The organism is Nocardia sp. NPDC005978, from assembly GCF_040614455.1.
Lineage (GTDB): Bacteria > Actinomycetota > Actinomycetes > Mycobacteriales > Mycobacteriaceae > Nocardia.
Window position 1 is genome coordinate 1 of sequence record NZ_JBEXUS010000037.1, and the last position, 57,671, is coordinate 57,671.

48 protein-coding genes and 1 pseudogene (1 of these 49 running past the window's edge) are annotated in these 57,671 nt (G+C 68.8%); 25 read left to right on the forward strand and 24 right to left on the reverse strand.

The genetic code is table 11. From position 1 onward, the window contains the following. Positions 1 to 1,335: DUF222 domain-containing protein (locus ABZ319_RS18540; RefSeq protein ID WP_354987643.1), on the forward strand; the 1,335-nt coding region annotated here is incomplete at its 5' end. Between the two features lie 831 nt (positions 1,336 to 2,166). On the opposite strand, the gene ABZ319_RS18545 is transcribed toward ABZ319_RS18540, so the two are convergent. After that, entirely contained in the window at positions 2,167 to 2,715 is a 549-nt protein-coding gene (locus ABZ319_RS18545; RefSeq protein WP_354987644.1) for a TetR/AcrR family transcriptional regulator, read from the reverse strand. 126 nt (positions 2,716 to 2,841) lie between these two features. Here ABZ319_RS18545 and ABZ319_RS18550 point away from each other — a divergent pair, with 126 nt between their 5' ends. Continuing rightward, a complete protein-coding gene (locus ABZ319_RS18550) occupies positions 2,842 to 3,369 on the forward strand; it encodes a hypothetical protein (RefSeq protein WP_354987645.1) in 528 nt (175 codons plus the stop codon). Between the two features lie 85 nt (positions 3,370 to 3,454). After that, positions 3,455 to 4,639, forward strand: a complete 1,185-nt coding sequence (locus ABZ319_RS18555) for an FAD-dependent oxidoreductase (RefSeq protein ID WP_354987646.1) — start codon at positions 3,455 to 3,457, stop codon at positions 4,637 to 4,639. A gap of 355 nt (positions 4,640 to 4,994) precedes the next feature. Here ABZ319_RS18555 and ABZ319_RS18560 read toward each other — a convergent pair whose 3' ends face one another. The 6 genes from ABZ319_RS18560 to ABZ319_RS18585 form a co-directional block, all read right to left on the reverse strand. After that, positions 4,995 to 6,797 (reverse strand): choline/carnitine O-acyltransferase, encoded by a 1,803-nt coding sequence (locus ABZ319_RS18560; protein WP_354987647.1) that lies wholly within the window; start codon positions 6,795 to 6,797, stop codon positions 4,995 to 4,997. A gap of 23 nt (positions 6,798 to 6,820) precedes the next feature. Beyond that, positions 6,821 to 7,666, reverse strand: coding sequence for a class I SAM-dependent methyltransferase (locus tag ABZ319_RS18565; RefSeq protein ID WP_354987648.1), 846 nt, complete (start codon positions 7,664 to 7,666; stop codon positions 6,821 to 6,823). 67 nt (positions 7,667 to 7,733) lie between these two features. Then, the gene (locus ABZ319_RS18570; protein WP_354987649.1) at positions 7,734 to 8,636 is read right to left on the reverse strand and encodes an arpA protein; all 903 of its coding nucleotides are present in this window, start codon (positions 8,634 to 8,636) and stop codon (positions 7,734 to 7,736) included. Positions 8,637 to 8,821: 185 nt separating this feature from the next. Continuing rightward, entirely contained in the window at positions 8,822 to 10,408 is a 1,587-nt protein-coding gene (gene pgi / locus ABZ319_RS18575) for a glucose-6-phosphate isomerase (protein WP_354987650.1), read from the reverse strand. 8 nt (positions 10,409 to 10,416) lie between these two features. Beyond that, on the reverse strand, positions 10,417 to 11,289 hold the full coding sequence (locus ABZ319_RS18580; RefSeq protein ID WP_354987651.1) for a TIGR03619 family F420-dependent LLM class oxidoreductase: 873 nt from the start codon (positions 11,287 to 11,289) through the stop codon (positions 10,417 to 10,419). A 149-nt stretch (positions 11,290 to 11,438) separates the two neighbouring features. After that, a complete protein-coding gene (locus tag ABZ319_RS18585) occupies positions 11,439 to 12,317 on the reverse strand; it encodes a helix-turn-helix domain-containing protein (protein WP_354987652.1) in 879 nt (292 codons plus the stop codon). 144 nt (positions 12,318 to 12,461) lie between these two features. On the opposite strand from ABZ319_RS18585, the gene ABZ319_RS18590 reads away from it, so the two are divergent. Together ABZ319_RS18590 and ABZ319_RS18595 are read left to right on the forward strand one after the other, a co-directional pair. Continuing rightward, positions 12,462 to 13,322, forward strand: coding sequence for an LLM class F420-dependent oxidoreductase (locus ABZ319_RS18590; protein ID WP_354987653.1), 861 nt, complete (start codon positions 12,462 to 12,464; stop codon positions 13,320 to 13,322). Between the two features lie 182 nt (positions 13,323 to 13,504). Beyond that, positions 13,505 to 14,425, forward strand: a complete 921-nt coding sequence (locus tag ABZ319_RS18595; protein WP_354987654.1) for a toprim domain-containing protein — start codon at positions 13,505 to 13,507, stop codon at positions 14,423 to 14,425. A 16-nt stretch (positions 14,426 to 14,441) separates the two neighbouring features. Here ABZ319_RS18595 and ABZ319_RS18600 read toward each other — a convergent pair whose 3' ends face one another. Then, a complete protein-coding gene (locus tag ABZ319_RS18600) occupies positions 14,442 to 14,795 on the reverse strand; it encodes an MmcQ/YjbR family DNA-binding protein (protein WP_354987655.1) in 354 nt (117 codons plus the stop codon). Between the two features lie 195 nt (positions 14,796 to 14,990). Between ABZ319_RS18600 and ABZ319_RS18605 the strand changes: the two genes are divergently transcribed. Then, positions 14,991 to 15,791, forward strand: coding sequence for an acyl-ACP thioesterase domain-containing protein (locus tag ABZ319_RS18605; protein WP_354987656.1), 801 nt, complete (start codon positions 14,991 to 14,993; stop codon positions 15,789 to 15,791). A 112-nt stretch (positions 15,792 to 15,903) separates the two neighbouring features. Next, positions 15,904 to 17,622: a protein kinase gene (locus ABZ319_RS18610; RefSeq protein WP_354987657.1), complete on the forward strand. Its 1,719-nt coding sequence runs from the start codon at positions 15,904 to 15,906 to the stop codon at positions 17,620 to 17,622. 52 nt (positions 17,623 to 17,674) lie between these two features. On the opposite strand, the gene ABZ319_RS18615 is transcribed toward ABZ319_RS18610, so the two are convergent. From ABZ319_RS18615 to ABZ319_RS18635, 5 genes are all read right to left on the reverse strand, one after another. Next, positions 17,675 to 18,313, reverse strand: a complete 639-nt coding sequence (locus ABZ319_RS18615) for a maleylpyruvate isomerase family mycothiol-dependent enzyme (RefSeq protein WP_354987658.1) — start codon at positions 18,311 to 18,313, stop codon at positions 17,675 to 17,677. 64 nt (positions 18,314 to 18,377) lie between these two features. Further along, positions 18,378 to 18,740, reverse strand: coding sequence for a DUF1801 domain-containing protein (locus tag ABZ319_RS18620; RefSeq protein WP_354987659.1), 363 nt, complete (start codon positions 18,738 to 18,740; stop codon positions 18,378 to 18,380). A gap of 33 nt (positions 18,741 to 18,773) precedes the next feature. Beyond that, a complete protein-coding gene (locus tag ABZ319_RS18625; RefSeq protein ID WP_354987660.1) occupies positions 18,774 to 19,226 on the reverse strand; it encodes a putative glycolipid-binding domain-containing protein in 453 nt (150 codons plus the stop codon). Beyond that, a complete protein-coding gene (locus tag ABZ319_RS18630) occupies positions 19,226 to 19,774 on the reverse strand; it encodes a dihydrofolate reductase family protein (protein ID WP_354987661.1) in 549 nt (182 codons plus the stop codon). Before ABZ319_RS18630 ends, ABZ319_RS18625 begins: the two co-directional genes overlap by 1 nt. A gap of 248 nt (positions 19,775 to 20,022) precedes the next feature. Continuing rightward, entirely contained in the window at positions 20,023 to 20,463 is a 441-nt protein-coding gene (locus ABZ319_RS18635) for a hypothetical protein (protein ID WP_354987662.1), read from the reverse strand. Between the two features lie 200 nt (positions 20,464 to 20,663). Between ABZ319_RS18635 and ABZ319_RS18640 the strand changes: the two genes are divergently transcribed. Next, on the forward strand, positions 20,664 to 21,479 hold the full coding sequence (locus ABZ319_RS18640; RefSeq protein WP_354987663.1) for an SDR family oxidoreductase: 816 nt from the start codon (positions 20,664 to 20,666) through the stop codon (positions 21,477 to 21,479). Positions 21,480 to 21,542: 63 nt separating this feature from the next. Here ABZ319_RS18640 and ABZ319_RS18645 read toward each other — a convergent pair whose 3' ends face one another. Both ABZ319_RS18645 and ABZ319_RS18650 read right to left on the reverse strand, forming a co-directional pair. After that, positions 21,543 to 22,061 carry a DUF2199 domain-containing protein gene (locus ABZ319_RS18645; protein WP_354987664.1) on the reverse strand — a complete coding sequence of 173 codons (519 nt, stop codon included), beginning with the start codon at positions 22,059 to 22,061 and terminating at the stop codon, positions 21,543 to 21,545. A gap of 50 nt (positions 22,062 to 22,111) precedes the next feature. Further along, positions 22,112 to 22,678 (reverse strand): TetR/AcrR family transcriptional regulator, encoded by a 567-nt coding sequence (locus tag ABZ319_RS18650; protein ID WP_354987665.1) that lies wholly within the window; start codon positions 22,676 to 22,678, stop codon positions 22,112 to 22,114. A 168-nt stretch (positions 22,679 to 22,846) separates the two neighbouring features. Here ABZ319_RS18650 and ABZ319_RS18655 point away from each other — a divergent pair, with 168 nt between their 5' ends. Further along, on the forward strand, positions 22,847 to 23,644 hold the full coding sequence (locus ABZ319_RS18655; RefSeq protein WP_354987666.1) for an SDR family oxidoreductase: 798 nt from the start codon (positions 22,847 to 22,849) through the stop codon (positions 23,642 to 23,644). A 118-nt stretch (positions 23,645 to 23,762) separates the two neighbouring features. Here the strand turns inward: ABZ319_RS18655 and ABZ319_RS18660 are convergent, their stop codons facing one another. Both ABZ319_RS18660 and ABZ319_RS18665 read right to left on the reverse strand, forming a co-directional pair. Then, positions 23,763 to 25,430: a cutinase family protein gene (locus ABZ319_RS18660; protein WP_354987667.1), complete on the reverse strand. Its 1,668-nt coding sequence runs from the start codon at positions 25,428 to 25,430 to the stop codon at positions 23,763 to 23,765. 225 nt (positions 25,431 to 25,655) lie between these two features. Further along, positions 25,656 to 26,330: an HAD family phosphatase gene (locus ABZ319_RS18665; protein ID WP_354987668.1), complete on the reverse strand. Its 675-nt coding sequence runs from the start codon at positions 26,328 to 26,330 to the stop codon at positions 25,656 to 25,658. A gap of 251 nt (positions 26,331 to 26,581) precedes the next feature. On the opposite strand from ABZ319_RS18665, the gene ABZ319_RS18670 reads away from it, so the two are divergent. After that, the gene (locus tag ABZ319_RS18670) at positions 26,582 to 28,387 is read left to right on the forward strand and encodes a hypothetical protein (RefSeq protein WP_354987669.1); all 1,806 of its coding nucleotides are present in this window, start codon (positions 26,582 to 26,584) and stop codon (positions 28,385 to 28,387) included. A gap of 52 nt (positions 28,388 to 28,439) precedes the next feature. On the opposite strand, the gene ABZ319_RS18675 is transcribed toward ABZ319_RS18670, so the two are convergent. Further along, entirely contained in the window at positions 28,440 to 30,170 is a 1,731-nt protein-coding gene (locus tag ABZ319_RS18675; RefSeq protein ID WP_354987670.1) for a serine/threonine-protein kinase, read from the reverse strand. Positions 30,171 to 30,251: 81 nt separating this feature from the next. Beyond that, a complete protein-coding gene (gene metH, locus ABZ319_RS18680) occupies positions 30,252 to 33,830 on the reverse strand; it encodes a methionine synthase (protein ID WP_354987671.1) in 3,579 nt (1,192 codons plus the stop codon). A 210-nt stretch (positions 33,831 to 34,040) separates the two neighbouring features. Between metH and ABZ319_RS18685 the strand changes: the two genes are divergently transcribed. Then, positions 34,041 to 34,934 (forward strand): PAC2 family protein, encoded by an 894-nt coding sequence (locus ABZ319_RS18685; protein WP_354987672.1) that lies wholly within the window; start codon positions 34,041 to 34,043, stop codon positions 34,932 to 34,934. A 384-nt stretch (positions 34,935 to 35,318) separates the two neighbouring features. Here the strand turns inward: ABZ319_RS18685 and ABZ319_RS18690 are convergent, their stop codons facing one another. Then, complete coding sequence (locus ABZ319_RS18690) at positions 35,319 to 35,624, reverse strand: hypothetical protein (RefSeq protein ID WP_354987673.1); 306 nt, start codon at positions 35,622 to 35,624, stop codon at positions 35,319 to 35,321. Between the two features lie 189 nt (positions 35,625 to 35,813). On the opposite strand from ABZ319_RS18690, the gene ABZ319_RS18695 reads away from it, so the two are divergent. The 6 genes and pseudogenes from ABZ319_RS18695 to ABZ319_RS18720 all read left to right on the forward strand — a co-directional run bounded on the left by ABZ319_RS18695 (position 35,814) and on the right by ABZ319_RS18720 (position 48,488). Beyond that, on the forward strand, positions 35,814 to 37,007 hold the full coding sequence (locus ABZ319_RS18695; protein WP_354987674.1) for an XRE family transcriptional regulator: 1,194 nt from the start codon (positions 35,814 to 35,816) through the stop codon (positions 37,005 to 37,007). Between the two features lie 36 nt (positions 37,008 to 37,043). Further along, a complete protein-coding gene (locus tag ABZ319_RS18700; protein ID WP_354987675.1) occupies positions 37,044 to 37,802 on the forward strand; it encodes a DUF2127 domain-containing protein in 759 nt (252 codons plus the stop codon). Positions 37,803 to 37,914: 112 nt separating this feature from the next. Then, complete coding sequence (locus ABZ319_RS18705; RefSeq protein WP_354987704.1) at positions 37,915 to 39,792, forward strand: TIGR02677 family protein; 1,878 nt, start codon at positions 37,915 to 37,917, stop codon at positions 39,790 to 39,792. Beyond that, a pseudogene (locus ABZ319_RS18710) lies at positions 39,792 to 41,159 on the forward strand (TIGR02678 family protein); the annotation flags it as partial. The gene ABZ319_RS18705 and the pseudogene ABZ319_RS18710, both read left to right, overlap by 1 nt. 725 nt (positions 41,160 to 41,884) lie before the next feature. Continuing rightward, positions 41,885 to 46,690, forward strand: coding sequence for an SbcC/MukB-like Walker B domain-containing protein (locus ABZ319_RS18715; RefSeq protein ID WP_354987676.1), 4,806 nt, complete (start codon positions 41,885 to 41,887; stop codon positions 46,688 to 46,690). Between the two features lie 580 nt (positions 46,691 to 47,270). Further along, the gene (locus tag ABZ319_RS18720; protein WP_354987677.1) at positions 47,271 to 48,488 is read left to right on the forward strand and encodes a hypothetical protein; all 1,218 of its coding nucleotides are present in this window, start codon (positions 47,271 to 47,273) and stop codon (positions 48,486 to 48,488) included. 258 nt (positions 48,489 to 48,746) lie between these two features. Here ABZ319_RS18720 and ABZ319_RS18725 read toward each other — a convergent pair whose 3' ends face one another. The 4 genes from ABZ319_RS18725 to ABZ319_RS18740 form a co-directional block, all read right to left on the reverse strand. After that, positions 48,747 to 50,135: a metallophosphoesterase gene (locus tag ABZ319_RS18725; protein ID WP_354987678.1), complete on the reverse strand. Its 1,389-nt coding sequence runs from the start codon at positions 50,133 to 50,135 to the stop codon at positions 48,747 to 48,749. Positions 50,136 to 50,354: 219 nt separating this feature from the next. After that, positions 50,355 to 50,591, reverse strand: coding sequence for a hypothetical protein (locus ABZ319_RS18730; protein WP_354987679.1), 237 nt, complete (start codon positions 50,589 to 50,591; stop codon positions 50,355 to 50,357). Positions 50,592 to 50,735: 144 nt separating this feature from the next. Next, a complete protein-coding gene (locus ABZ319_RS18735) occupies positions 50,736 to 51,338 on the reverse strand; it encodes a M15 family metallopeptidase (RefSeq protein ID WP_354987680.1) in 603 nt (200 codons plus the stop codon). A gap of 17 nt (positions 51,339 to 51,355) precedes the next feature. After that, entirely contained in the window at positions 51,356 to 53,032 is a 1,677-nt protein-coding gene (locus tag ABZ319_RS18740; RefSeq protein WP_354987681.1) for a fumarate hydratase, read from the reverse strand. Between the two features lie 299 nt (positions 53,033 to 53,331). On the opposite strand from ABZ319_RS18740, the gene ABZ319_RS18745 reads away from it, so the two are divergent. From ABZ319_RS18745 to ABZ319_RS18780, 8 genes are all read left to right on the forward strand, one after another. After that, a complete protein-coding gene (locus tag ABZ319_RS18745) occupies positions 53,332 to 54,132 on the forward strand; it encodes a helix-turn-helix transcriptional regulator (protein WP_354987682.1) in 801 nt (266 codons plus the stop codon). Positions 54,133 to 54,232: 100 nt separating this feature from the next. Then, a complete protein-coding gene (locus ABZ319_RS18750; RefSeq protein ID WP_354987683.1) occupies positions 54,233 to 54,382 on the forward strand; it encodes a hypothetical protein in 150 nt (49 codons plus the stop codon). Between the two features lie 154 nt (positions 54,383 to 54,536). Then, positions 54,537 to 55,013, forward strand: a complete 477-nt coding sequence (locus ABZ319_RS18755; RefSeq protein WP_354987684.1) for a MarR family winged helix-turn-helix transcriptional regulator — start codon at positions 54,537 to 54,539, stop codon at positions 55,011 to 55,013. Positions 55,014 to 55,208: 195 nt separating this feature from the next. Next, on the forward strand, positions 55,209 to 56,105 hold the full coding sequence (locus ABZ319_RS18760) for an STAS domain-containing protein (RefSeq protein WP_354987685.1): 897 nt from the start codon (positions 55,209 to 55,211) through the stop codon (positions 56,103 to 56,105). Positions 56,106 to 56,119: 14 nt separating this feature from the next. Next, entirely contained in the window at positions 56,120 to 56,509 is a 390-nt protein-coding gene (locus tag ABZ319_RS18765) for an STAS domain-containing protein (RefSeq protein WP_354987686.1), read from the forward strand. Further along, a complete protein-coding gene (locus ABZ319_RS18770) occupies positions 56,487 to 56,912 on the forward strand; it encodes an ATP-binding protein (protein ID WP_354987705.1) in 426 nt (141 codons plus the stop codon). The genes ABZ319_RS18765 and ABZ319_RS18770 overlap by 23 nt, the downstream gene beginning before the upstream one ends. Then, positions 56,905 to 57,627: a SpoIIE family protein phosphatase gene (locus ABZ319_RS18775; protein WP_354987687.1), complete on the forward strand. Its 723-nt coding sequence runs from the start codon at positions 56,905 to 56,907 to the stop codon at positions 57,625 to 57,627. The genes ABZ319_RS18770 and ABZ319_RS18775 overlap by 8 nt, the downstream gene beginning before the upstream one ends. Continuing rightward, positions 57,624 to 57,671, forward strand: the 5' end (the start) of a protein-coding gene (locus tag ABZ319_RS18780; RefSeq protein ID WP_354987688.1) for a SpoIIE family protein phosphatase. 2,310 nt of this gene lie beyond the right edge of the window; only the first 48 of its 2,358 coding nucleotides appear in the window; the start codon lies at positions 57,624 to 57,626; its stop codon lies off the right edge, out of view. Before ABZ319_RS18775 ends, ABZ319_RS18780 begins: the two co-directional genes overlap by 4 nt.

Consider the following 57,671-nt stretch of genomic DNA (forward strand, 5'->3'; position numbering starts at 1 on the left):
CTCGAAGCGGTGAAGCAACGCTTCGTCCTCGAATGCGGTGTGCGGGGGTTGAACACGCAGGCCGGAGTGAAGAGTCTGATCGTGTTCCTGCAACAAACGCTGCGGATCTCCCATTTCGAAGCTGCCGCTCGGGTACGCAACGCCGACCGGCTCTCCACGGTGTCCGAAGGCAGTCTCCAGCGGCCGCCCGTGTTTCCCTACATCGCCGCCGCTCAGCGTGCGGGAGAGATCTCCGCCGATCACGTGCAAGCGATCGTGAAGGTCCTGGACCGGATCCCTGCCAGTGTGGAACCGAAGCTGAAGGAACTCGCCGAGAAGACGTTGACCGACTTCGCGTGCGTCGGTGACCCGAAAGGGGTGACCCAGGCCGGTATCCGAGTCCTGGCCTACGCCGACCCGGACGGGGTGTTGACCGCGGACAAGGACCGGCAGCGGATGCGCGGGATCTGCATCGGGCGCCAGCGTGCGGATGGGATGTTCCCGATCTCGGGTCTGCTCACCCCGGAGTTGGGTGCGGTATTCCTGCCCATGTTCGCCAAGTTCGCGCGACCCGGCATGTGCAACCCCGATGATCCCGAGAGCCCGCACACCACCGCGCAACTCGGGATCGACACCGAGTCCGAAGCCGATGACAGTGACGCCGACGCTGCCACCGTCGCTGCTCGGAACGTGTTGCGGGCTGCGGCCAAGCGTGATCACCGCAGTGAAGCGCAACGCAATCACGATGCGCTGCTGCGGTTCCTGCAGCCGGACATGGGGCCCACCAAACTCGGGTATCACCGAGGCTTGCCGGTCTCGACCGTGGTCACCATGCGCCTGACGGACCTGGAGCAGCGGACCGGGCTCGCCACCACGAACACCGGGGGCACGCTCTCGATCACCGAAGCGATCACACTGGCCGCGCGGTCGACCCCGTACCTGGTGATCGTGGATGCCAACGGCCGCCCCCTGCACCTCTCACGCGGTCAACGCCTGGCATCGGCAGAACAGCGCCTCGCACTCACCGCCGTTGAACGCGGGTGCACCCGCCCCGGATGCGACGCACCAGCCACCCGCTCCGCAGTCCACCACATCACAGAATGGGCTGATGGCGGCGACACCGATATCGAGAACCTGACTTTCGCGTGCGATGCCTGCCACGCACAGGTCAATTCTGGTCCGAACGGTTGGAAAACAATTGTCATGCCGGAAGATTCGGAGCATCCCGGCAAAACCGGGTGGATACCACCACCGCATATCGACCCCGCTCGTAGACCCCGGGTGAATTTCCGTCATCACCCACGCGTGCCGAGCCCTTCGGGTGTGCCGGGTATCCCGGCACGGCGGCTCTGTTAAGCGCTGCCCCACAGCCGAAACCCAAACCCCAAAGCCGAACCCCACGAGCTAAGAGCGAAGAGCGGCATCGGTGTTCACTCCAGTGGCCGACGTAGCCCGAACCCGCACGCACCCTTCGCCTTCCAGCGGGGTTCAGAAGGACAAGCAAGAACAACGCGGCAGTGCTGGTTACCTCGCCTGCCGTACCCGACCTCGGCTCCCCAGCCGGGAGCGCCCTCGCCCTACCAGCGTGGCTGGATGGCAGTGGGAACCTTCTCGAGATCTACAGACAAAGATCCGTCGTCGCTCAATGCTGGCACTGCCTTAGAGGGTGATTGTGGTGAGCGGTAGTCGATTCGAGGGTTGCTTGTACCCCCACGAGTGGTGGATCCCGTTTATCGGCCCGGGAGGGCCGGTACCGTCGTCGAGGCTCCCAACCGGGCCCCGCTGGTATTCCGTTATCCAGGCTGCTTTGCCCCGGGAGGGCTGGAACCGCAGCCCGCTCACCCCGACCGCACTCCGCTGGTTCTCGTTATCCAGGCTGCTCTCCCTCGGGAGGGCTGGAACCGCAGTCGAGCCTCTCAACCGGTCCCCGCTGGTATCCCGCTATCCAGGCTGCTCTGCCCCGGAAGGGCTGGAACCGCAGCCTTAACTCCCCCACCGAACTCGGCTGGTACTCGTTATCCAGGCCGCTCTTCCTGCGGTAGGGCACCCAACCCGCAGCCTGTCCCCCAAAGCTGTTTCTCGTTATCCAGCCGTCCCTGAACGCGACCATCTCCCAACGTTCCGATACCCCCGAGAACCGACCGCGCATACCAAGATTCAGCCCCTCACGACCCAGCGAGAGGCAACCTACCCCAGAATCAGATCCGTAGCAGCCGCACTGATTTCAGCCCGACTACCCGTCTCCGGAGTCACAGCAATCAGATAATCCGCGATCATCAGCGAGAACGCCAGCAGACTACGAGCCTCCACCTCCCGGGGGTTGTCATACAGGGTGCCGATCAGCTCACGAAGATAAGACAGCCGACTGTTGTCCACCCGTTCCAGACGGGCGCCCACGGCAGGATCGCGGCGCGCCCATTCGCGCACTGCCAGATCGATCGGCATGAGGTCCTTCGAGAGAGTCCAGCGGCCGGCCTTACGGACTTTGGACCTGGCATCGCCGCTGTCTTCAGCCAGGCGGCGCAGGACATCATCGATGGCCCGATGCTCCCACGCATCCAGGACTGCGTCGAGTAATTCCTGGCGGCCCGCGAATTGGCGGTAGAACCCGCCGCGGGTGACGCCCAGTTCCGCCGCAAGGGTTTCCACGCGAATGGCGTCCGGGCCGGAGGTGGACAGGATGCTCAGGGCGGCATCGATCCAGGCCTGGCGGGGAGTTCGCACCGGAGGGGCCATCGGCAGTCAACCAATCAGTCGCAGGGGGTCTTGATTACATCATCCTCGATAGATACAGTACTGTCCTGTATCTATCGGCGCTGGCGAGAATCAGCGTCCTACCTGTGACTATCGATGGGCAAAGACATGGCGCGACACGAAGTGCATGAGCGGAACGACCTCATCGAGGGGGCACGCGTCGAGGAGATCGAACTCCGCCCGGACGAACTCGCACTGAGCACGCTGGCCGATATCGGGCACATCGACGCGACTCTGCTCCACATCGCGAATGCCGACTCGCATTCGGCCGAACAATGGGCGCGGATAATCCTCGAAGGCGCATCGGCGGAGATGCGGGCCGATCTCGAGCGGGCCTGGCAGAAGATCGCGCTGCGGCGGCATCCGATCGGCGCGGCGCGCACCGTGCAGGGCTGGCCGATTGCGCATATCGAGCTCGATTACGCACTGCTGCAGGTGGCATCGGACTTCGGGTTCGAGGGACAGCTGCTGTTCCGGCGCGATGCGCGGGGTGTGCTGCTGGCGACGTTCATCCGTTTCGATGAAGCGGCGGGACGCGCGGTGTGGGATCTGGCGCTGCCCGCTCACCTGCGGTTCGTACGAACGCTGCTGGAGGGTGCTCACGTGCGGGTCACAGCCGAGCGAGTGTGTAGCTAGTCGACTACCGCGCGGGCACAACAGCATTCATTCGGCTCCGGTGCATGAGCCGGAGTCCACTCCACAGAGAGCGAAAGCGAACAACATGACCACGAATACCGATGTCGTCGTGATCGGCGGCGGATATGCCGGCGTAATGGCTGCCAATCGCCTGACCAAGCACGATGGCGTCACGGTCACTATGATCAACCCGCGCTCGGAATTCGTCGAGCGAATTCGCCTGCACCAGTTGGTCACCGGATCCGACGATGCGGTCATGGACTACCGCGAACTGCTGGCTCCGAGAGTTCACCTGCTGGTCGATACCGTCACGCTCATCGATCATGATGTCCAGCGACTCGAACTCGCGAGCGGCGGTGATCTCGGCTACGACTATCTGGTCTACGCTGCCGGCAGTGGTAGCGCTGATCCGCGGGTACCGGGGGCGACCGAGTTCGCCTATCCGATAGCGACTTTCGAGGAGGCCGAGCGACTGCGACCGGTGCTGCGCGCGACTCCGGATGACGCACCGGTCACCGTTGTCGGCGCGGGTTCCACCGGACTCGAGATCGCGACCGAATTGGCCGAGGCGGGCCGCACGGTCACGATGGTCTGCGGGGACAATTTCGGGACGTACCTGCACCCCAAGGCACGACGCTCGGCCGTCAAACGATTGGCCGAACTCGGTGTGACGGTGCTCGAGGGACCCACCGCCCGGGTCACCGCTGTCACCCGGGATGCCGTGCGCCTGGCCGACGGTGGCGAACTACCGAGTGCGGTGACCATCTGGACCGTCGGTTTCGGCGCACCCGATCTGGCCGCTCGCAGTGGCCTGAGTACCGATGCCCAGGGCAGACTGCTCACCGATGAGACTCTGACCAGCGTCGACGATCGGCACATTGTGGCCGCGGGCGACTCGGCCGCCCCGTCGAATCTGCCCTATCGCATGAGCTGCCAGGCGGCGCGGCCACTGGGCGCGCACGCCGCCGACACCGTGCTGGCGCGGATAGCGGGTGATCGCCCCGAGGCCATCGGCCTCGGCTTCGCGGGCCTCTGCCTCAGTCTCGGCCGCCGCGCGGGCATCTTTCAGGTGGCCGACCGCGACGACACTCCGAAGTGGATGTACCTGGGCGGACGCCCCGGAGCCACGATGAAGGAGCTCGTCTGCAAGCAGACGGTCAAGGAATTGGCGACCGAGGCCCACAAGCCCGGCGCTCTGACCTGGGTGTCGGATCGAACCCGCGCGGGCAGGCTGCGCGAGCGCCGCGACGCGGTTCGGCCCGCCCGCTGACGCCGGTCACCGATCAGGCGGGAAGCACCTCGAGCCCGCAATCCGCCCCGTCGGTTCGCCGTCTCCGATGCCGACCGGGTCGGACCATTGCCCGAACGCGAGTCCGGCTCCGGGAAACTCCACGATGCGACACCACCCTCCGGCGTCGGCCATCGCACGAACTCCGGAACGCGAATCGGCCCGCCGGAATCCCCGGCGGGCCGAAGCACCGTGGCGCTCAGCATCCCGAAATGCCGTGCATCACAGTGCGGGTCACCCGACGCCACACAACGCGGGTGGTGAACGGCTGTGACGAGCACAGCGTGATGCGCCCCTCGGCGATCACCCTTTGTGGTCCGTCACAATCGGTTTCACCTCACGCGCTCAGCAGTGCCGCCAATTCGTCTGCCGCGATGCGCAATTGCGCGGCGAACTCGTGCATTTCGTGGGCCACCGACTTCGGAGTCGCGAGGTACAGGTTCCAGTGGTCCGGCAGTAGCACGTAGGCGATGCCGATACAGGTGGGGCTGGTGGAGCCGAAACCGAAGTACTGGATGTTGACCGAGGGAGCCGAACTGGTGCTCAGGTAGTCGTCGCGGCTGATGCGCCAGCCGGGACTGTCGTAGAACGCCATGGGCGCCGTCGCGCCCAACTGCTCGCCCCGGCGGCGCTGGAGCAGTTGCAGTTCCCACAGGTGCTGCTCGGGAGCCTCTCCACGCTGGCATTCCTGGGCGCGCTGCACGTGCGCGGTCGCCGCGGCGCGGGCCGCGGCCAGCTTGGTCTCGGCATCGGCGGCCGGATCCTGCATGGCGGCAACGAAATCCAGGATTTCGGTGGTCACCACGCGCATGGCCTCGGTGCGGCCGTTGCGGTACTGGCGGGTCGCGATCGATTCGTAGGTCGCCCCGGTCAGGCCCTTGCTGCGCCGGTGCGCGAGCTGATAGCTCAACTGCGCGAACGCGTCCGGGGAGATGCCCAGGGTCTTGACGAACGAGGTACCGAAATCGAAGGACACCGTGGAGGTGGCGGTATCGGCCGCGAACTGCGCGAACGCGGCTGCGGCGGACGCGATCACCGCTCGGTGCTGGGCTTCGAGGACGAACTCGATGGGCTCGATCGCGGGCAATCCCTGCGCCTGGGCGCCGGACCGCTCGGCGTGCACGCTCACCGGATCCTGCAGCAGTGTGTCGACGAAGGACAGGATGGTGGTGCCGTCCAGACCGCAGTGCTCGACATTGATGCCCGCCTGTCCATCGGCGAATACGACGAAGGACACCGCCTTGTCGAACCAGCGATTGCCGCTGTCGCCGTGCAGGAGCTGATCGCACGCGTGCAGGGTGTCGCGCGGTGCGAAATCCTCGAGGCAGACGCAGAACAGTGCCGTCTCGATGGTCTCGAAGACCTCGGCGTTGGTGGCCAGCAGTTCCGTGCGCACCGGCGCCCACTCGACACGAGCCAGGGTCGTCAGATGCCCGGCGGAGGCGTTGACCGCCGCGCGCCGCGCGCCCGCCTTCATGACCGCCTGCAGACCCGCCGTCAGATCCTCCGGGGTGTAGGGCGCTCCGCCCGGGCCCAGCGCGTCCATCCGGAACATGTTGCCGCGGTAGAAGACCACGATGTGCCGGGCCTGTGAGTGCCCCGGCCATTCCTCGGTGTACGGCACTCGCACGGTGTCCTGCGGTTCCCCGGGAATTCGAGTCTCGGAGAACAGGAACTTGTTCTGCGCCATATTGAGCCGCTGACCGCGCTGGGTGACCGGCGGGATCTCCTCGGCGTCCAGGCGCAGCTTGTAGTCCACCGCCGCGGTGATGAGCGCGGCGGCCCGCTCGGCCTGATCGGCCGAGGTGGAGGCCGCCAGCGCGGTGTCATCGTGGAAGAGGAAGAAGAAATTCGCGTTGAGCGCGATGCGATCGCGCCGGCCCAGGTAGCGGGCGGGCCAGAACTCGTCGAGCCAGCTGCCCACACCGGGTTCCGCGTCGAATCGCTGCAGATCCGCGTGCAGGGTGCGAGCCGGGCTGTCCGGGCGCAGCAGATCCTCGACGGCCGCCGCCGTGGCGGCGTACTCGTCGCCGGTCAGCAGCGGTGCACTCCAGTGCAGGAACCGGGTGCAGCTCTCCTCGAGCGTGGGCAGCGGCACCCGCGGCAGCTGGTCGTCGTGGGCGAAGGTCCGTTCGCTCAATGCTTGTCCTCGTGGTCGGATGGTCAGGGGTGATCGGTGGCTAGATCGGGTGACGGCCGGGACAGGTACAGCTGGGCGTAGAGCCAGCCGTCCGATTCCAGGTCGCCGGTGTCGATATCCTTGGCGGCCAAGCTGTTCAGCACCTGTGCCTGTTCCTCCTCGGAGGCGAAGCGGCGTTGCCGGAAGGCTCCGGGCGCCAGTTCGGTCTGATATCCGAGGGTGGCCAGGCGAGTGGCGATCGGGTCGAACGAGAACATGCGCAGGACGAAATGCGCCATCCAGGGCAGCTTCCCACCGTGCGCGCGGGCCACGCGCAGCAGGGTCCGATCGGTGACGTAACCGACGCATCCGGTGGAGATGACCAGATCCGCGGTCGCCAGGGTCCGGCGCTGGGTCTCGGTGGGATCGGCGGCCTCCAGATCGGCGTGCACGGTGGCGTGCAGGAAGCCCGCGGCGCGCGCGTAATCCAGTGCGGGACTGGAGGAATCCATGCCGATGAAGCGTACCCCGGGTAGCTGATCGTGTTCGAGCATCCGGGCCCGGTCGCGGGCGATGAGCTCGACCGAGTCCAGGGCCGCGTGCGCGCGGTAGCTGCCGAACAGGTCGGTCATATCGGTGTCCAGGCGCAGCAGCGCGGCGTTCACGCCGTACGAACAGCCGATGTCCAGGACGGTCGGGGCGGTGATGCCGGTGGCGGCGTGATGGTCGAGGAGCAGCTGCTGGAAGTGCGGCTTGGCCAGTTCCGGTATCCGATAGTCCAATTCGGACATTCGGGCGAGGTATGCACGCGGATCGGGACGGGTGTAAATGTCGTCGAACGAGGCTTTTCCGGTGCTGTGCAGGACGGTGCTGCGGGACGAGGCTGGCACGTGCTGGTCCTCTTCTCAGTCGAGCAATCTAACGGTCGAGCGGTCGAGCGGTGTCAGTCGAGTGCTCTCAGTCGAGCAGGCCATCGCCGCGAACGGCCGCGGCGGCGAGGTGTTCGGGGGTGACCCGGCCGAACAGTTGGCGTGAGCGCTCGGCGGTGCCGATCACGCCCGGAATGTCGCTGTAGGCGAAGATGACCGAATGTCGTTGCACCGCACCGCCGACGGGCGCCACGCGGTGCAGGGAGAAGCGGCCCTGGAACAACTGCAGATCGCCGGGGCGTAACTCGAGCTTGCGGACCAGCTGATCGCCCTCGTCGCGCAGCACCGCGTGCACATCGTCGAAGTTCTCCGCCGTGCGCGATCGAATGTTCGGGCAGTACTCGAAGGTTCCGCCGGATTCGGGCTCCTGGGTGAGCATGCTGACGGTGAACTCGTTGGTGTCGAAATGCCAGGGGTGCGACATTCCGGGGGCGACGACGTTGAGGCACAGGCCGGCCAGTGGATCGGTGTACTCGTGCAACGTGTCCAGCCCGAAGCAGTCGGCGATGAACTGCTGGAAGCGCGGATGGGTGTAGAGCCGGTGCACGAGCGCCTCGGCCGGAATGAGATCGCGGGCCACGAAGGCGTTTCCGCGTTCGAGCACCATGCGCCCGGGATGTCCGGCGGGCAGTTCGGTGTCGAGCGGAATGTTGTACGCGTTGACTCGCTCGACCGCGTAGTAGGCGTGCGGTGCGAGTGCGACCCCTTCGGTGCGCAGGGTCTCGATCAGATCGGACCGGATGAAGCCGCGCAGCACCGTGCAGCCGTCCGCCGCGAGATCGGCGCGCGCGGCCGACACGGCCGCGCGCCAGCGTTCGCTGCCCGGTTCCCCGAGCGGATAGCGCTGATTGTCCACTCCCGGAACGGGTGTGCCGATCCCGTCGGCATCCGACTGATCACACGCGTCTGTCCTACCCCCGGTCGCAGCCATGTCGATCATTCTTGCCTCAGAATTCGCCGACACGCCCGAGATGCGAACCAATTGTGGAAATTCACATTTCCTGTGCACCAACAGTTTTCATGCGCCACATTGCGGTATAAGATCTCGGCGCGCCGCGCGGCACCCCGCGCCCTCGCAGCGCGGAACGACGACTGCGCACGGCGCGCCGCGCGCCGCTACAGTGCGGCGCGGTACCGCTCGATCAGCGCGGCGGTCGAACTGTCGTGCTCCCCGGTCGACTCCGAGCGCAGCTCGGCGTGAATGCGCCGGGCCAGCGTCTTGCCCAGCTCCACGCCCCACTGATCGAAGGAGTTGACGCCCCAGATCCAGCCCTGGGTGAACACCTTGTGCTCGTACAGCGCGATGAGCTGACCCAGCGTGTACGGGGTGAGCCGCGGTATCAGCAGGGTGTTGCTGGGCCTGTTGCCCGGGAATTCGCGGTGCGAACCCGAATCCCGCTGCGGCGCGGGCTGTCCGAAGGCCAGCGCCTCGGTCTGAGCGAACAGGTTGGCGATCAGCAGATCGTGGTGCCCGGACAGCTCGTGCGCCGGTTCGAGCACCCCGATGAAGTCGCCCGGCACGAGAACCGTTCCCTGGTGCAGCAGTTGGAAGAAGGCGTGCTGACCGTTGGTTCCGGGTTCGCCCCAGATGACCGGCGCGGTGTCCACGGTGAGCGGGGAACCGTCACGGCCGGTGGACTTTCCGTTGCTCTCCATGTCGAGCTGCTGCAGGTACGCGGGCAGCCGCGCGAGGCGCTCGTCGTAGGGCAGCACCGCGTAACTCTGTGCCCGCCAGAAGTTTCGGTACCACACCCCGAGCAGCCCGAGCAGTACCGGCAGGTTCGCGCCGAACGGCGCGGTGCGGAAATGCTCGTCCATCGATCGTGCACCGGCCAGCAGTTCGTGAAAGCGGCCGGGACCGATCGCGATCATGAGCGACAGGCCGATGGCCGAGGGCAGGGAGTAGCGCCCGCCGACCCAGTCCCAGAACTCGAACATGTTGTCCCGGTCGATACCGAACTTCTCGACCTCGGCCGCGGCGGTGGACACGGCGACGAAATGCTTGGCGACCGCGCCGGGATCGTGGGTGCCCGCCAGGATCCACTCACGGGCGGTGTAGGCATTGGTCAGGGTCTCGACCGTGGTGAAGGTCTTGGAGGAGACGATGAACAGGGTGGTCTCGGGCTCGAGATCGTGCAGGGTCCGCGCGAGGTCGTGGCCGTCGATGTTCGAGACGTACCGGACCGTGAGGGTGTCGAGACCGAATTCGCGCAGCGCCTGGTACGCCATGGCGGGCCCGAGGTCCGAGCCGCCGATGCCGATGTTCACCACGGCGCGGATCGGCGCGCCCGTCGCGCCCCGCCACTGACCGGTGCGCACGCGTACCGCGAACGCGCTCATCTCGGCCAGGACGGCGTGGACGTCGGGCACCACGTCGTGACCGTCGAGGATGATCGATTCGCCGGCGGGCGCGCGCAGGGCCGTGTGCAGCGCGGCCCGGCCCTCGGTGGTGTTGATGGGGGAACCGGTGCACATGGCCTCGATTCCGGCCCGCAGACCGCGCTCCTCGGCGAGCGCGACCAACAGGTCCAGGGTGCGGGCGTCGACGCGATTCTTCGAGTAGTCCAGCACCACGCCGTCGTGTTCGGCCGTCATGGCCGGACCGCGCCGGGGCTCGCGCGCGAACAGCTCGCGCAGGCTCACCCCGGCCAGTTCCCGCTGCTTGTCTTCCAGTGCCGCCCAGGGTGTTCGGTGATCGGTCACGGCCGTGCTCACTTGACTTTGGCGATGACGTTCTCGCCGTACCAATTGATCATCGAGATCTTGTGCTCGAGGGTCTCGGTATCGTGTTCGGCGACATAGGGATTGCGGAATCCCACGAGCGCGTCCGTGATGCCCTTGTCCTCGAGACGCTTGACCCCGTCGGGGCTGTAGGCGTCCAGGGAGACCGCGTGGATCTCGAAATCGCGGGGATTGTCACGCTCGCTGCGCAATTCGTTGATCCGGGCCAGGTACTTGTCCAGGGTCTCGGCGTCGCCGCCCGCGTGCATCCAGCCGTCGCAGAGCCGGACCGCGCGGCGCAGGGCCGGATCGCTGTGCCCGCCCAGCAGAATCGGCAGCGGTTCGGTGGGCGCGGGGGTCATCTTGATCTTCTGGATGTCGTAGAACTCGCCGTGGTACTCGAAGAACTCACCGGTGGACAGCCCGCGCACGATCTCGATGCACTCGTCCATGCGCCTACCGCGGCGCGCGAAGTCGACACCCATGATGTCGAAATCCTCGGGCCACGGGCTGATGCCCACGCCCAGCGCGAAGCGGTTGTTGCTGAGGCGGGCAAGCGAACTCGCCTGCTTGGCCACCAGCACCGGCGGGCGGATCGGCAGTTTGATGACGAACGGGGTCAGGCGCAGGGTGGTGGTGGCCGCCGCGATGGCCGCCGAGAGCACGAACGCCTCGATGAACGGCTTGTCCTCGAGGAACTCGCGATTGCCGTCCTCGTTGTACGGGTACTTGGAGTCGGATTCGGCCGGGTAGGCGACGCTGTCGGCGATGGTGATGCTGTGGAATCCGGCGGCTTCGGCCGCCCGCGCGAGGGGGACGTAGTAGTCCGGATTGGTCATCGCCTCGGCGTAGGTATAACGCATGACAGATCCTTTCGGGGTGCGCGAGAGGGGCGAACGCCGCGATGGCGTCGCCCGGTGCGCGGGTCGATAGCGGTCGAACGGGAACGGGCGCCGGGGGCGCCCTGATCTCGGGGTAGCCGGGCTCGGATTCGCCTGCCCCGCCACCGGATTCAGTTGTTGTTGCCGTGGCTCAGCAGTCGTGCCGTGGCCGTCAGCCGGGCGCTGTAGTGCTCGCGCTCGGCGCGCGATACCGCCGGGCGCAGCGGGCCGATCTGCAGCTCCCAGCCCGCCCGGCCGTCCGCCTTCAGGACCGGGGCGGTGAGATAGCTGATCGGCAGGTCGAAATCGGAGTCGACGGTCGCGGCCGAATACGGCCGCCCGCCCAGGTCGCTGAGCATGGTCAGTACGCGATCGCGCAGCGCGCCGGTGGCGGGGTGGTCGTCGAGATGGCCCGCCACCTCGGCCAGCACATCGAGGAATCCGGCGTTCTCCGCGGCCACGCCCCAGACGGCCACGCCCCGCGTGCGAATCTGCTCGAGCACATCGCGGTACTCGTTCATGCGCGCGCGGGTGGAGGCCTGGCGCAGCCATTGCTGTTGGCTCTGTTCGTCGTTGAACGCGGCGATGGTGGCCCCGGTCGGTGCGCGATAGGGCAGGCGGGCGCCGGGGGTGATCACCGCCGGGATCCGCCCGCGGCCGGTGGAGACGGCGACGAAAACCATGTGCGAGCGCGCGACGATGGCCAGCGCCGCGCCGCAGTCCAGGTCCGCGGCCAGGGCCTCGATGGCGGCCAGCGCGCCGGGTCCGGGCAGGTCGCCGCGTGCCTGCGCGCTGGCGGCGAACGCCATCGCGCCGGCCCCGAGCTGGTAGGTCAGCTCCGGGGAGCGCCGCACCCAGTCGCGTTCCTCGAGGACGCCGAGCACCGCGCCCGCGGTGGAGCGGCTGAGCCCGAGTTCGTTCGAGATGTCGGAGGCGGTGCGGGCCGCCGACGAACCCGCGAGCAGCTCGAGCACGTCGAGAACGCGCTGTGTGGGCGGTGATCCGGGCACCTGCACTCCTCTTGTCGAGTCGCTGAATTCTCGCTAGCGTACGACCGAATCAGATATTCGTAAACCAGCTTGCGAATATTCGCAAGCTCGGCGGGAATCGTCGTTCGAGACAACCCGCAGCATCGTGAGAAAGGCTGGCGCATAATGCGTTTCGGCATCGTACTGTTCACCAGCGACCGCGGCATCACGCCCGCGACGGCGGCCGCGGCCGCGGAGGACCGGGACTTCTCCTCGTTCTTCGTGCCCGAGCACACCCACATCCCGGTCAAGCGCGAAGCGGCACACCCCGGCACCGGGACCGCCGAACTGCCCGACGAGCGCTACACCCGCACCCTCGATCCCTGGGTGGCGCTGGCCACGGCCGCCGCGGTGACCTCGCGCATCGAGCTGTCCACCGCCGTGGCGCTGCCGACCGAGAGTGACCCGATCACCCTGGCCAAGACCATCGCCACCCTCGATCACTTGTCCGGCGGCCGGGTGACCCTGGGCGCCGGATTCGGCTGGAACACGGACGAACTCGCCGATCACGGTGTGCCCGCCAACAAGCGGCGCACCGTGCTGCGCGAGTACGTGGAAGCCATGCGGGCGCTGTGGACGCAGGAGGAAGCCGAATACACGGGTGATTTCGTCTCCTTCGGGCCCAGCTGGTCCTGGCCCAAGCCGGTCCAGCCGCACATCCCGCTGCTGATCGGCGCGGGCAGCACCGACACCACCTTCAAGTGGATCGCGCGTTCGGCCGACGGCTGGATCACCACACCCACCGAAACCGACGTGCACGGCTCCACCAGCCGACTGCTGCGCGCCTGGCAGGCCGCCGGCCGCGAGGGCGCGCCGCGCGTGGTCGCCCTGGACTTCAAACCCGATGCCGAACGCCTCGAGCGCTGGGCCGAGGCGGGGGTGACCGACGTGCTCTACGGCGTGCCCGACGCCTCGAACGACATCGCGTACACCTACCTCGACCGGCTCGCGAAGAAGCTCGACGGGCTGGATCTGCCCAAGGGATAACCGGCGCGACAACCGGTCGCCGCGGCTGTCCGCGCGCCGGGGCGGTTCCGGCCCGCACGGCGGTCGTCGGGCCGTCGCCGCGGAACTCATCGCGCGGCGGTCGAACGATCGCCGAACGGCCGGGCACAGTGTGGTTCAACGACTCTCGAATTCGGGTACTCCGAAGGAGAGAGGACCGCGTCATGAGCGTCAATCACTCCTGGGACACCATTACCGCTGCCCTGCAACGGGTTTCCGGACCCGGCCGGCGGGGCGGGGAGTGGCTCACCTACCTGTGCCCGGTGCACGAGGCCGACGGCCGCCGCCATCATCCCTCGCTCGGGGTGGTTTACAACCGGCAGCGCGGGCGCACCGTCGTGCGGTGCTTCGCGGGCTGCTCCGACGAGGAAGTGCTGTACCGGCTCGGGCTCGGCGTGCGGGATCTGTTCGACCGGCCCGGACCGGGGACGCTGCCACGCCGTCCGGGCCGAGCCGGCACGCGGGTGCCGCTGGCCGACCGCGCGCTCCAGGCGAGCGGCCTGTCCCTCGAGGTACACCGGCGCGACCTCGGTGCCCGGATCGGGCGGCCGCACCGGGTGGCGACCTACCTCTATCGCCGCGCGGACGGCGCACCGGCGGGCCGGATCATTCGCGCCCACATCCCGCACCGGTACGGTCACGCCAAGACGTTCTGGCAGGAGCGCTACGGCGAACACGGTTGGGAGCCGGGCGGATTCGACCCGCTCCCCTACCGCCTACCCGAGGTGCTCGCGGCCGTGCGGGCCGGGCGCGACATCGTCGTGTGCGAGGGCGAAGCCGATACCCTGACCGCCGTGCACGCGGGGCTCGCCGCCACCTGCAATGCCGGCGGGGCCCAGGGCTGGCGACCCGAACACGGCCGCATGCTCGCGGGCGCGCGCCGGGTCTGGATCATCGCGGACCGGGACGCCCCCGGCTACCGGCACGCCGACCGGGTCGCACGGTCGATCGAGGGACTCGTCGGCCGCATCCGCGTCGTGCAGGCCCGCGACGGCAAGGATCTGACCGACCACTGCAACGCGGGCCACCACATTCCCGACCTGGACCCGGTGCCGGTACTGGACGACCATTATCGCGGGCTGTGACCGCGAGGCCGCGCCGTCACCCTTCCCACTGCGCCAGTACGGTTTTCGGCGCGACCATCCGATAGGCGTCGTGCACCACCTCGGTGATCTCGGTCCAGTCGACCGGTACGTCCAGATACACCCCGAGCCAGCCGCGATGGCCGACGTACGGCGGGCGGAAGAACCGGTCGGGCTCGGCGGCGATCAACTCCTGCTGCGCCCCGGGCGGCGCGGGACACCAGAAGGCGAGACGGTCGTCGTGGTGATGGTCGGCGAACATGACGAAGACTTTCTTGCGCACGAACCAGGTCGGTTCGCCGTGGCTGAGGCGTTCGCTCACCTCCGGCAGCGCGGTGCACAGTGCGCGTAACGAGTCCAATTGTTCGCCCATGATCGAAGGCTAGTCAGTGCGCGCGGGGAACGCCTTGGACGAATGGGAAGCGTCGCTCCGGGTGTCGAACCGATGCTGCATTACGCTGCGTATCACTCGGCGAGGCATTGCCTGCGCCCCCTTGATATAGGCCGCCGTAGTACTTCAGTGCACTCCCCGCTCTCCGCCCTGTCTGGACGCCCCGGAGGTTTGCCGATGACCCAGCTCGCCGCTCGACCCGCGACCGCGCCGCCGCTCGTTGCCGCCGATCATCCCCTGCTGCGCCCGCTCGCCCCCGTGCCGTCCACCGGCCATATCTTCGATTTCCCCGGACGCCTGGGCACCTGCGACATGGACGAGGAGCAGGGCCTGCGCATCGACGGCATCGCCCGCCACATCCAGGAGGCCGGGGTCGATCACCTGGTGCACTGCGGTGCGCTGGAATCGCATCCGCACTGGATCGTGCGCCGCACCGTCATCGACGTGGTGCGGCCCATCACCTGGCCCGCGCAGCTGCGCACGCGGCGCTGGTGCTCGGGCATCTCACCGCGCTGGTGCACGATGCGGGTGCGGATCGACGCCGACAACGGCGGCCTGGTCGAGACCGAGGGCTTCTGGATCCATATGAACAAGGAGACCATGAGCCCCTCCCGGGTCGACGACAAGTTCTTCGACCTCATGTGCACGACCACCGACGAACAGCGCCTGCGCTGGCAGCAGTGGCTGACCGACCCCGCGCCGGCGGCCGGGGGCACCCCATTCCCGCTGCGCCGCACCGATATCGACCACTTCCAGCACGTGACCAACACCGCATACTGGCACGGGGTGCACGAATTCACGGACTCCGCCGCCGATCTCACCGCGGGCCCGCACCGGTTCGTCCTGGAATACAACCGCCCGATCCGATTCGGCGAGGAGATCGAGATCCATACCCGGCGTGAATCGGACGCGCTCACGCTCTGGTTCACCGTCGACCGGGAAATTCGCGCGATGGCGCAGGTGCGCCGGATACCGTGAATGGGCGGCTCGCGCACGGTCATCACGTCGCCGAATGGACAGTGACGCAATCGGCAGCGCCCGCCGCGACGAAGGATTAGCGCCGAACGGGCGCTGCCCATAGGCTGACGCCGTGATTTCCGAGCGGACAGTGATCGACGGGCGTTTCGAATTGCTCGAACCGCTCGGCAGCGGCGGCATGGGCACGGTGTGGCGGGCCTACGATCTGGCGCTGCATCGCGAGGTGGCGCTCAAGGAAGTCCGCCCGGCCGAACCCGATCGCGAGAGCACCCCCGGGGTTCAGCGCGAACGTGTGCTGCGCGAGGCACGCGCGCTGGCCCGGATCGGCCACCCCAACGTGGTGGCCATCCACCACATCGTGGACTCCCCCACCGTCGCCCATCCCTGGATCGTCATGGAACTGGTGCGCGGCAAGACGCTGGCCGAACACCTGGATCCGGGCCCGGGCCTGGACGGCGGCCGGATGAGCCCGGACCGGGCCGCGCAGATCGGGCGCGGCATCCTGGCCGCGCTCAAGGCCGCGCACGCGGTGGGCATCCTGCACCGCGACATCAAGCCCGCCAACGTGATTCTGCGCGATGACGGTTCGCCGGTGCTCACCGACTTCGGCATCGCGGCCATCAACGACATGGATGGGCTGACCTCCACCGGCAGCGTGGTCGGGTCGCTGGATTACGTCGCGCCCGAACGACTCGGCGGGCAGGAGGGGCATCCGGCCTCGGATCTGTGGTCGCTGGGCCTGGTGCTGTACGTCGCGGTCGAGGGTTATCACCCGATGCGGCGCGACACCTCGGTGGCCACGCTGGCCGCGGTGCTGCGCGGTGACGTGCCGCCGCCCCGGCAGGCGGGCGCGCTGACGACGGCGCTGCAGGCGCTGCTGGTGCCCGACCCCGATCAGCGGCCCTCGGCCGATCAGCTGGATTGGCTGCTCTCCCAGGCGATCACGGGTTCGAACCCGAGCTTTCCCGCGGCGCACGCCGCGACGACATTCCCCGGATCTCAGCCGGTGTATCAGGGCGCGCCGTCGCACCCCTCGATGCCGCAGGTGCAGACCCCGCCGGCGGGTTACGCACGCCCGCAGTACAACTCGGCGCCGCAGCAGTCGCTGCCGTACGCGCCGACCATGCCCGCCACCGCACCGCAGGCGCCGATGCAGCACCCGCCCGCGCCGTCCGGGCAGCGGCGCTGGATTCTGGTCGGCGCCGGGGTCGCGGCGGTGCTGGCGGTGGGGGTCGTCGCCGCGGTGACCCTGCTGCCCGAGGATTCAGACAGCCAGGCGCTGCCGAGCCAGATCCCGGGCACCACCGACGTGCGCGCAACGATCCCGATTCCGATCGTTCCCACCACCGGCGGCGCGGCCCGGACCACGACCAGCACGTCGGCGAAAACCGATCTGCTCACCCCGGCCGGTATTCGCCAGGCGATCGAGAGCTTCGAGAAAGCTACCGGCGGAACGGTTTTCACCGAGACGGTGTTCTACCCGGAGTACGCGAACTTCGGCGCGCCGGTCAAGGACCGGCCGACGGTGTACGACGAGTACTCCTACCGCAACGGCACCACCAGCCGCCAGGGCGCGGGCGGGCAGATCGCCGACGAGCCGACCATCACGCTCAACAGCATCAACTGGGACATCCTGCCAGCGCTGCTGGCCACGGCGCACGAGAAGCTCGGCCTGGCGAATCCGACCAGCCGCTACCTGATCGTCAATCCGGCCTGGACGTTCAACGACGACAAGCCGACGCTGATGGTCTATCTCAGTGACGAATACAGTGGCGGCGGGTACATCGCGGCGAATCTCGACGGCTCGATCGTGAGCGTGTACGCGCGCTGAGGGAACGCTGGACGGTGGCGGACCGTGTCCCGCACACCGGACCGACGGTGGCTCAGAGGCGACCGCGCAAGGTGGGCACGCCGGGCCCGGTGAGCTCCTCGCAGTAGACGGCCCTGCCCGCCATCGCCATGGTCAAGGCGAGGGTCGTTCCGCTCACCAGCGGGCCCGTTCCCGCGGCGAAGGGGCCGTCGGTCGCCTCCACGCGCAGGTCTTCGATCACGCTGTGGCCGGAGACGGTGAAGTCCCGGCTCGCGTAGAACCGTGCGACCTCGGTGACGGCCTCGACCGCGGGCTCACGCGACAGGCCCAGCGGATACCGGATGTCCTGGGCGTGGACGACCACCTCACCGAGCCAGGCCGCGGTGGGGCCGAATGTCGATGTGGTGCTGGTGATGATCTTCCGGAATCGCTCCAGCGTTTCCGCGGCGGTTGTGCCACGGTGCTCGGCCAGCCGGCGGGCATTGTGTTCGTCGAAGTCGAAGCGGGCGCCCGCGACGCTGATCAGCCAGCGGAGCCGGCCCGTACTCGCCGCCGCGGTGAGGTGGGCCAGGACCTCCTCCACCGTCCAACGTCCGCACAGCGATTGCCGGGCCCACCGCACGTCGTCCAGAGCGGCGAGATCGTCGGCCAGCGCCGCGCGTTCGGAGTGGGCCATGGCCCACAGCTCATTACGAGAAATGCCCTTCGGCACTGGGGAAACCTCCAGCTCGGTGGTGCCTGCCCGGGATGTCTCGGAGCCGTCCCGGCGTGGCCGGTCAACTCCGGTCGGCGTCGATCTGGCGGACATGGAACAGGACCAGGTCTTCGATCAGGTCGCTCGGCAATGGCTTCTCCAGCGTGAACCGAATCGCGTGCTCGGAGGTGCGGTACTCCGCCAGCCGGTCCTCGAATTCCGCGATCGCCCAGGACGAGGGATAGAAGCTCATGTGCTTCTTCGACGCGGTGAAGAACACCAGTGCGCGGTTCTTGTACTTCAGGGTCGGCATGCGGTAGCTGATCGTTTCTTCCACACTCGGCACCAGCTCGGTCACGAGACTGCGAATACGTTCGAGCTCCGGCCGGAAAGCGGCGTCGACGCCATCGAGATAGTCATCGATGGTCGTCACCTTGTCATCCATCGTCCTGTCCTCCCGGGTGTTCGAGCGTTGCGTTCAGGGATGTAGCCGCCGAATGTAGTCCTGGTAGGTGACGACGAAACCGTCTCGGTCGAACTCGATTTCGGCGTGGTAGTCGCCGGAAGCGAAGCCGACCACGCCGTCGCCGCGCGGCTCGTAGCGCTGCGCGGTGAGCTCGGAACTCAGCTGGGGGACGCTCACGAAACGCATCGTGTAGTCCCGGGGTGGTGCGGCGTTCGACAACAGGTGGTCGTGCAGGACGGGTAGCGAGTTGAAGTATGCCGAGTGCTGAAGATCGAAGAAGTCCGCCCCGCCGAGGGTGTGCCGGACCGGGCCCGCGCCGATGTCGACGATCAGCTCCGAACCATCGAGCTCCCAGCGCAATTCGTACACCAGCCCGATGAGGGTGCCGCGTGCTCGGTCCGGGCTCTCCACCCGGACGATCTCCATCCGCGGCTCGTCGATTCCCTGCCACACGAACGTGCGCATCAGCTCACGGCGTATCGGAGCAGCGTCACGCCCGAAGGAAACGCCCGCGACTCGAGCACCTCGAGCCGGTCGAACGAGGTGCCGTCGGCGACCAGGCTCTTTCCCCGGCCCTGGACGGCGGGGAACACGAGCAGCCGGATCTCGTCGACGAGCCCGGCCGCCAGCACCGCGTGCGCCAAGGTCGGGCTGCCGCACAGGGTGATGTCGCCGCCGTCGGACTCCTTGAGCCGGCGTACCTCCTCGACCGGGTCGCCGGACAGGACCGTCGAGTTACGCCACCGCGGGTCGGTCATCGTCGACGAGACGACGTACTTCCGCACCTGGTCGAGGTAGGCGCCCGCCGGCTCGTCGGTGTGCTGCGGCCAGTAGCCCCGGAAGTCCTCGAAGGTCTGCCGCCCCAGCAGCACGGTGTCGGAGGCCGCGCCCACCCGCTCGGTCGCGGACAGCCACTCCACGATGCCGCCCTCGGGGGTAGGTGCGAACCACTCGTCGATGATCTCGATCCGCCCGTCGGCGGTGATGTTCTCGGTGACCAGCAACCGGCGCATTGCCCTGTTCTAGCACCGATCAGAGGCATCCACAACGCGCCGGGGCCGGAGAGCGAAGTGGTCGCGGACCAGCGAGCACGGCGCGCACATCGCAGCCGACGGGTAGGACGCGGTGCGTGTCGACCACGACGTGCGGATCGCGGATCGCGGCCTCCCGCGAGCCCGTGACCATTGCATCGGAGACAGCGTTGAGCGATCTCGTACACGAGAGTGCGCCCGGTCCGGACGGGAACAGCACCGCGCCTGCGCTATTGGCCCTTCAGTGCTCGATCGGCGCGGTTGACCAGGGTCATGGTCGTCACGGTCCCGACGGTGAGAACTACCATCAGAACCTTTGCGGGCCAAGGGCCTTCGATGAGGGCGCCCACCGTCCCCAGCAGGACGAGGCCGACCGTGGCGACCAGGGTCGTCATCGCCTTGATCGCGCCGTAGATCTCCCCGCGCAGGATCCGCCGGGATGCCATGAGCAGGCTGACGCCGGTGATCCCGGGCAGCAGCGCTACCACGCTTACCGCGATCAGGTATTCGGTGTTCACCAGCCCGGACGCGACCAGTCCGACGGCGCAGGCCACGAGCGCGATGCCCAGCGCGACTGCGGCGAATCCGGCGAGGCGGGTCAGTCGCCGAACCTCGGGCACATTCGCGTAGGGGGACTGCACGCCCGCTCGCATCGCATCTATATGAGTCATCGAAACCCCCCGTATCGCAGTGGAAATGGCATGCGGGACAGTTTCCGCATCTCGTGCCGACCGCCCGAATCCCCCGGGCCGTAGCGTACCGCTCGCCACCGCGGGCGGGCGCGGCACGCCTCGCCGAAGAACGTCGGGTTGTGCGGGCGACTCCCGCCGACTCCATAGACTCGGCCGGCGCAGCGAATATCGCACGCCACATGACCATCCGCGAAGGAGTGTCGCTCGTTAACATCGACCTCGGGGGCAGGACCGCGCTGGTCACCGGATCTACGCAGGGCATCGGGCTGGCCATCGCCGCCGGTCTGGCCCGCGCCGGGGCCCGGGTCGCGGTCAACGGGCGGACGCCGGACCGGGTCGAGGCGGCGGTCGCCGAACTGCGCGCCGCGGGTGGGGACGTACTCGGGGTGAGTGCGGACGTCACGACCGATGCGGGGGTCGACCGGTTGCTCGCCGAACTGCCCGCCGTCGACATCCTGGTCAACAACCTCGGCATCTTCGAGGCGGTCCCGGCGCGGGAGATCACCGACACGCAGTGGCGCACCTATTTCGAGGTCAACGTCCTGACCTCGGCCCGCCTGCTCCGCGCGTACCTGCCGGGCATGGTCGACCGGGGCTGGGGCCGCGCCCTCCAGATCGCCAGCGACTCGGCCATCGTCATCCCCGAGGAGATGATCCACTACGGGGTGTCCAAGACCGCGCTGCTGGCGCTCTCCCGCGGTTTCGCCAAAGACGTTGCCGGAACAGGGGTCACGGTCAACTCCGTGATCGCGGGGCCGACCCACACCGCCGGGGTGGAGGATTTCGTCTACCAACTGGTGGACCCGGCACTGCCCTGGGATCTGGCCCAGCGCGAGTTCATGCGCGCACACCGCCCACAGTCGCTGATCCAGCGGCTCATCGAGCCCGACGAGATCGCCAATATGGTCGTCTACCTCAGCTCACCGTTCGCCTCGGCGACCACCGGCGGGGCCCTGCGCGTCGACGGCGGCTACGTCGATTCGATCCTGCCGTAACCGCTCGCGGCGCGCGACAGTCCCGGCCGCGCCGGGACGATCCGCGGCGAAACGGCGTGCTGCTCAGCCGAATTGCGGGTCGGTGTGCAGCAGGTGTTCGGCCAGCCGGCGGACCCGGGCCATCGTGATCCCCTCCCGCTGGTCGACGGCGAGGGGGTGGTCGGTGGGCTCCAGCTCCACCGACGGGCGTTCGCCGAGGGGGCGGGTGTGGAGCCTGGTCTTCAGGTTCACCGTCGTCGGCTCGTATACGGGTAGCTCCGTGGACAGCCAACCGAAATACGGTGGCTCCTCGACCCTTTCGGGCCGTTCCCACACCTCCGACATCCGGGCGAAGTTGGCCGGGCTCAGCGATACCCAGACGCCCCAGTCGAACTCGCCACCGGTATCGGAGATCGGGAGCGCCAGGCTCGCCCGGACGAAGAAGTGCTCGCCCGCGATCACACACTGTTCCTCGCCCAGCACGCAGCCCTGCTGCGAGGTGTGAGCGTCGGTCCAATAGACCGGTGCGACGGCGGCGTAGCTCAGGGGAGGCCCCTCGTGTACCTCGTCGCAGGAGGAGCAGAAGAACGTCGAGACCGTCACCGACCCAGCGTACTGACCGTAATCACGGCAGGTCCGCGGAGATGCCGCGGTCAGTGCCGTCCGGGGTCGCCGGGGGCCGCGGTGAGGCTGCGGACCAGGAGGTCGATGACCGCTCGTTTGTCGGCATCGTCGCGCCTGTGGGTGAGGAGCCCTTCGATCACGAAGGTTCCGATGGCGGACATCGCGGGCAGGTCGGCCGGAGACGCACCGGCGGCGCGGAGACTGTCGGCGAACAGCGCGTCGGCGAGCTGGTGGAAACCCGTGTGCCAGGCCTCGATCGAGGGGGAGGTCGCCGCGCGCGCATGCACGGTATTGACCAGGCCGTGCAGCTGTTCCAGCTGGTCGACCACCCAGAGCAGCCGGTCGGTCAACGGCAGCGCGTCGATCTCCGCGTAGGTGGCGAGCGCCTCGGCCAGGATGCGGTCCAGGACCGCGATGAGCACCTCGTCCTTGTCCCGGAAGTACCAGTAGATCGTATTGACGGTAACCCCGGCGCTTTTGGCGATCCGCGCCGTGGATGCCGACTCGAAGCCGTCGTCGATGAGCAGCCGATGCGCCGCGGCGACGATCTCCTCGCGCTTCTCCGCACGGTTCTGCGGACCTCGATTCCTGGGCACCGCACCACCATATCTTGAGCGGCGCTCAAGAAAACGTTAGGCTTCTTGAGCATCGTTCAAGAGACCCCGTACCGCGGCGACATCGGCGCCGCCCGCGTCCCGGGCCGTCACGACCCTGTCCGGCCGACGTCCTCGACGCCTCGCCTCCCGCACCCGAACGAAGGACCCATGACGACTCCACCCCGCACCGCGTTGATCACCGGCGCGTCCGCCGGCATCGGCGCGGCATTCGCCCACCACCTGGCCGCGAGCGGCTACCAGCTGTTGCTGGTGGCCCGGCGCGAAGACCGACTCCGCGAACTCGCCACGCAACTGACCGAACGGCACGGGGTGCGCTGCGAGGTCTTCGCCGCCGACCTCACCGACCCCGCCGCACCCACCGCTGTTCTCGACCACGCCCGCAACGTCGGCCTGGACATCGACATTCTGATCAACAACGCGGGACTGTCGGGCAATACCGCCTTCGCCGACACCCCGTGGGAGGTCCTGGCCGGTGAGATCCAGCTGATGGTGACCGCCCAGACTCAGCTCATTCACCTGGTCATTCCCGGTATGAAGGAACGCCGCTGGGGCCGCATCATCAATGTGTCCTCGGCCGCCGCGTTCGCTCCCCCCGCGGCCAGCCTGCTGTACACCGGCATCAAGTCCTACGTGCTGAACACCTCGCAATCCCTCGACATGGAACTCAAACCCCACGGAATCCACGTCACCGCCCTGTGTCCCGGCTTCACTCGCACCGAGTTCCACGACGTGATGGGCACCCGAGACCGAGCGAACGACCTGCCCCGAATCCTCTGGCAGCAGCCCGACGCCGTCGTCACCGAAGGCTGGGCGGCCGTGATGAAGGGAAACCCCGTCTGCGTCCCGGGCACCTTCAACAAGATCTCCGCAGCCGCCATGAAGCCCATGCCCGTTCGACTGGGTTATCTCGTCGGTAAGACGCTCAACCCCTTCAAGAACAGCTGAATCCGCGCCGGGCCACTCCCCTTGGGGTCCCGCGCAATTGGCCCGGGGCGTGCTGAGGCGAGGAAAAACAGAACTGCGGCCCCGTCTGATTCGACGGGGCCGCAGCGGATTTCCGATATCAGTTCGCCGGTGCCGTGGTGGTCGGCGCGACCGTGGTGGTCGTGGTCGGAGCCGTCGTGGTCGGCTTGGCCGCCTCGGCGGTCGTGGGGGCCGCCTCGGCGGGCTTCACCGTGGTGGGCGCGACCGTGGTCGGGTCCGTAGTGGTCGAGGGAGCCGTCGTGGACGGATCCGTCGTGGTGGCCGGAGCCTTCGCGTCGACCTTGGCGTCCGAGGTGGTGGTGCTCGGCTTCGCCGTCGTCGTCGTGGTCGACTTCGTGGTCTGCGGCGCCGCGGGATCGGCGGCCAGACCGGCCTTCTCCACGGCCTTGGTGGTGGTCTTGGGCGTGGTGGTCACGTCCAGGTCCCCGGCCTGGGCCTTCTTGGCGAGCTCGGTGAGCCAGGCCGCCGCGTACTCGGCGGAAGTCAGCGGCTTACCGTTCTGAGCATTGGCGTCCTTCCAGTAATCGAAGTGATGACCGGAGTGGTTCGGGCCGAGCGTCAGGTTGTACGGGTCGCTCATGATGACCGGGATGGTGTTCTGGTTGGTCGTGATCAGGCCGATGATCTCGTTGAAGACCTTCTGCGGCAGGTAGGCCAGCGGCGACATACCTTCGGCGGCAATGGAATCCGCCTCGGCGACGACGCGCTTCTCACCCGGGGTGTAGTTCGGGTCCGACACGCGCAGCAGCACCGACAGGAAGGTCTCGTTGCTCGCCATCCAGTTCGGCTGGGACTGGATGTCCGCGAACGCCTTGAGGGCGATGTCGCCGAGCACCATCGCGACGTCCATGCCGGTCGCGGGGGTCAGGCCCTCGCGCTCGAGCTGATCGGCGTTGACCTGACGGCCCACGTTGACCGCGAGGGTCAGCAGCGAGATGTTCTTGGGCGCGGCGCAGGTGAGGTCGCCGTCCGAGCAGAACGAGGCGATGCGGCCGTTCAGCTTGCCGAAATCACCGCTGGTCCCGGGCAGCGCGCCCGCGCCGCCGGCGGTGTTGGACCCGTTCTGGTACTTCTGGTCGAAGTTGTCCGGGTTGCTGCACGGATCCTTCGCACCGAGGAACGTGCAATCGCCTTCCTTGCGACCCGCGTCGGCGAGAATGACCACGCCGACCACATCGTCCGGGTTCACGATGCCGTAGTTGCCGCTCGCGTCGGCTTCCTGATTGCCGATCTTCATGGCCACGCGGCGCACGACATCGGCGCCCTCGCTGTAGCCGACGATCGAGTACTTGGTGTCCGGGCAGGCCTTGGAGATCTCGGTCATGACGCGCTCGGTGTTTGCCACACCGGTGTTGACCGCGTCCTCGTAGGTGGCCATGTTCGCCGGGTACGCGATATAGATGGCAGCGTTCGACCCGGGGTTCACGTAATCGGACGGAGCGTTCACGATCGGGTCGAGCCAGGGGCTCTTGTGATCGCCGGACAGCGCCGCGGGCAATTCCTGGCCATTGGCGTCGACGAGCAATTTGGTGGTGCCCGCGACCGGTGTATCGCCGCGACCGGCAACCGAAATGGTGACCATGTCATGGCATTCGGTGACCGAGGAGCGCAATTGCGGCGCCGCGGTCTCGGATTCGGGCGAGGACAGCGACAGGGTCGCGCCGACCACCGCTACCACTCCCAGGATTGCCGGGGCCGCCACCGCCGAAGCAATCTTGTGTTTCGCGAAAAATTCGCCCAAAGGCATGCCAATATCCCCATTCCACAAAGCGGATGGCCGGGCCCCCGACGAACGGGCCAGTGTCACAGGAGACGTCGTCACCGGCCCCGGAAGCGTTACTTACGCAACCGATCGGCTATCACCGACTCGTTGCTCACCCCCGCCGAACAGGCACTTTTCCACCACCCCGGCCGGTCGGAGTGACCCCCGTCACTCCGGCGCACGTCCCGATGTGTGTTGCGCGCCAGCGGATCAACGACCGTGGCGGGCGAGCACCAGCTCGTGCAGATCGGTGTGCGTCACCCCGACCAGCGACTCGCGGAAGTTGCGGCCGGGAGCCGCGGGCACCTCGATCTCGCAGGGCACCACCAGCACCGTACAGCCCGCCGCTTCGGCCGACATCGCACCGGTGGGCGAATCCTCAATGGCCACAGTGTGTTCCGGGTCCACACCGAGCAGTTCGGCAGCGCGCAGGTAGAGATCCGGCGCGGGCTTGCCCTGACCGACCTCGTCGGCGCAGACGGTGGCGCGGAAGTGCTCACGCCCCAGGGTGTCCAGGCCGTACTCGGTCAGGGAGCGCTTGGTGTTGGTGACCAGGGCCATCGGCAGATCCGCGGCCAGCAGCGCCGCCAGGGTCTCGCGCGCGCCCGGGCGCCACGGAATCGGATCGCGGAACATCTCGATCACCCGCTGCTCGATCCAGTGCCCGGCCTCACGCAACGCATCGGGCGTGGGATCGAGCCCGAGCCCGGTGAACATGATGCGCAGGGCGTTGGGGCCCGAGGCGCCGATCAGCGCGCGCCGCATGTCGTCGTTCATCTCGTGGCCGAGTTCGGCGGCGAGTTCGCGCACCGCCACATCCCAGAGCTTCTCCGAGTCCAGCAGGGTTCCGTCCATATCCCACAGCACGGCTTGCAACCGGGTCACCGGGTCACGACTCCTCTCACATGCCTCATCAGGGACCGCATACGCCGTACGGCCGTGCCCAGCGTATCGGCCCCGGCCCGAACAGGTCCGGCGAGGATCGACCATCCGTTCGACGCGACCGGCACGGAGGGCCGGCGCTGCCTTAGCATCGGCGCGGCCGGACGGCAAGGGCCCGGCGGCCGGATTCCGGCGGGCGAGTGCGGCTTCGAGGAGGGGTTGCCGCAGCACCCGCGTCAGCAGACTTCATGGCTGTGAACAGGCGAATGAAATGGGCGGCCGCGGCGACGGCGGTGATCGCGGCGACGGGCGCGACGGCGGTGGTGACGCGGACCGCGGACGAGCGTGCGTCCGCCGCGGCGGTGGATCCCGATATCGCGATGGTGTGCGAGGACAGGCGGCCGTCGCAGGCCGATCCCGGCAGCTACGGCATGCAGAACGACGGCTCGTTCCTGCATCCCGCGCTGACCTACGTGAACGAGGAGGAACAGCATCCGTTCCCCGGGGGCGGCGAGGAGCTGTTCCCCGCGACCGGCGGCTACGACCCCAACACCTATCGCAGCGACAACGTGACGGTCGAGGCGCACTACGGCGGGCAGCGATTCACGCCCGACCCGTTCCACTCCTGGCAGAACATCGTCGATTTCGACGGCCGCCGGTACATGTTCCAGTACGACCGCAGCGAGGCGCGGGTCTACGACATCACCGACGTCAAGAACGTCCGGGTCGTGGAATCGCTGTCTCGTTCGGACCTGGGCGAGGTCGAGGGCAACGACGAGGCCCTCGCGGGCAAGGACTGGGCCGCGCACGACTTCTGGGGCGCGTCCACCATTCAGTGGAGTGAGCGGTACGGCGGCTACATCATGGTGCAGAGCTTCGAGATGCGCCGCCAGATCCCCTTCTGGCTCGGCGACACCCCCGAGCACAGTAAGTTCGGCGCGCCCGGCGGTGTGGCCGCGGCGCGCGCGGACACCCAGCTCAAAGGCTTCAAGGTCTACAAACTGAACGGGCCGCGCAAACAGGACTGGCAACTGCTGGCCACGGTGAGCACCGATGCCGCCCAGGACGATCCGCTCGCCCCGGATATGAGCGGGCCGCAGCAGGGTTCGGGCTCGCTCGACGTCCCGCACTGGGACGGCGGCCGCTACATGTTCGTCTCGACCGCCCCGAGCGACGACTGGTCGAACCAGGAGTACCCGACCTACCTGTACGCCAACGGATTCCAGGTCTGGGACATGGCCGACCCGGCACAACCGCGACTGCTGGACACCTGGCATCGCGAGGGCATGGTGCGCGGCGAGGAAGCCGCGTACCGGGCCAATCCGCGCTGCGGCAACCGGACCTCGTGGATGGGTTCGCGCAATCCGCTCTACATCCCGACCCCGATCGAGGCGGGCGGCAGGTACGGCTTCGCGGCCATGGGCGGCTTCGGCCTGTCGATCCTGGACATCTCCGATCCGGCGAATCTGCGCGAGGTCGGTCACCTCGACATCCCCATGTCGGTCTCGGGCACCGAAGCCGACAACGTCGACGTCTCCCAGTTCGAGCGGACCGGCATGGTCTACCTGAGCGGTTATCCGCTGTCCGAGGACTGCTACGAGCCGTACAAGGACATCTTCCAGATCGACGCGACCGATCCGGCGAATCCGCGCATCGTCGACCGGCTCCCCCGGCCGACTCCGCCCGAGAACGCGCCGGTGACCGACTTCTGCCAGCGCGGCGGCAGCTTCGGCCCCAAACGCAGCGGCTACTACACCTCGCCCGGCGATCCGAAGGACGGTCTGCTGATCTACGACTTCTACAACGCCGGTGCGCAGTTCTTCGACGTCTCGGATCCGGAGAACCCCCGGATCGCAGGCTATTTCGCGCCGCCGACCTTCGGTCCCGAAACCCAGGACTGGGCGCGCAGCAACCCCACCCACGGGGTGTACGTCGAGTACGACCGCAAGATCGTGTGGCTGCTGACCAACGACGGCATCTACGCCCTGAGTTCGGATTCCCTGCTGGGCACACCGAATCTGGGTGCACCCGCCGAGCCGTTCCGCACCAGCGCCCGCTGAGCACCGGACGAGGACGCCCGGGCCCGGGTGCCCGGGCCGGGCGTTCCGCGCGTCAGAGGCCGGAGGCGGCGATCATCATCCGGCCGTTGGCGGAATCGACCTGGATCCACCGGCTTTCGCTGCTGACCTGACCGTTCTTCATCCTGTAGGTGAGGTTGACCACGGCCCGGTTGTCGCCGGACGGCGTCACCCCGCCCACGCTGACAGAGGAGATGCTCGACCAGAACTGCGAATACGAGTTGTAGCCGCCGGTCGAGGCCTGGTAGCCGGGCGTGAGCATGCCCCACGCACCGCCCACGTTGCCGGGCAGCATCCCGTAGTAACCCTGCACGAACGAGGCCACCGACGCCGCGGACGGCGGGCCGGCCGGGGTTGTCGTCGGCGGGGTTGTCGTCGTCGTGGTCGTGGTCGTGGTGCTCGGATTCGCCGACGTGGTGGTGGTCGGCGGCACGGTGGTCGTGGTGGTCGCGCGCGGGGCCTGACCGGCCGCGCCGGTGCGCGAGGGCTGCTGCACGTTGCCGCCGCCCGGCTCCGCCCCGGGGTTCTCCGAGGACTCCTGGCCCGGCGCGGGCGCGGTGACGCTGGTGCCGTCGGCGGTGACCGGCGGCTCGTCACCGCCGCGGTTCACCGCCAGGGCGATCACGGTGGCCAGTAGCAACGCCGCGACGACACCGAGGGCGGCCAGGGCGAACCGGCGTGAATTGCCCTCGCCGCCACCGTTCTTCGCGGCGAAGGGCACCATGGGACCGGTCGCGGACGGCACCGGCGCGGCGGCCCGTTCCTTGCCCTTGTCCATATCGATGTGCACCGTGGCGTCCCCGGCATTGCCGGAAGCGCCGGTGTGCGAGGTGGACAGCACCGTGGTGGCGTCCGATCCCGACGTATCGGCGGGGCCGGCGGCGGCCGCGACCGCTGCGGCTCCCGCGGCCGGCAGGATCTTGGTCGGCTGATGCGGCGCGGGCACCCGCCCGTCGGCCACGGCCTGGAGCCGTTCGGCGGCCTGTTCCATGTCGGGCCGGTCGTCCGCCTCGGCGGCGAGCAGGTCCATGAGCACCGAACCGAGCGCACCGGCCCGGCGCGGCGGCGGCACCATGGCCCGGGCCACCGAATGCAGGACCGCGAGCGGATTGTCGCCCTCACCGAAGGGCGGCATGCCCTCCACGGCGGCGTACAACGTCGAACCCAGCGCGAACACGTCCGAGGGCGATTCCGGGTTCTCCCCGCGCGCCACCTCGGGTGCGAGGTAGGCCGGCGTGCCCGCCAGGAAACCGGTGGAGGTGACGGTCACATCGCCGATGGCGCGCGAGATGCCGAAGTCGGTGATCTTCACCGTGCCGTCGTCGGCGACCAGGATGTTCGCGGGCTTCACGTCGCGGTGCACGATGCCCGCCTTGTGCGCGGCGGCCAGGGCCGCGGCCACCTTGGCCCCGATCCGGGCGACCTCGGTGGGCTCGAGCGGACCCTTCTCCCGCATGAGCGCGGCCAGCGAGGCCGCGTTCACGTACTCCATGACCAGCCACGGCTGGCCGTCCTCCTCCGCGACGTCGAACACGGTCACGGCGTTGGGGTGATGCAGTCGCGCGGCGATGCGCCCCTCCCGCATCGCGCGCATCTTGGCCTCGAGCGCCTGGGACCGGGTGAGCCCGGGCCCGAGCAGCAACTGCTTCACCGCCACCGTCCGACGCAGCCGGACATCGGTCGCGCGCCACACGACCCCCATCGCACCGGTGCCGATCGGATCCGTTAGTCGGTACCGCCCCGCAATCAGCCGGTCTGAAGTCATGTGGTTGTACCCCTCCTGCTGGTCTCGCACGCCGAGCCACCCTGCAACTCTGCGCGAAAGCCCGGAAACCTCGTGAAAATCTTAGGCGTTGAAGTACTTTGCCTCCGGGTGCAGCAGTACGAACGCATCCGTCGACTGCTCCGGATGCAGTTGCAACTCCTCCGACAGCACCACTCCGATCCGGCCCGCCTCCAGCAGGTCAACGAGTTTCGCGCGGTCCTCCAGGTCGGGGCACGCGCCGTAGCCGAACGAGTAGCGAGCGCCACGGTAGCCGAGCTTGAAGTATTCCTGCACATCGGAAGGATCGTCGTCGGCGACGGAATGCCCTTCCAGCACAAGTTCTTCCCGGATTCGGCGATGCCAAAACTCGGCCAGGGCCTCGGTCAGCTGCACGCCGATGCCGTGCACCTCGAGGTAGTCGCGATAGTTGTTGTCCGCGAACAGCTGATTGGCGAAGTCGGCGATGGGCTGACCCATGGTGACCAGCTGGAACGGCAGCACGTCGACCTGACCGCGTTCGGCGGCCAGTTCGCGGGAGCGGATGAAGTCGGCGATATTGAGGAATCGGTCACGCTGCTGGCGCGGGAAAGTGAAGCGATACCGTTCCGGCGCATCGGGTTTCGGCTCGGTGAGAACAATCACATCGTCACCCTCGGAGACCGCCGGGAAGTAGCCGTACACCACCGCGGCGTGCTGGAGCACGCCCTCGGCGATGAGCCGATCGAGCCAATACCGCAGGCGCGGACGGCCTTCGGTCTCCACCAGCTCCTCGTAGGAGGCGCCCTCGCCGCCACGCTGACCGCGTAGTCCCCACTGCCCCAGGAACAGCGCCCGCTCGTCCAGCAGACCGGAGTACTCGCCGACCGACAGGCCCTTGATGACGCGGGTGCCCCAGAACGGCGGGGTCGGCACCGGCAGATCGGCGGCCACGTCCGAGCGCGCGGGCACCTCGACCGGCACCTCCTTGGCCTTTCGCTCCTCGGCGATGCGCTTGGAACGCTCGTGCCGCGCTTTGCGTTCGGCGTTCTTCTCCCGTTCGGCGATGGCCTCGGGGCTGTCCGGATCCAGGCCACCGCCGCGCTTGCGGGTCATGATCTGGTCCATCAGGTTCAGGCCCTCGAACGCGTCGCGGGCGTAGTGCACATCGCCCTCGTAGACGTCGGTGAGATCGTTCTCCACGTACGAACGAGTAAGTGCCGCACCACCGAGCAGCACCGGGAACTGCTCCGCGACCCCGCGGGCGTTCATCTCCTCGAGGTTCTCCTTCATGATGACCGTGGACTTCACCAGCAGCCCGGACATGCCGACCACATCGGCCTTCTTGTCCACCGCCGCATCCAGGATCGCCGAAATCGGCTGCTTGATACCGAGATTCACAACCTCGTAACCGTTGTTGGACAGAATGATGTCCACCAGGTTCTTGCCGATGTCGTGCACGTCGCCCTTGACCGTCGCCAGCACGATGCGGCCCTTGCCCGAGTCGTCGGTGGCCTCCATGTGCGGTTCCAGGTGCGCCACGGCGGTTTTCATGACCTCGGCCGACTGCAGCACGAAGGGCAGCTGCATCTGTCCCGAGCCGAACAGCTCACCGACGGTCTTCATGCCCGCGAGCAGCGTCTCGTTGATGATCTGCAGCGGCGGAACCTCCGCCATGGCCTCGTCGAGGTCGGCTTCGAGACCGTTGCGGTCGCCGTCCACGATCCGGCGCTCGAGGCGTTCGAACAGCGGCAGCGCCGCGAGTTCCTCGGCGCGCGAGGCCTTGGACGAGGCCGCCGAGACGCCCTCGAACATGGTCATGAGTTCCTGCAGCGGGTCGTAGTCCTCGGTCCGGCGGTCGTACACCAGATCCAGGGCGACGGTGCGCTGATCCTCGGGGATCCGCGCCATGGGCAGAATCTTGGAGGCGTGCACGATGGCCGAATCCAGTCCGGCTTCGACGCATTCGTTCATGAAGACCGAATTGAGCACCTGGCGCGCGGCCGGGTTGAGGCCGAAGGAGATGTTGGACAGACCCAGCGTGGTCTGCACCTCGGGATGACGCTGCTTGAGCAGGCGAATGGCCTCGATGGTCTCGATGCCGTCCTTGCGCGACTCCTCCTGGCCGGTGCCCAGGGTGAAGGTCAGGGTGTCGACGATGATGTCGGACTCGCGCAGGCCCCAGTTCTCGGTGATGTCGGCGATGAGCCGCTCGGCGATGGCCACCTTGGTCTCGGCGGTGCGCGCCTGGCCCTCCTCGTCGATGGTCAGCGCCACCACGGCCGCACCGTGTTCGGCCACCAGCGCCATGGTCTGCTGGAACCGAGATTCCGGGCCGGCGCCGTCCTCGTAGTTCACCGAGTTGACCGCGCAGCGCCCGCCCAGCTGCTCCAATCCCGCACGCAGCACCGGCAATTCGGTGGAGTCGAGCATGATCGGCAGCGTGGAGGCGGTGGCCAGGCGGGCGGCGAGTTCGTTCATGTCGACCGCGCCGTCACGGCCCACGTAGTCCACGCACAGGTCCAGCATGTGCGCGCCGTCGCGGATCTGGTCCTTGGCGATGTCCAGGCACTTCTGCCAGTCCTGGGCGAGCATGGCGTCGCGGAAAGCCTTGGAGCCGTTGGCGTTGGTGCGCTCACCGATCATCATGATGGTGGCGTCCTGCTGGAACGGGACCTGGCTGTAGATGGAGGACACGCTGGGCTCGTGCAGCGGCGCGCGCACGGCCGGGGTGGTGGTGCGCACGGCCTCGGCGACCTGGCGAATGTGCTCGGGGGTGGTGCCGCAGCAGCCGCCGACCAGGCCCAGACCGAATTCGGAGACGAAACCGCTCAGCGCGGTCGCGAGTTCCTCGGGGGTGAGCGGGTATTCGGCGCCGTTGGCGCCCAGCACCGGCAGCCCGGCGTTGGGCATGACCGAAACGGGCATACCGGCGTGCTTGGACAGATGGCGCAGGTGCTCGCTCATCTCGTCCGGCCCGGTGGCGCAGTTCAGGCCGATCATGTCGATGCCGAGGTTCTCCAGCGCGGTGAGCGCGGCGCCGATCTCCGAGCCGACCAGCATGGTGCCGGTGGTCTCCACGGTCACGTGGGTGATGATCGGGATCCTGCGCCCGATCCGCGCCATGGCGTGCCGGCTGCCGACGATGGCGGACTTGACCTGCAGCAGGTCCTGGCAGGTCTCGATGAGGATCGCGTCCGCGCCGCCCTCGAGCATGCCCAGCGCCGCCTCGGTGTAGGCATCGCGCAGCACGGCGTAGGGCGCGTGGCCCAGGGTGGGGAGTTTGGTGCCCGGGCCCATCGAGCCCAGGACGTAGCGGGGGGTGCCGTCCGCGGACGGACCCATCTCGTCGGCTACCTCACGGGCCAGGCGGGTGCCGCGTTCGGAAAGGTCACGGATACGGTCCGAAATGTCGTAATCGGCGAGGTTGGGCAGGTTGCAACCGAAGGTATTGGTCTCCACGGCGTCGGCGCCGGCTTCGAAGTACGCCCGGTGGATGCTTTTCAGCACGTCGGGGCGGGTTTCGTTCAGGATCTCATTGCAACCCTCGAGGCCGCGGAAGTCGTCCAGAGTCAGATCCGCGGCCTGCAACATGGTGCCCATCGCGCCGTCGCCGATCACGACACGCCGACTTAGCGTGTCGAGTAGGGTGGTGTCGAACTCGGCGCGTGGGGACACAGACATGCTCTCAAGAGTAGTGGGAGCTCCGGACAATCCGACCCTCGGTGTAGCGCGCCGCTCCGCGAGCTCCGCGCGCCGTGCGGCGGGTCGCCCACTTCGCTCTCACCGGGGGCTCTCGGTATCGGCCTCCCGCATATCCTGACCGGGACCCCGCGACCAGCGCGGTTGCGCGTCGTTGGCACGTCTGGCCACCTAACCCCCTAAGCTGACCGGGTGAACGCCAGTGAACCCCCGGTGCCACCCGAATCGGACCTGCCCACCCTGCGCAATCCGATACTCGTCGCCGCCTTCGAAGGCTGGAACGACGCCGCGGACGCCGCCAGTGGCGCGGTCGAGCACCTGGAACTGATCTGGGACGCGCAGCCCCTCGCCGAGCTGGACTCCGAGGACTACTACGACTATCAGGTGAACCGGCCCACCGTCCGTCAGGTCGACGGCGTCACCCGCGAAATCCACTGGCCCTCGACGATGCTCTCGGTGTGCTCGCCGCCCGGCAGCGATCGCGACGTCGTGCTGCTGCGCGGCGTGGAACCGAACATGCGGTGGCGCAGCTTCTGCAACGACCTGCTGGAGTTCATCGAGCAACTCGACGTGACCACCGTGGTCATTCTGGGCGCCCTGCTCGCGGACACCCCGCACACCCGGCCCGTACCCGTCACCGGCACCGCCTATTCCAAGGAAGCGGCCGAACGGTTCAATCTCGAACAGACCCGGTACGAGGGCCCGACCGGTATCACCGGCGTGCTGCAGGACGCCTGCGTGCGCGCGGGTGTGCCGGCGATCTCCTTCTGGGCCGCGGTGCCGCACTATGTTTCGCAGCCGCCCAATCCCAAGGCCGTGATCGCGCTGCTGCACCGGGTCGAGGACGTGCTCGATGTCGAAGTGCCGCTGGGCGGTTTGCCGGAGCAGGCCGAGGAGTGGGAGTCCACGGTCAACGAAATGACCACCGGCGACGAGGAAATCGCGGAGTACGTGCGCTCGCTCGAGGAGCGCGGCGACGCCGAGGTCGATCTCAACGAGGCCATGGCCAAGATCGACGGCGATGCGATCGCCGCCGAATTCGAGAAGTACCTGCGCCGGCGCGGCCGCGGGGGCTTCGGACTCTGACCCTGCCCCCGGCGCGTTCGACGAGCGTGCGCGGCCGGGAGCGCACACGGGCACGATTCGCGGCACATCACGATTCACGGCGCACCACAATTCGCTGCGCACCGCCGACCGGCGTCGATTCGCGCGCTCGTGCGCGAATCGGCCTGTGGCCGAACGACACCGACTGACACCGGCGGTCGTCTCCGCCCACGCCGAATACCCGGCGTGGTGCGCCGGTCGGCAATCCCCCGCGCGGGCAGGGGAATTCGTGGGGCAACGCACGCCTACTGCTCGCCCTGCAAAGGTGGTCGGCGGCCGGGTGACGGCCGCGCGGTTCATGACATGGGCACGGGATATCGAGCCAGGCTCATGCCGGTGCAGGACGGAACAGCCGGAGCGGCGGCGTCAGTGTTCGACGGCCCAGATCTGAGCGGCCGCCTCGTGGGCCAGTTTCGCGATGAGGATGTCTCGCGGAATGGTCTGGCCGGCAAGGTGATCGAGCGAGGGCACCACCACGTGGTGCGCATCGGCTCTCTTGAGTTCGGCGGTGAGCTCCGCGAAAGCGGTGCCGTCGCCGGGGGTCGATTCATGGAACGTGGCGGCGAAGCAGAATCCGGCCGACTGAGCCAGGCTGCTCATGGCGTACTCCAGCTCTTCGCTGCGGCCATCGGCCAGATCGTCACGCACGTACCCATAGATCAACGCTTCCACCCGAACCTCCATTGGATAGGGGATCGCTGTCGTGAAGTGTGCCCGCAACCAGCATGACGTTCTCGCGGATGCAATTGCAGATGTCAACCCACTGACATCTGCGTGCCCTATCCGGGTCCATCGAACGTTAACTGGTGAGATACTACAGACGTGTCCGCTGGTGATGATCGACCTGTCTGGGCTGTCCGAATGCGCTCCGAACGTGATGCTCGGGGGTGGTCACAAGCCGACGCCGTGCGCGCGATGCGCGGTAAGTCGACGCACAATCTACCCACCGACAGCACACTGCTGCGCAACTGGAGGCGTTGGGAGTCCGGCGAATCCAGACCCGACGATTTCTACGCGCCCATAATCGCGGCGTCATTCGACACCGTCACGGCCGCGTTCTTTCCCAAGGCGCGACCCAATCGCGATGACGAGTTGCTTTCCGCCACCGGGATGGACACGCTCGAATTCATCGGCAGGTTACGGATGTCCGACGTCTCCTCGGCCACCCTGGACGCCATTCGCATCACCGCCGATCGATTGTGTTCGGAGTACCCCTGTTGTGACCCACACGAACTGCACGCCGAGGGCACCGCGTGGCTGCGCCGGATCACCTCGCTGCTGGACGGCAGACTGACCCTGGCCCAGCATCGCGAGGTGCTGGTGCTGGCCGGCTGGGTGGCGCTGCTGGTCGGGTGCGTGGATTACGACCTGGGCTGGCGCACGGCCGCCGAAGCCACTCGGCGCGCGGCGCTCTCGCTGGGCCAGGAGGCCGATCACGCCGAAATCATCGGCTGGGGTGCGGAAATGGCGGCGTGGTTCGCGCTGACCCAGGCCAACTACCGCGGGGCGATCGAAACGGCCGAGGCGGCGCACGCCGGGACCGCGCAGCTGGGGGTCGGGGTGCAGCTGGCCGCGCAGCGCGCCAAGGCGTGGGCGCGGCTGGGTGACCGGCGCGAGGTGGAAGCCGCTCTCGCCCAGGGCCGTTCGATTCTGGACAATATGGACCATCCCACCAATCTGGACAATCATTTCGTGGTCGATCCACAGAAGTTCGACTTCTACGCCATGGACTGCTGCCGGGTGGCCGGGGACGACCGGCTCGCCGAAAGCTATGCGCGTCAGGTCATCCTGTCCTCGACCCGGCCGGACGGGTCGATTCGCAAACCCATGCGGGTGGCCGAGGCGCACCTGACCCTGGCGGTGGTGGCGGTGCGCGACCGCAATCTCGAACTGGCGCTGGACGAGGGCCTGCGGGCCTTCACCGGCAAACGGCGGTCGCTGCCCTCGCTCATGTGGATCGCCGGGGAGACCGCGCGGGAGATGATCCAGCGCTTCCCGGGTGATCCGCGCACCCGCGCCTACCTCGACCAGTTGCGTTCACTCGCGGCGGGCTGACCCGCCACGGGCGGTATGCCCGTTACGCTCCAATTCATGGACATCAGTCTCTGGACCTGCGCCGTTCGCGGCCACGAGACCTACGCTCCGGACGAGCCCGCGCTCGCCGCGCGGCTGCACGTCGACACCGCCGCCGGCGAGTCGTGGCGGTGCCTGCGCTGCGGCGATTTCGTGCCCGGGCCCGCCCGCGCGCACGGCCCGGCCGAGGACGCGCCCGAGGTGCCGCGCGGACGGCTGCTGCGGGACCGGGTCATCATGCGGCTGCTGGCCGCCGAGCGGGTCCTGCGCGCGCTGGTGCTGATCCTGCTCGGGGCCGGGGTGCTGAAGCTGCGAGGCTCGCAGGACCACTGGCGGGAGATCTGGGATCAGGACCTGCCGCTACTGCGCCAGCTGGCGGACCAAATCGGCTGGGACCCCGATCATTCCAAGATCTTCACCTGGACCGACAAGGCGTTCACACTGTCGCCGGCCACGCTGACCTGGCTGGCCGTGGCCATCTTCGCCTACGCCGCAGTCCAACTCGTCGAAGCGACCGGGCTCTGGCTCGTGCAGCGCTGGGGCGAGTACTTCGCCGTCATCGCCACCAGCCTCTTCCTGCCGCTCGAGATCTACGAGCTCACCGAGAAGGTCACCGTGCTGCGGGTGCTGGCGCTGCTGGTGAATCTGGCGGCGATCGTGTGGCTGCTGTGGTCCAAGCGGCTGTTCGGCCTGCACGGCGGCGCGGCCGCCTATTACGCCGAGCACCATACCGAGAGTCTGCTCACAGTCGAGCGCGCGGCCGTCGAGGCGACCTAGCCGGACCGAGCGCTCGCGCGGGCGCGACGCGGGCGCGCCGATACCCGCCGCAATGCCGGACCGGTCGGTGGGCGGTACTACCCTTGCCCCGGTGTACGAGTCCGCTGACGGATTGCTGCCCGGCCCCGAGGGGGTTCGGGCCGAGGAGTTCCCGCACGCCGACCGGCTGCGGCTGTTCTCCTTCGCCACCGCCGAGAAGCGGGGCGACTACCTGTGGGTTCTGCGCGCGTTCGATATCGCCCGGGGTGCGTACGTGGTGCTGCTGCACGCCTCCGACGTCGTGGAGACGCTCGGACGTTGCCCGGGGGCTCCGGAGCTGACGCCCACCGAGGTGGGGCCGCTGCTCGAGCAGCTGCATCAGTGGGGTGTACTCGAGCGCAGTTATGACGGGACGCGGGCAGCGACGCTGGCCGAATACCGGAACCGGCACTTCGTGTATCAGTTCTCCCAGGCGGGATTTCAGGCATTTCGGGCAGTGTCGGAGGTGCTGGAGGCGCGGCTCGACGAAGCCTCGCTGTCGCGGCTCGTGCTGCCGGAACTGCTGGCGGATCTGCACACCCTCGCCGAGGCCAATCGCACCGGGGACTCGCCGCAGGTCTACCGGGTGCTCGCGCGCCTGGACCGCGCGCTGTCGGATCTGGCCGAGCGGGCCGCGCACTTCTATCTGACCCTGGGCGATCTGGTGCGCACCACCGAGGCCACGCCCGAGGCGTTCCTCGCGCACAAGGACGCGCTGCTGGCGCACATGCGCGAGTTCTCCATGGATCTGGCCCGGTTCGCGCCGCGCCTGGCCGCGGCGATTCGCGCGGTCGAGGACACCGGGGTCGACGAGCTCATCGAGCGCGCGGCGCACTGCGACGAGCGGGTGCTGCTCAATCGCGCCGAGCGGCAGGAGGATTGGCGCGCCCGCTGGCAGGGCCTGCGCTCCTGGTTCGTGAACGACGCGGGCGAGGGCGGCATCACCGAATGCGATCGGCTGCGCGAGGCCACCATGAGCGCGATCGCCGCGGTGCTGTCGCTGCTGCGCCGGGTCACCGAGACGCGCAAGGGCGGGGTGAGCCGGGAATCGGCGCTGCGGCATCTGGCGGGCTGGTTCACCGCCGCGCCCTCCGCCGACGCCGCGCACGCGCTGTTCGACGCGGTCTTCGGGCTGGGCCGGCCCCGGCACCTGGCCATGCAGCATCCCGACGCCGATGTCATTCCGGCCATTCGGTCCTGGTGGGACGCACCGCCTCTGGAGATCGCGCGCACCCTGGCCGAGACCGGCCGCCCGCCCACGCCCGGCGCTCCCGCCCGGCTGCAGCGCAACGACGCGGGCATCCGCCGGCTGCGCCAGACCCAGCTGGACTCCCAGCGCGCACGGGCCCGGGCGGCGGCCTCGCTGGCCGCCTCCGACATCCACGAACGCGAACTCGACGAAGGTGAGACCGAGGTGCTGCTGCGCCTGCTGGACGCGGCCTCCACCGCCTGGGTTCCGGTCAGCGGAAGGGTGCCGGGCACCACGGGTTCCGACAGCGGGGTGACGCTCACCGTCTCCGAATGCGAGGGCTCGACCGCCGTGCGCACGGCCCGCGGGCTGCTGCACCTGAACAATCGCCGCCTCCAGGTGCGCGACACCGCCGCGCTGCGCAAGGACAAGTCCGGTTCTCCCGCCCGCGCGAAGGCGCCCGGCGGGCCGCGCGAGGGCGGACCGGATGCCGCTGCCGCACAACGGAGTCCGGGTGTCGAGACCGCCACCGGCGGCACATCATCGCCCGGCACGGGCGGCACAGCTCCGGTCGGCACCGGCGGCGCATTCGCTCTCACCACCGACGGCACATCGTCGGTCGCCAGCGGCGGCACATCGCCGGATGCCACCGGCCACACGGTGGCGACCGACCCTGGCGTCACATCAGCGGTCGGCGACCGGCAGCCGGAGGTCACCGCCGCCGGATCGGATGCCGGGCGCGCGGGTGGCGCGGACGCCGCCGTCGAGCAGGGGGTGCGCTGATGCACGCGCGAGGCATCGATTCGCTGGCGCTGGACGGCTATCAGCGTGCGGCGCGGGTGGTGCTGGCCAATCACCTGATCACCCGGCAGTACCCGGATCGCATTGCGTTGCCGCTGGTTCGGCGGTGGGCGACCGAACTGCGCGAAGATCTCGCCGAGCTGTTCGGGTACCGGCTCGAGGTCACCGAGACCACCGCGCGGCTGTTCCCGGTGCTGGATCGGCTGGAGTCCGGGCGGCCGGGGCGGACCACCGCGGATCGGCTCTTCGACCGCCGCCGCTACGCGTATCTGGCGTTGGCGCTGGCCGCGCTGGGGCGAGCCGGGGATCAGATCACGCTGTCGGAGTTGGCCGATCAGGTCGCCTCGTACACCGAGCGGGTGGACGGGCTGGATCTGGCGGCCGACCGCGCCGCGGACCGGGATGCCTTCGTCGACGCCGTGGGCTGGCTGGCCGCGCGCGGCGCGGTGACCCTGGCGGACGGTGACGCCGGGGGCTGGGCGAGCGATCCCGAAGCGGGCGAAGCGCTCTACGACATCGACCGCTCGGTGGTGTTCGCGCTGTTCCGGCCGCCGCGCGCGCTGCAGCATCTGCACAGTGTGACCGGGCTGCTGGGTGAGGAGGCCGGCGGCAAGGACACGCGCTCCCCCGCGCAGTCGCTGGCCGCGCGCAAGGTGCGGCGCGCCCTGGTCGAACAGCCGGTGGTGTACGCCGACGACTTCGCCGAACCGCACCGCACGATGCTCGCCCAGGAGAAGCTCGTCGCCGAGGTGGAGCTGATCACCGGCCTGCGGGCCGAACGGCGCGCGGAGGGCGTCGCGCTCATCGACAGTTCGGGGCGGCTCTCGGACGTGCGGTTCCCCGGCACCGGCACCCTCGCGCAGGTGGCGCTGCTGCTGGCCGGGGAGATCGCGGATCTGGTGCTGGACATCGACAATCCGGTGTTCCGCATGCCCCGGCCCGAACGGCCCCTGACAGATCTGGTGGAACAGCTCGACAGCGCGATCCCCCGTTCCAGCGTCTTCGCTCCCCTCGCCGATCCCGTCGACATCTTCGGCCCGGACGAGGACCCCGCGGACCCCGAAGACGTTGCGGAGCCGGAGATTCCGGAGTTCCCGTTCGTCGCGTCCGAATGGATCGGCGACACGGTCCGGATGCTCACCCACCGGTACGGCGCGACCTTCGCCGCGCAATGGCAGGCCGATGTGCCGGGCCTCACGGCCGAGGCGGTGAGCCTGCTCGAGCGCCTGCGCCTGGTCGAACCGATCGGCACCGGCCTGCTGGTCCTGCCCGCCCTGGCCCGCTACCGCGGCGCGATAGTCACCATCCGCAGCCGCGCGGAGACCGAACTGTTCAGCTCCGCAACCGAACTCGGCACACCGGCGGCCGGGGAGCCCGTGCGCGACGCGGACGGCGACGACCGGCCCGATAGCGCGGACGGTGACGGAACGTCCTCGGCCAATGTCGCCGACCCGGTCGCGACGGTCGAATCCGCCACCGAAGTGGTCGCTCCCGGCGCGGGGCCGACCGAGCACGACGTCTCCGACCTCAGCGCGGATCGAGACCTGTCCTCGGCAACGGCGCCGCCGGAGGGTGGCGGAGGTGCCGCGGCATCGGCTGGAGACACGGTCGCAACGATCGAATCCGTGGCGGACGCGGTCGAATCCGTGGCCGGGGCGGACGAATCCGCCACTGGAGCTGACGAATCCGTCACCGGGGACACCGTTCCCGGCGCGGGGCCGACCGAGAACGACGTCTCCGACCTCAGCGCGGTGGGAGACCTGCCGTCCGATGCTGTGGAGCCGGATCCGTCGACCGCCGCGGGACACGGGGAGACCGACCGCCCCGCCGCACGGGCGGATGACCCCGCGACCCGGGACATGTCGGGCGGCACACGGCCGCCCGACGCCGCGGGTCCGAATCCGGCGGCGGGTGACGACATGCCGGGTGCGGGGCGCGGCGGGGACTCGCCACGTGACGAAGCGGGCAGCGGCTCACCGGGTGACCGCGAGCCGGCGGCCGACACGGCGGCGGGTCCGGAGCGGCGGGGCGATATGCAGACGGCAGATTTCATCGAGAAGGGTTCCGGGGACTGATGGCAGAGCTCATTCACGGTGGCGTCCGCTTCGTTCCCACGCGCGCGGGCATCGTCAATCTGTGGGACTACCGCGACCAGGAGTTCTGCTTCGGCGACGGCAGGCTCGTGCTGCGGGGGCCCAACGGCTCTGGTAAGACCAAGGCCCTCGAGGTGCTGTTCCCGTTCGTGCTGGACGGGCGGATCGAGCCGCGCCGGCTCAATCCGTTCGCCGGTGAAGAGCGCACCATGAAGTCGAATCTGCTGTACCGCAAGCAGGAATCGGCGTATTCGTACGTGTGGATGGAGTTCGCGCGCGGCAGCTGGGACGCGCCCGAAGCGGTGACCATCGGCATCGGCATGCGCGCCACCCGCTCCTCGGACAAGGTGACGCGCTGGTACTTCGTCGCCGACGGCCGCGTGGGCGTGGACTTCTCACTGCTGGGCCCGGACGACCGCCCGCTCACCCGCAAGCAGCTGGCCGAGCAGATCGGCGGCGACGCGATCGTGGACCGGCCGGTGGAGTATCGCGCCGCCATCGACGCGCGCATGTTCGGGCTCGGGCAGCAGCGCTACGACCAGCTCATCAATCTCATTCTGACCCTGCGCCGCCCGCAGCTGGCCAAGAACCTCGACCCGCGCGGGCTCTCGCAGGCGCTCACCGACGGTCTGCGCCCGCTGGACGAGCAGATGATCCTGGACGCGGCGCGCTCGTTCAGCGATATGGAAGAGGTCGGCCGGACCCTGGAGGGCCTGGTGCAGGCCGACACCGCCACCCGCGCGTTCGTCGGGGTGTACCGCAAATACCTTGCGGTACAGGCCAAGACCGATGTCGATCAGGTTCGCACGCGGTTGGACGCGGTGACACACGCCGGAACCGCGCTGCACGCGGCCGCGGCGCTGCGCCGGCGCCGCGATGGTGAGCGCGCGGCCGTGGAAACGCGAGCCGAGGACGCCGACCGCGCCTACGAACAGGCGCTCTCCGATCGCGAGACGCTGCAGCGTTCGAGCGCCTACGAGGGCAAACAGCAGCTCGACGACCTCGCCGACGCGGTGCGCCGCCTGGAAGCCTCGTCCGCGGTGCACCACGACAAGTCCCTCAAGGCCCGCCAGACCGTCGATCAGCGCGCCGGGGAGTCCGAGCGCGCCTTGGCCGCCGTGCAGCACGCCGCCGCGGCCATGGCCCGCGGCGAGGACGAATTGCGCACGGCCGCCGAGGAAGCCGGCATCGCCTGGACCGCGCTGCCCGAACAGGCCCGCGCCGAACACCTCACCACCACGGTCCGCGCGCACGCCGAGGAACGCGACGCCGACGTGCGCGCGGTCCGCCGCGCCCTGACCCTGGTCGAGGCCGCCGCCACCGAACGGACCCGGGCCGAACGAGCCGCCCAGCGCGCCACCGAACTCCGCGAGTCCGCGGCCGTGGACCTCGCCGAGACCGAGGCCGCCGTGGCCCTGACCCGCGCCGACACCGCGACCGCCCTGCGCGATTGGTGGGACAGCCACCGCGAGGTCTACTCCCCCATCCGCGAAGGCCTGTTCGAGTCCCTGGACGAGGCCCTCGCCCAGGCGGGCACCGAGCATTCGGCGCGGCCGCCCGCAGCCGCGAAGGGCAAGCGACGCGGGCGTGGTGCGTCGGCCGGGACCTCACCGGCGAGCGGTTCGAGCGGCACGCTTGGATCCGGCCCCGTGAGCCGTTCGAGCGGCGCGCTTGGATCCGGCCCCGCGAGCGGTTCGGGCGGCGCGCTCGGAACCAGTTCCGTGAGCGGTTCGAGCGGCGCGCTCGGAACCGGACCCGCGAGCAGTTCCGGCACGGACGGGGCCGATGGCGCGGGTGGTTCCGGCACGGACTCCCCCGTGACCCCGGGTGATTCCGCGACCACCCCGGCCCGGAACACCCTGGCGGCAGCGCTTTCCGACGAGCCATCGGTCGCGCTCACGCCGGCCGAAGTGCTCGCCGAGCGCTCGGAACCGCTCACCGAGGAGATCCGGACCCGCCGCCAGGAAGCCCGCGCCCACGCGGCCCAGGCCACCGCGCGCGCCGCCGAGTTGCGCGCCGAACGCGAGCAGGTCGCGGCCGAACGGGACGACGCCCCACCGGCTTTCCACGCCCGAGCCGATCGCAACCGGCTCGGATCGCCGCACGCCGGGACATCCGGTACGCCGGGCGCCGCACGCGCTGCGAGTCGCACGCGGGGCGCGGCCGAGAGCACGGTCGACGAGATCGCCGGTGCGAATGACGCGGCAGGCGCGCAGGTCTCGAACGGTCCGGCAGGGAGCACGACCGCATCGGCCGCGAGCGCAGCCGGTGCGAATGACGCGGCGCGCGCGCAGGTCTCGAATGATTCGCCAGGTGGCGCGACCGCCTCGGCCGCACCCGCGGGCGCACCGCTGTGGCGGCTCGTGCGGTTCGCCGACTCGATCGAGCCCGGTGCCGCGGCGGGTATCGAGGCCGCATTGCAGGCGGCGAACCTGCTCGACGGGTGGGTGTGCGCGGGTGCGGATCTGCCCGAGCACGCCTCCGATCAGTTCCTGGTGCCCCTGCCGGCGGGGCAACGGCCCACCGGGCGCACGCTCGCCGACGTGCTAGTCGTCGAGGAGGACTCCGGTGACCTGGCGGTGCCGCGCGAGCGCGTCGCCGAGGTGCTGGCCTCGATCGCGCTGTACGAGGAGACGACCGCGCGGGTCGCGACCGCCACCACCGCCGTCGGCGCGGACGGGCAGCTGACCGTCGGCACCGACGGCCGGTTCCGGCAGGGGGTCCAGGTCGGGCGGCACGCCAAGGGTGACGCCGAGTTCATCGGCAGCACCGCGCGCGCTCGGCGCCGGGAACTGCGCCTGGCCGAGCTGGCCGCCGCCATCGAGACCGCCGAGACCGAGGCCCGGGACGCGAAGGCCGCCGAACAGGCCGCCACCGAGGAACTGGGACGGGTGTCCGCGGCGTCGAAGGCGTTGCCGCGCACCACCGCTGTCACCGCCGCCCTGCGCGCGGTCTCGGAGGCCGCGGGCATGCTGCGATCGCGATCCGAGGCCGCCGCGCAGGCCGAGCGCGACATCGACCAGGCCGTGAACGAGTACGCCGCCGCCGACAAGAAGGTGCGCGCGATCGCGGCCGAGCACCGGGTCCCGCGCGAACCCGCCGAACTCGACGCACTCGCCGCGGCGGTCCGGCACTTCGAGAACGCGGGCACCGCGCTGCTGCGCCTGCGCGGGGATCACGCCCGCGAGCACGAGCGCTCCCGCGAGACCTCCGACCGGCTCGACGAGGCCACCGATCTCGCCGAGGCGTTCGCCGAGGAGGCCGAGGCCGCGCGCTCGGGCTACGAGGAGCAGCTGCGCAAGCTCGAGACCCTGCGCGAGGCCCTGGGAGCCGGGGCCGCCGACATCGATCGCGAACTCGAGGCCGCCCGCGAACGGATCGACGCGGCTCGGGCCGAACAGAAGTCGGCTCGCAAGGCCGCGCACGAGGCCATCGAGGCGGTCGGCACCGCCGAGGGCGCGCACCGGGCCGCGCACGAGACCCTGCGGACCGCTCTCACCGAATTGCTCGCCGACGTCCGGCATCTGGCCCCCTACGCGCGCCCGGATCTGCTCAGCCTGCTCGGCGCACCCGTCGAGAACCGCTGGCCCGCCAGCGATGCCGCCTGGTCCACCCCCGAGCAGCTGCTGTACCGCATCGAGAACGGCGACCCCGAACAGGACATGCGGGTGCTGCCGGAGGAGGTCGCGACCCTGTTCGAGAACCTCGCCGCCGCAACCGCTTCGGTGCGCGCGGGCGAGGCGACCCGCAAGTCCACCCGCAGCGCGGTCACCGCCGCACTGCAGGAGTTCGACGCCGCGCTCACCGCCGCCCGCCAGGACTACCGCCTGCACTGGGACGCCGCCGACGGCCTGACCGTGGTGCAGGTCCACGACGATCACGGCCTGTCCGCGCTCGCCGATTTCGCCGAGCGCATCGGCGGCGCGCGCAAGGATCAGGAACTGCTGCTCACCGACTCCGAACGCCGCATCCTCGAGGACGCGCTGCTGACCGGACTCGCGCAGCAGATTCACGAACGCACCAGCGACGCCCGCGATCTCATCACCCGCATGGGCACCGAGATGAAGCAGCGGCGCATGTCCTCGGGCAACACCATCGGCGTGCACTGGGTGCTGGCGGACAATCTCTCCGAACCCGCCCGAGCGGTGTGCAAGCTCCTGGACCGCGACTCCTCGGAACTGGTGCCCGACGATCTGGCCACCATTCGCTCGCACTTCGCGGCCGAGATCCGCTCGGCGCGCGCCGCGCACCCCGAGCGTTCGTTCCCCGAGATCCTGGCCGCGACACTGGATTACCGCGCGTGGCGGGTGTTCTCCTTCACCATCATCACCTCCGACGGCACCGAGGACCGGCTCACCGTGGCCCGGCACAGCGCGCTCTCGGGCGGTGAGCAGTCGGTCTCGCTGCACCTGCCGCTGTTCGCGGCCGCGCACGTCATGCTGGATTCGGCCGACCCGCAGGCCCCGCGCCTGCTGGCGCTGGACGAAGCCTTCGCCGGCGTCGACGACAACGGTAAGAGCGAACTGCTGGGCCTGTCCGTGCAATTCGATCTGGACCTGTTCATGACCGGCTACGACCTCTGGATCACCTACGCGCACGTGCCCGGCTGCGCGCACTACGATCTGGCGCACTCGGCGGCGGAGAACACCGTCAGCGCGACGCTGCTGGTGTGGGACAGCGCCGATCTGCTGGCCGAGCACGACGGCTCGGACCTGACCACGGCGCTGGGCTCCCCTAATCGGCGACGGCTCCCGCACGCGGTGGAGGGTGCGGTAGCGCTGCTCTGAGTCCTGCTCGTGCACCGGACATTCGGGAAGTTCGATCGAATTGTCCGGTGCACAACAAGCCGCACCGGTGCGGCCCGCCAGTCGCGCCCCGCCGATATGCCCGGAATCGCGCCCGCGGCCCCTGCCCGAAACGCGTACCGAGGGCACCCGATTCGGGTGGCAGCCGACGGCAGCGCATTCACTACGCTACGAAACGCGGCGTCGAGTGAGCCCGCGCACACGGTCCCGGCGATTGGTTCCGAACGCCCGGTTCGATGCGCGATGCCGGATTCGCCGCCGCCCGACGCGCACCGCCACCCGGCCGCGCGACCGATCCATGCCCGTTCCGCATCACCGAATCTCGCGAATCCGTCAGCGGGACAGTACCGATCACCCACCTTGACACCCGGGCCGATACCACCCGGTAAACGTCCCGGGCAAGATCGGATTGCGCGTGTCGCGGCGCGGCGCGCCGTAAGGATTGGTGCATCGGCAAATCAACAGTTTCGCCGAGAGGCAGTTATCGACTAGAAATGTTTTCCGTGCCGATCCCTTTCGAGTTCACCGCTCGCCCATCGAACTTCCCCGGACAGGGGTCCTGATGACTCTCGAACATCCGCCCGAGGACGACGTCTCCCAGCTGGCGCGGCGGGTCGAGAAGGCCCGCGGCCGGCTGGTCTACCAGTTCGATCCCGCCCTCACCGAAGCGCTCTCGGAAAACGAGCTGCAAGCCGAACGCGAGCTGGCCGAGCGCATCCGCGACGAGGATCGCTCGCAGCGCTGGAAGCAAGCCGAGGCGGCGGCCGCCACGGCCGACCGCACGCGGCAGACCACCCAAGAGATTGAGAAGGCCGACATTCGGGACCTCTTGCTCGCTCGCAAGGCGATCGCCGCGCAGCGGCGTGAGTCCAGCCCGCACGCCAAACTGGCGTCGCTGTACAAGCATCGGGCCTGGTCGCTGCGCGCGCTGGCCGGTGTCGTCGCGGCCGGCATGCTCTGGTCCGCGGTCAACGTGCAGCACAACATCGCGCCCGGCGGCCCCAGCGATCCGCTGTTCTGGTTCAGCTACCTGCTCGAAGGCATGATCAGCGTCTGCCTCGTGATCATCATGATCGGCACCAACAAGGTCGCCGAGTGGGGCGTGCTGGACAGCACCAAGCAGGTCGTCGCGGCCGAGATGGCCCTGCTGGGCCTGACGGTCACGCTGAACACCTACCCGTACCTGAAGTCGGGTAGCTGGTACGACGTCGCCGTGCACGCCATCGCGCCCATCATGATCGGCGTCGCGCTGCTGATCCACAACGCCGCGAGCGCCCGGTACGGCCTGGCCATCGTGCGTGCCACCGATCAGATCCGGGATCTGCCGGACCCGGCCGAGCAGATGCGGCGCACGCTGCCGACCGTGGTCAGCTGGCCGACCCGCAATCCCGCGCCGAGCCCGGGCATGGCTCCGGCCACGCCCGCGCTGACCGCGGGCCAGCCGCACGTGGAGTCCGAGCAGATTCGCGACATGGGCAACGCCCAGGTGGTGGACAGCGCCGAGGCCGTCAAGCCGAAGGCCAAGCCCAAGGAGGCTCCGCGCGCACCCGAACGCGAGGAGCGCACCTCGGCCACCACGAAGTCCCGCAAGATGCTCGAGGCCGAGTCCTCGCTCAGTGACGGCGCCGACCCGGTGCCCCCGCTGAACGTGTACGACACCGGCCAGTTCCGGATCGCCGAGACCCTGGAGCAGGAGCTCGCCGAACTGCAGGCCGCGCGCCGTCGCGCCCGGGCCGCCGCGCGTGCCCGCAACGGTGGCTCCGGCGGATTCGACGACTGACCCGGCCGAGCGCCCCCGCGCTCGCGACCAACCCTGCGCGACAACTCCTTCGAGTCGTCCCGCCCCCGGCGTACCCACTCGCACCGGGTGCACGAATCCGGCTCACCCGGCGATAATCAGCTGATCGCCGGGTGAGAACGCCGCCCACGGGCTGCCCACTCCGGGCGCGGTCGCCAGTGATCGGCGCTGGAACCCGCACACGAATCACCGTGCCCACACGCGATTCGGGCCGTGGCCGGTCGCGTCCGTGCCCGCGGCCTAGGCGGCCCCGGCGGCCCGCAGTCCCGAGAAGTCGCGCCGCACCGCGTGATTGCGGTCGGCGCAGCTGCCGAGCGCGTGATCCGGGTGCAGGCCGAGGTACTGGCGGCGGGTGCGGGTGCTCCAGCGCCGTGCGGGTTCGGAGCGCGTCTTGTAGAAGTTCGCGAGGTAGCCGCCCTCGTAGACGCGCAGCAGCGTGTAGCCGCCCGGATACTCCTTGGCCGCCGCCACTTCCAGGAATTCCACGCCGACGCCGATATCGGGCCGGGTCACCCGATTTCGATGCGTGTGCCCGCTGTGATGCAGGAAGACGCCCGGCGCCGATCGGTAGATGCCGTGTAATGCGGCCGCATTCGCCCTGTCGAGCACGAAACCCGGTCCGCCGGGGTTGCTTACCGCCGCGTGCCTCGTGACCGGATGGTGACCGAATACGAGCGTCGGGCGGTCGGGGTCGCTGCGCAGCAGCTCGCGCAGGCGCTCGACCTGGGTCCCGCCGAGGGTGCCGCCGGAGCCCGCGAGCCGGGTGGTGTCCAGTGCGATCAGGCGCAATCCGCCCACCGAGTACTCGATCAACCGCTGATGCGGATGGAAGATCGAGCCCCAGTGGTCGGGTTCGCCTTTGGGCGGCATGTCGTGATTGCCGCGGCAGACGAAGTACTCCCGGCCCAGCGCGCCCCAATCGTCCAGGCGCGCACGCACGGCCAGGGTCTGATCGAGGGTTCCGGTGTCGGTCAGATCGCCCGCGACGATCAACTGGTCGGCACGCCGATTCGGGGCCGCGAGTTCGTCCAGGGCCGCGCCCAGCATGAATTCCGGGTACTGCTCGCCGCGTTCGCCCTCGAGCAGCCCGGGCACCAGTTGCCCGCTGCGGTCCTCGCCGTAGTGCAGGTCGTTCAGCAGGGCGAGGGTGCGCAGCAGCCGGCCCGGGGGCGGGGTGAGCGTGGTGAAAACCCCGGTGGATTCCGGTGTTCCGGCGCGGCGCGTGACCAGCGTGCGGGCGGGGTGGGCGCGACCGCCGTCCGAATAGGCTTCGAAGCGGTAGGCGCGACCCGGTTCCAGGCCGTGGATCTCGGCGTAGTGGTAGGGGGTGCGCTCGGCGTCGAACAGCCGCACCGGCACGGGCTCGCGGCTGTCCCCCGGTCCGATCCGCACCTCGGTGTCGGCCGGTGCGGGCCGCCAGCGGCCCCGGCGATCGCGAGCGCGCGTTGTCCAGGTCAGGATCACCGAGGTGTCGGTGACGGTGACGACCTCCAGGTCCGAGGCCACCACCGAATTGCCGGTCGCCCGAACGGCATTCGCGCCCGACGGCCGGGGCACGCGCACGGCCACCGCCGCCGCGCCGGTGGCGGCGCCCGCCAGCCATCCGGTCCGAAGTCGAGGATCCAGCATGGGGGCCTCCGTCCGCAGGGTCACCGCACACCGGTGACGCTACGGCCGCCCGTTGAACAGCGGCCGCCCTGCGGCTGACCGATCGGCTTCGCGCAGAAGGATTTTGCCCGCGACGCGTGGTGCCCCGCACCGATCGCTCACACGTTGCCGCGGCACAGCACGCGCCCCACGGGCACAGCCGCATCCCTTACGCGGCAACCTGTTCGACCGACGCGGCGCTCAGCGGCCGGGCGGCTGGTCGGCGGGCACCACGACCGCCGGCCGCGGCTGGGCCGGGGTGCCCGAATGCTGGGCGTAGCCGAGCCAGCCGGTGCCGACGAACACCGCGAGCAGAATCGCGGTGGGCAGTTCCAGGATCAGCCAGCCGGGGGTGAGCACGGCGTCCAGCCCGGTGCGCGGCGGTGCTTTTCTGGGGGCGACACGCGAGATGCGAACGGGAGGGCGCTGCCGGCCCATGGAGCCGAATGCTGTTCGTGTGCGTTGCCTGCCCACCCATGCCTCCGTAGCTAGATATGTGCCGAACCCAGAATGCCGAACTCGGAGCGTGCGCACAGCGGCGAATGACCGGACACCAGAGTGTCCGGTCGGATTTGTTCGCTGCTAGCGCGCGCTCGCGTCCGGTAGTCGCGGCGGGCAGGGGTGATTCGGCAGTGTCTCCAGCTCGAAGTGCCAGTACTCGTTCTCGTAGGAGCGGCACAGCCCCCAGCGATTGCCGTTGGCCTCGAGCCACTGCGCGCCCTCGAGCGGGCCGACGTCGATCGCGTCGCCGGACACGTGGGTGGACTCCTCCGGGGGCAGCACCCAGCGGCGGGCGGCGTCGGGGCTGCCGTAGGTGGCGATGCCGTCCTGCCACAGCGCGTCCTGCTCGCCGTAGGTGCGGTGCCCGGAGGTGATCGAGAGTGGAACACCGGCCGCGTGCGCTTCCGCCGCCGCGGCCCAATAGGCCGCCGCCAGTAGCGGATTCAGGCCGTCGGCGTCATCGGCGATGGCCGTGGCGGCGGGCACGGCGTTCCCGGGCGCCTCGGTGTGCCCCGGCAGGACGGGGGCGGCGTGCGGGCGGGGCGCGGCGCCCGCGGGGGCGGGCAGTACGCCGCCCACCACGCCGGCGCCGGCCAATGCGGCAATCGCGGCATACCGCCGGACGGTCGAGACATTCCGTCGCGCGGTCGAACCCCGCACGTCGTCGCGGCCGTACGCCCGCATCGAATCAGCTCCTTCGCTCAGACTCGTTCCTTGGACCGCTCGCGCACTCGCAGCGCGATCGGCTTCGAGGTTTCGGCGAAGAAGTCGTTGCCTTTGTCATCCACGACGATGAAGGCCGGGAAGTCCTCGACCTCGATCTTCCACACCGCCTCCATGCCGAGTTCAGGGTATTCGAGAACCTCGACGGATTTGATGCAATCGAGCGCGAGCCGCGCGGCGGGTCCGCCGATCGAGCCGAGGTAGAAGCCGCCGTGCGCGTTGCACGCCTTGGTGACCTGGGCCGAGCGATTGCCCTTGGCGAGCATGACGTGCGAGCCGCCCGCGGCCTGGAACTGGTCGACGTAGGAGTCCATGCGGCCCGCGGTGGTAGGGCCGAACGAGCCCGAGGCGTAGCCGTCCGGGGTCTTGGCCGGACCGGCGTAGTAGACGGCCATGTCGCGCATGTACTGCGGCATGGGCTCGCCCGCGTCCAGCCGCTCCTTGATCTTGGCGTGCGCGATGTCGCGCGCCACGACCAGCGGGCCGGTCAGCGAAAGCCGGGTCTTCACCGGGTATTTGGAGAGTTCGGCGCGGATCTCGTCCATCGGCCGGTTCAGGTCGATGCGGACCACGTCGCCGCCCAGGATGGCGTCGGTCTGCTCCGGAAGGTACTGCGCCGGTTCACGTTCGAGCTGCTCGAGGAACACGCCCTCGGCGGTGATCTTGGCGCGGGCCTGGCGGTCGGCCGAGCAGGAGACCGCGATGGCGACCGGGAGCGAGGCGCCGTGCCGGGGCAGGCGGATCACTCGCACGTCGTGGCAGAAGTACTTGCCGCCGAACTGCGCGCCGATGCCGAAGGACTGGGTGAGCTTGAAGACCTGCTCCTCGAGCTCGAGGTCGCGGAAGCCGTGCGCGGCCATCGACCCCTCGGTCGGCATGTTGTCCAGGTAGTGCGCCGAGGCGTACTTGGCCGTCTTCAAGGCGAATTCGGCGCTGGTGCCGCCGATGACGACCGCCAGGTGGTACGGCGGGCAGGCCGCGGTGCCGAGCGAGCGGATCTTCTCGTCCAGGAACTCGAGCATGCGGTCCGGGTTCAGGATGGCCTTGGTCTCCTGGAACAGGAACGACTTGTTGGCCGAACCGCCACCCTTGGCCATGAACAGGAACTTGTAGGCCGGGGACGCGGGATTGCCCTGCTCGGAATACAACTCGACCTGCGCGGGCAGATTCTGACCGGTGTTCTTCTCGTCCCACATGGTGATCGGGGCGAGCTGGGAGTAGCGCAGGTTCAGCTTGGTGTAGGCGTCGAACACACCGCGCGAAATCCATTCCGCGTCATCGGCTCCGGTGAGCACGCCCTCGGACTTCTTGCCCATCACGATCGCGGTGCCGGTGTCCTGGCACATGGGCAGGATGCCGCCCGCGGAGATGTTGACGTTCTTGAGCAGGTCCAGGGCCACGAACCGGTCGTTGCCGCTGGCCTCGGGATCGTCGATGATCTTGCGCAGCTGCTTCAGGTGATCGGGCCGCAGGAAGTGGCTGATGTCGTGCATGGCCTCGGCGGTCAGCATGCGCAGCACCTCGGGCTCGACCTGCAGGAAGCTGCGCCCGCCCGCCTCGAACGTGCTGACACCCTCGGTGGTCAGCAACCGGTACGGGGTCTCGTCGGCACCGATAGGCAGCAGATCCGAGTACAGGAAGTCAGGCGCGGTCACGAATCGCACTCCTCGAGCAGGGCTGGGGCTGTTCAGCCAACGGTTCAAGCAGAAAGACTGTAACCACCGCCGCCCCTGCCCCCGAGCAAAGGCAAGCCTTACCGCACGGTTCGGGACCCCTCACGACGTGCGATCCAGCGCGATGTGAAGTCATATGCAATTGCATCTGCACGGACAATTGCTCTGGAAAGTGACACGCGACACATGGAACACTCGGGCAGGTGCCTCATACACAGGACACGCGCAGCCGCCGAACCAGACATCCCGGGCCGGCGCGAAACCTAACCGGCCCACCGGCTTTGCTCGTACTACTGGGAATCCAGCTACGCCGACTACGCGACGGATGCGGTCTCACCCAGCAGCAGGTCGCGGCGGCCATCCACTTCGACGCATCCAAGATCAGCCGACTCGAATCCGGCGGCTATCGGCACGTTCCCATCGAGACCGTCCGCGCCCTGCTGCGGCTGTACGGGATCCCGGACTCCGCGCAGGCGCGGTACCTGGCCTGCGGCTATGGCGACCGCAGCGATGTAGACCACACCCTGCGACTGGATCTGCTGATGGACCTGGAACCGGTGGCCAAGATCCTGCAGTACGAACAGGCGCTGGTTCCCGTGCTCGCCCAGACGCCCCGATACGCCCGCGCCGCACTCAAATCCGCCCATCCCGATCACGCCCGGCACGAGATCGATCGAATGCTCGCCCAGCGCATGCGCTCGCAACTGACGCTGGGGCGCTCGAATCCCCCGCACGTGTGGATGATCGTCGAGAACGCGGCGTTCCACCGCCCGCTCGGCGGCGAGGCCGTCTGGGCCGAGCAGGTCGAGCACCTCCTGGGCCTGGCGCAACGCCCGCACATCACGCTGCAGATCATCGAGGATCACGCCTGCGGGCCGGCGTTCGTGCGAAACCCCTTCACCTGCTTGCGCTTTGCCGACGCCACGGTTCCCGATCTGCTCTGCCAGCCCGAACTGGCCGACACCCGGTTCTCGGTCGTCCCGCACGAGACCGAGCGCTATCGCCAGTTCCATGTGTTCCTGGCCGGGCAGGCGGCGAGCAGCGGGCACACCATCGATCTGCTGAACGAACTGGCGGGCTGAGGGGTGCGGCGGATACCGGTGCGAACCGAATGTCCGATCGGCGAAAGCAGCGAACCCGTGCGACCGGCCGGCGGGACCACCGCGGCGACCGCGACACCGCGTGCCGATCGGCGTCCCGGCGCCGCTGATCATGGCGACCGCCCCGGTCACCCTCGTCATCCCCGGCCGCGCCGGGGTCGCGGTGGGCGCCGCCCCGGGCGCGCGCAGCGCGGGCGCGCTGCACACTTGCTTCGGTTCGCACAAGCGGTGAACTGCGTATTCGCGCCCGGACTTGTGTGAATCGGCAACGAGTTGTGTGTGTCGGCACAGGTTGCACCTTCAAGTCGGGGGGTGGTTACCTGTGATGATGCGCTTATCGGCGGCGGGGAGGACTTAGCATGAGTGCAGAACCCGGGAGTGGAACCGTGACCGAACCCCGTTGGCTCGACGACGTCGAGACGCGCGCATGGCTGGGATTCGTGTTCACCCGCGACCTCATCGCCGCTGCGGTCGGACGTGATTCCCTGCGGGAATCCAACCTGACCTACGTCGAATACACGGTCCTCGCCCGGCTCGCCGACGCCACCGACCACCGGCGCAGCTTCGCGGAACTGGCCGCGGTGCTCGAATGGTCGCAGAGCCGGCTCTCGCATCAGATCACCCGGATGGAGAAGCGCGGGCTGGTCGCGCGCGAGGCCGTGCCGGACGACGCCCGGCGCACCGCGGCGGTGCTGACCGCCAAGGGCGAGCAGGTGTTGGCGGGCGCCGCGCCCGCGCACGTGGAGAGCGTGCGCCGGCACATGATCGACGTGCTGGACAGCGGACAACTCACCGCACTCGCCGATATCTACGACACCCTGCTGGCCCATCACCGCCGACCGGCCACCCGGAACCCGTCCTGAACCGCGTTTCGATGCCGAAAAAGGTGCTGACCGGCGTTTGGTTTGGCACACGCCGGGTAGTGGGTAAGACTAGGCTCGGCACCGGCTTCCGACCGCGGTCGGCACCGGCGTACGGTCGGCAAATCGGCCGGCGCTGTGCTGGTTGAAGATGAGCGAGCACCCGACCTGGCCTTAGCGAAAGGGGCAGGAATTTCCATGTCCGACGTGTCCATCGGCCTTCCGGCGGATTCACAATCCGCCGGTTCTGTCGACAATCTGCTCCCGCAGCTGGTCGAGCATCTGCGGCAGAACCGCACCGAGCTGCGCGAGGAGTGGGCCCGTCGCATCACCGATGCCCAGCTGCTGACCGCGATGACCCCGGAGGAGATCTTCTCCGAGGCGACCTCGGTCTACGACAACTACGTCGAGGTGCTCGAAACCGGTAGCGTCGAAGCGCTGCAGACCTACGCGCGCGACCTGTCCGAACGAATCATTCCGCGAGGCGTCGAGACCGACGAGGTCGTCGGCATCGTGCTCCTGCTGCGAGATGTGCTGGCCCGCAGCCTCTTCGAGAAGTACCAGAGCGACTTCGAGCTGCTCAAGCGAGTATTGGACGCGTACGAACCGGCCGCCAACCGCATCGCCAACACCGTATCGGTGTCCTTCGTGCAGGAGCGCGAGCGCGTTATCCGCCAGCAGCAGGAAGCCATTCGCGAACTCTCCACCCCCGTGCTCCAGGTGCGCGAGCAGCTGCTGATTCTGCCCATCATCGGCGTCCTGGACTCCCAGCGCGCCCGGCAGCTCACCGAACAGCTGCTGCGCGCCATCCGCGCCAACCGCGCCAAGGTCGTCGTCATCGACATCACCGGTGTGCCGGCGATCGACTCCACCGTGGCCAACCACCTCGTGCAGACCGTCGACGCGTCCGGCCTCATGGGCGCCAATGTCATCATTACCGGCCTGTCGTCGGAGATCGCGCTCACACTGGTGACCATCGGCCTGGATCTGTCGAAGATGAACGCCGTCGGCGACCTTCAGGGCGGTATCGAAGAGGCGGAGCGACTCCTGGGTTACGAGGTGTCGCGAGTTCCCGCCGATCGCGACGGACGGTAAACCGGGACAGGCCAATGCCGGTACCCATACTCAAGCAGGGCACCTATCTGATCGCGTCGGTGCAGTCCGCACTCACCGACGCCGATACCGAGCGCTTGCAGGACGACCTGATGAAGTACGTCAGCAAGTACCGCGCGCAGGGAATCATCGTCGATGTCACCGCAATCGATGTAATGGACTCCTTCGCCGCGAGGTCGCTGCGTACCATCGCCCACATGACCAAGCTGAGAGGCGCGGAAACGGTCATCGTCGGCCTGCAACCCGAAGTCGCATTCGCCATGGTTCAACTCGGACTCACCTTCGAGGGCATGCACACCGCACTGGACCTCGAAGAGGGACTCGCCTGGCTGAACCACAAGATCAATGCACGTGGCCAACGAGATGGTCGTGATCGTGGCCGCTGAAAACGTGGTGATCGCGGTGAAGGTGTCCAACGACATCGTGACCGCACGGCAAGCGGGACTCGAGATGGCAAGCGCTCTCGGCTTCTCGCTCTCCGATCGCACCATGATCGCCACCGCCATCTCGGAGGTGGCGCGAAACATCACGAGCTACGCGGGCACCGGCGAGGTCCGGCTCACGGTGCAGGACCGGGAAGGCCGCCGCTCCATGGTGGTTCAGGCCCAGGATCAGGGCCCCGGCATCCTCGACATCGACCGTGCGCTGGAGGACGGCTACTCCACCGGCCGCGGTCTCGGACTCGGCCTGCCCGGCGCGCGCCGTCTGATGGACGGTCTCGCCATCACTTCCAACCCGGGTCAGGGCACGCTTGTGGAAATGTGGAAGTGGGTACCCACCGGTGCGTGAGGACGGTTTCATCGGCGCGGTGGAATGGGCCGTGGCCGGGCGCGCGCTACCCGGCCAACGGGTATCCGGTGACCGCTCCGTCGTCCTCGACGCGGGCGGTGGCTCAGTGCTTTTCGCGGTCCTGGACGGACTCGGGCACGGCGCCGCCGCCGCCGACGCCGCCGATCGGGCCGCACAGGTGCTGGCCGAGAATCGCGCCGAACCCCTGGATGTGCTGATGCTGCTGTGCCATCGCGCCATGTCCGATACCCGCGGGGCCGCGGTATCGCTGGCCCTGTTCGACTCCGGTGACCGCCTGCACTGGCTGGGCGTCGGAAACGTCGAATCCCGGGTCGTCGCAGCGGCTCCCGGCAAACCCGCCGTTCGCGCCGCCGCCCTGCTCGCCGGCGGCATCGTGGGCTATCTGCTGCCGCCGAACCTGCAACCGCAAACCGTGCCGGTGCGCCCCGGCGATCTGCTGCTCATGTCGACCGACGGCATCACCAGCGACTTCCCCGACGGAATCGATCTGGGCAAGCCGACTTCCGACATCACCGCCGACGTGCTGGCCCGCTACGCCAAGGACACCGACGACGCCCTCGTGCTCGCGGCCCGCCATCGCGGGCATGTGCCGCACGGGCATTCGGTGCAGAGCCAAGCCGCGCACAGTCATTCCGGGCCGGGGCACACCCTCGCGGGTCACCCGGTCCCCGGACACCCGGGCGCCAAGCAATGAGCTCGGTGCTGGCGGCCTTCCGCGACGCGTACACCACCGCGCTG

Excerpts from the sequence above, each read along its gene's own strand:
- ABZ319_RS18545 (WP_354987644.1), bottom strand. The coding sequence starts at position 2,715 with ATGGCCCCTCCGGTGCGAACTCCCCGCCAGGCCTGGATCGATGCCGCC.
- ABZ319_RS18550 (WP_354987645.1), top strand. The coding sequence starts at position 2,842 with ATGGCGCGACACGAAGTGCATGAGCGGAACGACCTCATCGAGGGGGCA.
- ABZ319_RS18555 (WP_354987646.1), top strand. The coding sequence starts at position 3,455 with ATGACCACGAATACCGATGTCGTCGTGATCGGCGGCGGATATGCCGGC.
- ABZ319_RS18570 (WP_354987649.1), bottom strand. The coding sequence starts at position 8,636 with ATGGCTGCGACCGGGGGTAGGACAGACGCGTGTGATCAGTCGGATGCC.
- ABZ319_RS18580 (WP_354987651.1), bottom strand. The coding sequence starts at position 11,289 with ATGCGTTATACCTACGCCGAGGCGATGACCAATCCGGACTACTACGTC.
- ABZ319_RS18590 (WP_354987653.1), top strand. The coding sequence starts at position 12,462 with ATGCGTTTCGGCATCGTACTGTTCACCAGCGACCGCGGCATCACGCCC.
- ABZ319_RS18595 (WP_354987654.1), top strand. The coding sequence starts at position 13,505 with ATGAGCGTCAATCACTCCTGGGACACCATTACCGCTGCCCTGCAACGG.
- ABZ319_RS18600 (WP_354987655.1), bottom strand. The coding sequence starts at position 14,795 with ATGGGCGAACAATTGGACTCGTTACGCGCACTGTGCACCGCGCTGCCG.
- ABZ319_RS18605 (WP_354987656.1), top strand. The coding sequence starts at position 14,991 with ATGACCCAGCTCGCCGCTCGACCCGCGACCGCGCCGCCGCTCGTTGCC.
- ABZ319_RS18620 (WP_354987659.1), bottom strand. The coding sequence starts at position 18,740 with ATGGATGACAAGGTGACGACCATCGATGACTATCTCGATGGCGTCGAC.
- ABZ319_RS18625 (WP_354987660.1), bottom strand. The coding sequence starts at position 19,226 with ATGCGCACGTTCGTGTGGCAGGGAATCGACGAGCCGCGGATGGAGATC.
- ABZ319_RS18630 (WP_354987661.1), bottom strand. The coding sequence starts at position 19,774 with ATGCGCCGGTTGCTGGTCACCGAGAACATCACCGCCGACGGGCGGATC.
- ABZ319_RS18635 (WP_354987662.1), bottom strand. The coding sequence starts at position 20,463 with ATGACTCATATAGATGCGATGCGAGCGGGCGTGCAGTCCCCCTACGCG.
- ABZ319_RS18640 (WP_354987663.1), top strand. The coding sequence starts at position 20,664 with ATGACCATCCGCGAAGGAGTGTCGCTCGTTAACATCGACCTCGGGGGC.
- ABZ319_RS18655 (WP_354987666.1), top strand. The coding sequence starts at position 22,847 with ATGACGACTCCACCCCGCACCGCGTTGATCACCGGCGCGTCCGCCGGC.
- ABZ319_RS18660 (WP_354987667.1), bottom strand. The coding sequence starts at position 25,430 with ATGCCTTTGGGCGAATTTTTCGCGAAACACAAGATTGCTTCGGCGGTG.
- ABZ319_RS18675 (WP_354987670.1), bottom strand. The coding sequence starts at position 30,170 with ATGACTTCAGACCGGCTGATTGCGGGGCGGTACCGACTAACGGATCCG.
- metH (WP_354987671.1), bottom strand. The coding sequence starts at position 33,830 with ATGTCTGTGTCCCCACGCGCCGAGTTCGACACCACCCTACTCGACACG.
- ABZ319_RS18695 (WP_354987674.1), top strand. The coding sequence starts at position 35,814 with ATGCGCTCCGAACGTGATGCTCGGGGGTGGTCACAAGCCGACGCCGTG.
- ABZ319_RS18700 (WP_354987675.1), top strand. The coding sequence starts at position 37,044 with ATGGACATCAGTCTCTGGACCTGCGCCGTTCGCGGCCACGAGACCTAC.
- ABZ319_RS18715 (WP_354987676.1), top strand. The coding sequence starts at position 41,885 with ATGGCAGAGCTCATTCACGGTGGCGTCCGCTTCGTTCCCACGCGCGCG.
- ABZ319_RS18720 (WP_354987677.1), top strand. The coding sequence starts at position 47,271 with ATGACTCTCGAACATCCGCCCGAGGACGACGTCTCCCAGCTGGCGCGG.
- ABZ319_RS18725 (WP_354987678.1), bottom strand. The coding sequence starts at position 50,135 with ATGCTGGATCCTCGACTTCGGACCGGATGGCTGGCGGGCGCCGCCACC.
- ABZ319_RS18730 (WP_354987679.1), bottom strand. The coding sequence starts at position 50,591 with ATGGGCCGGCAGCGCCCTCCCGTTCGCATCTCGCGTGTCGCCCCCAGA.
- ABZ319_RS18735 (WP_354987680.1), bottom strand. The coding sequence starts at position 51,338 with ATGCGGGCGTACGGCCGCGACGACGTGCGGGGTTCGACCGCGCGACGG.
- ABZ319_RS18760 (WP_354987685.1), top strand. The coding sequence starts at position 55,209 with ATGTCCGACGTGTCCATCGGCCTTCCGGCGGATTCACAATCCGCCGGT.
- ABZ319_RS18765 (WP_354987686.1), top strand. The coding sequence starts at position 56,120 with ATGCCGGTACCCATACTCAAGCAGGGCACCTATCTGATCGCGTCGGTG.
- ABZ319_RS18770 (WP_354987705.1), top strand. The coding sequence starts at position 56,487 with ATGGTCGTGATCGTGGCCGCTGAAAACGTGGTGATCGCGGTGAAGGTG.